This window comes from Saccharicrinis sp. GN24d3 (assembly GCF_052400645.1).
GTDB lineage: Bacteria > Bacteroidota > Bacteroidia > Bacteroidales > Marinilabiliaceae > Saccharicrinis.
Window position 1 is genome coordinate 1 of record NZ_JBQTGI010000005.1, and the last position, 57,671, is coordinate 57,671.

Genomic DNA, 57,671 nt, shown 5'->3' on the forward strand with positions numbered 1-57,671 from the left:
CCGTAATAAATTCGGGACGATCTGTCCCTGAGGTATCTCGGGAGGTTATCCCAACATCGATCCGAGAAACCCAATTTTGGGTTGTCACAATGGGTTGAGATACTTATTCCCTGCCGGAATCAGCGATTGTTAATAGTTAAGGTTGTCAGTTGGATTCGTTTATAATAACAAGACAATTGGGATGGGAAGTGAAAATATGCAAAAACAATCAAGATCGAAACTTAAACTTTCCCTTAAACCATTCTAATACATTATGAATACCGTTTTGTTGCGTACATGATATTTCATAAAAGGGTGTGTTGATACCCAGTTGTTGTAGATCTGTTTTAAAATTGCCCATATTAAAGTTTGTATATTGCATTAAATCTATTTTGTTTAGAATAATCATGTCTGCCTTTCGAAACAGCATGGGGTACTTTGCTGGTTTGTCATCGCCTTCGGTTGTGCTGATCAAAGCAACACGGTAGTTCTCACCCAAGTCAAATACCGTCGGGCATATTAAATTTCCCACATTTTCGACAAGAATCACATCAAGCTTATCTAAATCAAATTCAGCTAAAGCGTTGCTAATACTATTTGAGTCGAGATGGCATCCGCCTTCCGTATTTATCTGTACAACAGGCACATGGTATTTAATTAAACGCTTGGCGTCGCGATCTGTATAAGCATCACCTTCAATTATTCCGATACGATATTCCTGTGCCAGATTTTTACATAGTATTTCCAGAAGTGATGTCTTTCCGGTTCCCGGAGAACTGATGAAATTGAACATCACAACATGGTTTTGTTCTAAAAGTTGTCTGATATCGTTGGCTTTATCCTGGTTCTTATCCAGTACATTGCGCATTATCTTTATTTTCATCCGTTAAAATTTTCAAGTTGTTATTTTATTATACTTTAAAATTTGAGAACGGATGTAACCGCTCCGCTCTCACATGGACTTATTTAAATCATCTTTATTTGTGAACTTTTAATTAAAAAAGTACATGTTCGTTTCATAATTATTCTCCTTCAATACTTTTTATGGTTAACTCATTTCCATTGATAAGATTCAGGTTATTACTTTGGCATTTAGGGCAATAAAAAAAATCTTTTACATGAAAAATTTCTTTACAATTATTGCATTGTGCTTTGATGGGTACTATTTCAATATTTAGTATGGCATCTTGTGCTATGGTGTTTTCGGCGGCACTTTCAAAGGCAAAACGAAATATTTCAGGAACAATCTGCTGTATCTCTCCCAAAAGGAAATTTACTTTTGAAATTTTACTTAACTTTTCTTTTTGGGATACTTCGATAATTATTTCAAACAAATTATTCACAATAGCAATTTCGTGCATTTTTTACCCGTTTATAATTGATAAGAGACAGATATCTTTCAGATGGAAGATGCTGTGTTATCAAGTTAAGGCTAAAACCGTAAATTTCATAACTGATTTGCAATATTTGCGATAGGATACGGCATTTTACCAACAATCAATAACGCTGATTTCATCGCTAAATAGTATTATTTGCATGAAAACTAGTGTGCAATTTTCACTCTTGTTGTCCGTGCCTGTTTTATTTATTGTATTATTGGTAAGTCCTTGCCGTCTAACATATTCGGGGTAATTGTTCCCCGGCGAGCATTTTAATCAAACGTTTTCCTCCTATTATACTATTCATTACTACCTCACCGCTATAGTTGTCTGTTATCTTCCCAATCAGGCTATATGATTTACCAAGTATGTCATTATGTAATATTTCTCTCATGGCGGTTTCATCCGCTTTATCAACCACAAATAATACTTTTCCTTCGTTTGCTAGGTAAAGAGGGTCAAATCCTAAGACTTCACATAATGCTTTTACGCTATCTTTAATCGGGATTTCCTTCTCATTTATTTCTATGCCCAATTTTTTTCCGGATATTACTTCATCAAGGACTGTCGCTAATCCGCCGCGGGTCAGGTCGCGCATAAATTTTACCCGAATTCCTGCATCCAATATCTTTTTAATCAAATGATTTAAACAAGCACAATCCGATTGGATATCGGTTTTTATAGGCAGGTCTTCTCTTGCTGTCAGCACAGCCATAGCGTGATCTCCAAGCGTGCCGTTAATAAATAATATGTCACCTGGTTCTAAGTGGTTACCCTTTGCAATGTTTTTATGTTCGTCTTTTACAATTCCAATTCCAGAAGTATTAATAAAAACCTTATCGGCTTTTCCTTTATTGATGACTTTCGTATCACCGGTAACAATTTGTACACCCGCGCTTTTCGCTTCAAGTGCCATTGCTTTTACAATTTCTTCCAGTTTGGCTAAAGAAAAACCTTCTTCAATGATAAATCCGGCACTTATAAATTGAGGTTGAGCCCCTGAGACAGCCAGATCGTTTATTGTTCCGCAAATCGCTAATTTGCCAACATTGCCACCAGGAAAAAATAGTGGGTCAACTACATATGAATCTGTGGTAAATGCAATATTGTTTGCTGGTATCGTTAAAATTGCAGAATCTGTGTTTTTTTTTAGTTCTTCATGATTAAAATATCTAAAGAATAAATTGTTGAGTAATTGATGCATCAACTTGCCGCCGCTTCCATGGCCAAGTAAAATATTATTTTCCATATTGATGATATTTAAAGTAGGACTGACAGGCACCTTCGTTGGAAACCATGCAGGCACCAACCGGATTTTCTGGACGGCAATTTTGAGCAAAAAGGATGCAATCGGAAGGTGATTTTTTACCTTTCAGAATTTCCCCGCAAATACAGCCTTTGTCCGGTTCTTTTGTTTTAAAAGATACGGAAAATTGATGTTCGGCATCGTATTTATAGTATTGGGGACGCAGTTTTAAAACACTTCTTTTGATAGATCCCAATCCGCGCCATTTTCCATCTACTGCTACAAACACCTGGTCCATAATTTTCTTGGCTTTTTTATTTCCATTGGGTTTTACAGCACGTTTGTATTGAATCTCTACCTTTGGATCATTATTTTTAAGTTGTACCAGAAGCATATGTATGGAATGTAAAATATCCAAAGGCTCAAATCCTGAAATAACGCAACCTAATCCAAAATCTCTGCATACTTCTTCATACATCGCAGAACCTGCAATGGTGCTTACATGCCCCGGACAGATGTAACCATTAATTTTTACCCCGTCCTCAACAATGGCTTTCATGGCAGGCGGCATTATTTTGTGGGCACTAAGAATTGAAAAATTGTTCAGATTCATTTGTTCTGCCTCTAAAACTGCAACAGCAGTACCCGGAGAAGTCGTCTCGAACCCAATGGCCGCAAAAACCACATTTTGTTTTGGGTTTTCAGTAGCGATTTTCAATGCATCGAGAGAAGATAATACAACACGGATATCAGCTCCGGCTGCTTTGGCTTTATCAAGGGAAGTGTATGACCCGGGTACGCGAATCAAATCGCCGAATGTGCAAATAATTGTTTTATCCAATTGCCCCAGAGCTGTTAAGTGGTCGATATAAGACGTGTCCGTAACACAAACCGGACAGCCGGGCCCCGAAATTAGTTTTATAGTTGAAGGCAATAACGATGGTATTCCGAATCTCTGTATGGCCATTGTATGTCCACCACAGACTTCCATAAAAATATAAGGTTTATCAGCTATTTTTTTTATTGAAGCACAAAGCTTATTGATGAGTTCCGGATTTCTATATTCATCGATATATTTCATGTTTTAAATGTTGGTATATTAGAAATGCGGTACATTGTAAATGTCTCCCTTAAACTCAACACTCACTTCTCATTACTCGCCGCTTTTTTCCATCTCTTCAAAAATTTGGAGCGTCAGTTTGGCCTCTTCTTCATCAATTTTTTGAATGGCAAATCCTGCATGTAATAATACGTAGTCTCCAACCTTTATGTCTTCAATCATTTGTAGCCCTGCGGAATAGTTTACGTTGCCAATTCTCACTTCAGCTTTATCACCTTTAATGGAAATTATTTTTGCCGGAATACTTAAACACATAACAATTTTGTTTTAATGATAATGTCACTACTACTGCTTTTATTGTTGGCAGAATTTACGAAGTTTATTTGTTTAAATAGTTTGCAGCTATTGCTATTTGTCCGAGGGCAATGCCTCCATCATTTGGAGGTACTTTTCGATTTGTATAAACTTTAAACCCGATATTTTGAAGTTGATGTTCTAGATGCTCCAGTAAATAACGATTTTGAAAAGTTCCACCAGATAAAATTACATGATTTATCCCATACTTTTGCTGCAATAAGGTCACAATTTTTAGGATTACTTCGATAATGGTCTGATGAAAGCGAGCGGAAATTATTGAAACAGGTACATTACTCTTTAAATCTTTTAGAATCTGGGCAATCGTTTTTTTGAATGAGATTATTTTACCGGATATTTCATAACCATATTTATCCTGGCATGTCTTATCGATTCTTGCTTCCAGTTTCATAGGTGCTTCCGCTTCAAAATCTGCATAATTGCATATGTTAATCATAGAGGCAATGGCATCAAATAAACGTCCTGCACTGCAACTTAACGGTACATTGATGTTTTTTTTCAGCGAAGAGAGTACCATTTTAATATGATCCATGGAAATACCTTGTAGGAAATCACAACCGGAATACTGAAATTTTTCCCCAAAAGTATGATAGAGGTATGCAACAGCCATACGCCAGGGTTGTTTCACTGCCAAATCGCCACCGGGCATAGGGATGTATTCAAAATGGTATTCCCTTGAAAAATCCGACAAATCACAACACATAAATTCACTGCCCCAAATATTTCCATCGGTTCCATATCCGCTTCCATCAAAACAAATCCCGATTACCTTATCCGTTAGCCCATGTTCAGCCAATACCGATGCGATATGTGCATGATGATGATAAACTTTTACACATTTGGTATTGTATTTCGTTTTAAAGTCATTAGCAAATTTTGTGGTGAGATAATCCGGGTGAGCATCGGTAACTATGCAGGCAGGATGACTTATATGGTATAAATTCATAAACCTGTCAACCGTTTCACGATAGGAATGGTATATTTCGTAATTTTTTATATCACCAATGTGTTGACTTAAAATAGCTTTGTTTTCTTTTCCAATAGCAAAGCAGTTTTTTTGCTCAGCACCGGTGGCAATTATGTTTTCGGTGCAAAACGGCACATCAATAGATCGTGGCACATACCCTCTGGAACGACGAATTAGTTGAGGTTTGCCATTTGTAATTTGTAGCACAGAATCATCAGCGCGGTTCCATATTTGACGGTTATACATTACAATCCCATCCGTATTGTTTTCCAGTTTGTTGACTACTTCATGATTGTCTGTTAAATTCGGTTCGCCACTAATATTACAACTCGTATACACCAATGCTTTTGTTTGTATTTTATCAAAAAGCAGGTAATGAAAAGGCATATATGGTAACATGCAGCCCAATGTGTGTAACCCGTCGTTTATGCCGGGAGTAAGTTGCCTTTTTTGTTCTAGTAATACCACAGGGCGTTGCCATGATGTTATTGCTTTCTTTTCTTCGTTATTAAGAAACGCAAAATCTTCAACCTCTTTCTCATCACTAAACATGACGGCAAATGGCTTTTTGTCTCTTCTTTTTATTTTTCTTACTTTATCTACAGCTAGTTGGTTCATGGCATCGCAGACAAGGAAAAAGCTGCCAACGCCTTTTATTGCTAATACACCACCATTTTTTATGATAAAGTAAATAGCTCGTATAATTTCATCTATCCTTAATATTCTATCCTTCTTCAACAGCAATGTATATCCAGGACCGCAATTATTGCAGGAAATTGGTTGTGCATGAAATCTCCGATCATCAACATCATAATATTCCTTCGCACAATCATGGCACATTTCAAAAACATCCATAGTAGTTTCCTTTCTATCATAAGGGAAACCTTTGATGATTGTAAATCGAGGACCGCAATGCGTGCAGTTGGTGAAAGAATAATGTAACCTGCGGGATTGAGTACTCATGTCGTGCAAACATTCACTGCATATGGCAATATCCGGACTGATTTCCGTAAAATCATGCGTGCTTTCAACGCTTTCGATTATTCTAAAATCATTCGAAAAAGATTGTTCTGTGGTGTAAAAATCAATAGATGTAATATCTGCTGCTGCAGGGCTATGAGTTGCGAGTGACTGTATAAAATGTAATTTATCATCTTCATTTCCTTGAAAACCAATCTCTACACCATTTCTGGTATTTCTTACAAAACCGGTGATGTGATTATTTTTAGCTAGTTTATATACAAAAGGCCGAAAACCAACTCCTTGTACAAGTCCATGAATACGTACAAAATTTTTATTTTCTATGTCGGCTCGTCTGAATAACATGTATTACCATTTTTATTTCACTATGAGCTTTATTGAATACTTGGTATTATGCCGATATCATTAATGATTGAGATTATCGATTATAACGTAGATAAGTCTCAACACATAATATAACCGGCATTATTTATTTTTAACTATAGTCAGTCTTAGTAAAAATATCATTTTATAATAAATAATGTCTCAAAAAAATATGATTATCTATGTATATTTTGTAACTTATTGGATAGTAATATACTAGCTTTATGTCAAGGATTTTAAAGTTACCGAGAGAGATTTGGGATGATATCCTCAAGCAATTGACGAAGGATTACCATATTTATGCCCCTATACCATGTGAAAACGAACAGGATTATGAATTACTTCATGATGATAACATTAGCGATGTGATTTATAATAAACCCAAACCTGCAACTCCTTTAAAAACTTTTTTATTACCTGTAAAACAAAACTTAGTAAAAGAAGATAATTTAAAACCGGGTATTATATTAGGAATTCCTGCCTGTGATCTGTCAGCAGTAAATCTGTTAAGCGAAATATACTTAGGTAAGGATTTTAAAGATACTGCCTACCAAAACAGATTAGAAAACTACTTATTTATAGGAACAGATTGTTACTCAATACAAGAACATTGTCATTGTACATCATATGGATGCAAACCTTATCCAACAGAAAATACAGACCTAGTATTATCCTGTATTAACTCAACTGTTTTTATAGAAGCCCTGAGTGTTAAAGGAGATGTTTTTATTGGACAAATCGAATCAAAGGTTGCTTTTAAAGAAGCCACAGAAAAAGAGGTAAATCAAATCAACGAGAAACGGGAAAGTAGTTTCCGACAACTCAAAGAAAAAAATAAAAAACTCCCGGATTACAAAAAAACAGGGGAACTAGTAAAGCAGGCAAATGAAGAAATATGGAAAAAATATTCCGATACATGTGTGTCATGTGGTGCATGTGCCACTATTTGTCCGACCTGTACCTGCTTTTTATTAATTGACAGACCTGGTTTCGAAAAGATTAGACAATTAGATGCCTGCCAATTACCGGCATTTGCTCGTGTGGCAGCAGGTGAGGATCCTTTGCAGGACTTAAATGTGCGGTTTAAAAACAGGTATATGTGTAAGTACGTTTGGAAACCGGAAAAATTTAATTCAGTTGCATGCACTGGTTGTGGAAGATGTATAGAAGCCTGTATTGGCAAGATTAATAAGAACGAGATATTTGTTGAATTAAATGAAGTGAAATAAAGTGGATGCTGATCAAAACATATATCAATGTATAAAAGCGGAACTAACTGAGGTTATCGAAGAGTCACCTACTATTAAATCGTTTGTTTTGAAGCCTGAAAAGGAATTTGAATTTAAAACAGGACAATTTGTAGAATTGACATTAGATGGAATTGGTGAAGCACCTTTTACACCATCATCATCTCCTCTTGAAAAAGATGAAATTCAAATTACCGTAATGAGAGCAGGTTATGTCACGGAAAAAATTCATCAGCTTAAACCTGGTGTTTTAATGGGTATTAGAGGGCCTTATGGAAGAGGTTATCCATTAGATAAGTTTTTTGGTAAGGAAGTATTGGTGCTTGGAGGTGGTTGTGGGTTTGCCCCATTGCGTTCTTTACTGTACAACCTAAAAGCAGAAGAAGACAAAATTAAAAAATTGGTCTTTTGCTATGGTTCCAAAACACCGGCAGAATGCATATATAAACCTTATATAAACGAATTGCGACAAATAAAGAAATTTGAGGTGCACAGAAGTGTGGATAGTTCTGACGAAACCTGGACAGAAGAAGTGGGCGTGGTAACCAATCTTTTAGATAAAATAACTATAAATGTTGAAGATTCTGTCGCTGTAGTTTGTGGTCCGCCGGTAATGATGAAGTTTGGAACTTTCAAATTACTTGAAATGGGATATCCTGAAGATAGGATTTATTTGTCCATGGAGAAAAATATGTCATGCGGATTAGGTAAATGCGGGCATTGTATGATGGGGAAATATTTCGTGTGCAAAGATGGACCGGTATTTACCTACGAAGAGGTAAAAGAACAGCCTGATATTTGGCAATAATTATTAAGATATGGGCAAAAGAGTAATTATTGATTTATCGAAATTTAGGGATTGCAGAACAACCGGGGAATGCGACAAGCCGCAGCCGGCTGGTGTATGGTTAGGGTTCCCCGATAATACTGGTTTAAAAACAATCCGGGAGTTGGCAATTTTTCAGTTCACATGTCGAAAATGTGAAGATGCACCATGCATGACTGTTTGCCCTACTGATGCATTGGAGAGAAATAAGGATGGAATAATTACACGAGCATTAAACCTTTGCATATCCTGTAAATCATGTGTTACAGCTTGTCCATTTGGTACTTTGATGACCGATTTTTTTACATTCACTACACATGTGGATGATTATCTCGACCTGGCTGATGAGGATGACCTAAAAAAATTTATGGACCAATGCCCCGAAGGAGCAGTTGGTTTTACAGACAATGAAGCATCTGAAGATGAAAATATATACCCATTGAACGAAAAAATATTGATCAAAGAAGTTCCTTGGGACAAACTTAAATAGTGAAGTTTTAAATGCTTTAATACAAAACGATCCGATGGTAGCCGATTTATTTTATTATTTTATCTATCCAGGATTTTTATTTACTGCTGTAATAGGTGGTTTAATAGCTGGTGTGGACAGAAAAATTACTGCCCGTGTGCAGTTTCGTAAAGGTCCTCCAATCATTCAGCCGTTCTATGATTTTTTAAAGCTTTTGCTCGTAAAAGAAACCATTCTGCCTGCTAAGGGATCCAAAATCACATTTCTGCTTGCTCCTGTATTTGCGGTTTTCGGTGCTTCAACATCAGCAATCTTAATCATGTTACCGCTTTTCGGCATCAATACAGGTTTCCAGGGAGATGTTATTGTAGTATTTTATTTACTGGGTATCCCATCACTTGCCTATATTATCGGAGCGCTGGCTTCGGGCAATCCTCTTGCTGCTGTCGGTGGTTCGAGGGAGATGAAATTAATAATTAGTTATGAGCTTACTTTCATACTGATAATTGCAGCTATTATCCTTAAGGCTGGGGCAAGTGTAAGTCTATACAAGATAATTGAGATTCAACAATCAGGAACTGCTTTTATAGGTAGTGTTTCAGGTGTTTTGCTGTTTATAGCAGCAATTTTTTGTGTTCAGGCTAAACTCGGACTTGTACCCTTTGATATGGGAGAAGCAGAAACAGAAATTGCCGAAGGGGCATTTATTGAATACTCAGGTTCTGCTTACGCGCTCATTAAACTCACAAAGTACATGTTGTTTTTTACTTTGCCGGCATTTATTATTCTATTGTTCTTGAGTGGAATACAATTTTCAGGGATCCATATATTATGGTCGGTTCTTAAGCTGGTTGCCGTGGTATTGCTTATCACGTTGATACGTAATACTAATCCGAGACTAAAAATAGGACAAGCGATGAGGTTTTTCCTTATCTGGATGAATCTTTTGGTGGTGGTTGCTATAACGTTAAGTTATTTAGGATATTAAAAAATAGAGACGTGGGATTAAAAGATTTTTGTTTTAGAAAATCATTGTGGCTGTTTCATTACGGTGGAGCTTCTTGTAACAATTGTGACATCGAAATATTGGATTGTCTTACTTCAAGATTTGATGTGGAACGCTTTGGTATGAAGCTGGTAGGTAGCCCACGTCACGCTGATGTGCTGTTGGTTAATGGCTCTATTAACAAACGTGATAAAGACCGTTTGATCGAGGTATATAACCAAATGGCAAAACCCGTATTGGTTGTGGCAATAGGGGCATGTGGTTGCACAGGAGGAATTTTTGCGGAAGGCATCACTTTTGCCGGACCTGTTGATAAAATTATTCCGGTAGATGTTTACGTACCGGGCTGTCCTCCAAAACCTGAGGCAATCATAGGTGGAATAGTAAAATTATTGAATAAAAAATAATTTCTGGGATGGAAAAAGAACTGTTTATAGAAAAAATCACAACTCGTTTTGGAGATAAAATTCTAAGAACTGAAATCATAAAACAGAACAGAATTCTGGTTGATATCGACAAGCATGCTATCCTGGAAATAGTTGATTATTTGCATAATGGCATACAATTCAGGTTTATCATTGCTTCGGCATTTCATACAAAAGCAGGATTTGAAATATTGTATCATTTTAGTGATGATAAAGCGGGGAATATCGCAAATTTTCATGTGGTATTACCTCAGGAGAACCCGGAAATTGAATCGCTGACGCAGTGTTTTATTGCAGCCGATTGGATTGAACGGGAAATGCATGAATTATTTGGGATTACATTTTTAAACCATACCAATCCGGGTAAACTTCTTTCGGAAGGAAATTGGGCTGAAGGAGTTTATCCGTATAGAAAAGATTTTACAAAATAAAGGAGAATGAGCGAGAAAAAAGTCATACCGATAGGGCCGTATCATCCGCTTCAGGAAGAACCGGAACTTTTTAAGCTGTATTGCGAAGGTGAAATAGTGAAAGATGTAAAGTGGGAAACAGGTTATAATCATCGGGGCATAGAGAAGCTCAGTGAAAGTAAATCCTTTGATCAATCGTTTTTTCTGGTCGAGCGGATTTGTGGCATTTGTTCTACATCGCATCCTTTTGCTTTTGCAAATGCGATGGAAGAAATTGCTTGCGTGGAGGTTCCTGATCGTGCTAAATATATTCGAAGTATTATTGGTGAATTAGAGCGGATTCATAGTCATTTATTATGGGTTGGTTTAGCAGGACATTTTTTGGGTTATGATACTGTTTTTATGTGGGCATGGAAATATAGGGAACCGGTACTCGATCTCTTCGAAATGATCTCCGGAAACAGAAATAGCTATGCCATGTTTAAAATCGGTGGCGTGCGAAGGGATATTGAAAATGCCAAAATACCTAAGATCCGAGAAGTGCTCGCTTTCCTTAAAAAGAAGGTCGATTTATTGACGGGTGCTGTCATGGACGATCCCGTCATTCATGCACGCACAAAAGGTGTTGGAGTGATCACAAAAGAAGATATTATGGAGTATTGTGCTGTCGGCCCTACAGCCAGGGCTTCAGGCGTAGATATCGATGTACGGAGAGATGACCCTCATGCCGCTTATCCTCTTGTAGACTGGAAAGTAATTACTGCTCAGGGAGGTGATGTTTTTGCGAAAGCAGAAGTAAGACTTCTTGAAATGTATGAATCCATTAAAATTATAGAACAATGCCTGAACGGACTCGGAAAGGTAAAAGAAGGTGATATTGAAGTTGTGGTCAAAAATATTCCGGCAGGAATAGGCACCGGACGTTATGAAGCACCACGGGGTGAAGTATTCCATTTCGTAAAAACAATAGGTACAAATTCACCGGCAAGGCATAAAATCCGTGCCCCGAGTTATGTGAATATTGCAACCTTCAAAAAGTCATGTGTTGGACAAACCATTTCTGATGCGGCAATATCGCTGGCCGCTGTTGACCCTTGTTACTGTTGTACCGAACGCATGGCTGCGGTATACGATTACGCTACAGGCGAAAAGGTGTTGAATGGTGTAGAGATAATTGAAAAGTCGAAAAGAAAGTCAGATGAAATAAGACGTAATAGTTGATTGAGTTTAAGTCATGAGCGAAGCAGGTAACATCATAATATTACCCATAGTTGTCGGGATACTACTTCTGATATTCCCGGATAAAGTGAAAATTATTAAGGGGCTGATTGCCGTCGTTATTTCACTAATATCTGGCTTTTTTGCTATTAAACTGTATCAAACCGAAGCTGCAATTGTGGATTTGAGTCTGTTCTCCGGACTGATTACAGAAGATTCGCTATCCCTTAGAGGTATAAATACTTACTGCCAGTTAAATATCGACCCGTTAAGCCAGCTTATTACTTTAGGGATCAGTTTTTTTGCTGTACTAATTTCCATCTATTCGCTTACCAATATTACCAGGGAGAAAAAGGTCTATCATTTTTATCCTTTTTTCTTAATAACACTGGGATGTGCCAATGGCGCGGCATTAGCAGATAATCTGATTCTTTTCCTTGTATTCTGGGGGGCACTTGGACTAACATTATACAAGTTAATTAAAGGGTATGATGAGGAAAGTTCTGCTGCTGCTAAAGAAACATTAATTCTAATCGGCGCTTCCGATAGTGTTATGATGATAGGTATAGCTTTAATTGGGGTAATTGCAGGTACTTATAATATGTCTGAATTGAATATCAGCACGTCAACAGGGATTGGGATTATGGCTTTTTTAACCTTACTTGTTGGTAGTTTTACAAAAGCCGGTGCCTTTCCTTTTCATACATGGGTACCCGATTATACCCAAAAAGCTCCGGCTGCATCATCCGCCTTTTTACCGGCATCATTGGATAAATTACTGGGTATATATTTACTTGCCCGGTTATGTACCGATATTTTTGTGTTGAACCAATGGTTAAAACTGGTTATATTAATTCTTGGGGTTACTACTATCATTACAGCTGTACTCATGGCTCTCGTACAACACGATTATAAAAGATTACTAGGTTTTCATGCTGTCTCTCAAGTAGGTTATATGGTAATAGGTTTTGGCTTAGGAACACCCATTGGTGTTGCGGCCGGATTATTTCATATGGTAAACCATGCGCTATATAAAAGTGGATTGTTTTTATCCGCTGGTAGTGTATACCACCAAACTGGCCAATCAGATCTGAATGGGTTAGGAGGATTATCTAAATCTATGCCCATAACTTTTATAGCAGCTCTTGTTTTTGCGTTGTCCATTTCGGGTATTCCTCCATTAAATGGTTTTGCATCAAAATGGATGATCTACCAGGGAATTATTGATTTTGGAACATTACCTGGAATCGCAAATCAATTATGGATGGTCTGGCTTGCTCTGGCAGTAATAGGTTCCGCACTAACGCTGGCCAGTTTTGTGAAATTTATGACTGGAATTTTTATGGGGCGTCGAAATCCGGACTTGGAATCAGTAAAAGAGGTGAACGTTTTAATGTTGAGCCCCAAAATAATATTAGCCCTGATTTGCATTTTGTTGGGTGTATTTGCTACTGATTATTTCGTTCCAAAAATATTCTATCCTATTACAGGTCAGTTCAAATTTGTTGGTATTTGGCAATCTTCATTTGTCTCATTGTTAGTAGTTCTATCGGTTATCCTGGGATTACTAATTTATTTAATAGGGAATATAAAAAACTTCCGGACAGCCGACAGTTATGTTGGAGGAGAGAAGTGGGAAGAGAAAGCGGCATTTCCGGTCACCGGATTTTATGATACGATCCGAAATGCAAAAGTATTCAAATCCATGTACGATAAGGCGGAGAAACACTGGTTTGATATTTACGATCTAACCAAAAGCGTAGTGCTAAGTTCCAATAAGGTACTAAGTAAGGCGCATACTGGTATTTTAACTGATTATACTATCTGGCTTTTTGCCGGATTGGTTATTATGCTCGTGTTATTTTTAATAGTCTGACTTAAACTGAAATATTTAAAAGAAATGGAAATTCTTCTGTCTGCCATAATATTTCTCATGATTATCGGAGCGTTGTATGCAATACATGCCAAAGATTTATTATCAGCCCTTATTGCATGCGGTATAGTAGGATATAGCCTTGTAATATGTTTCCTGCTTTTAAAGGCTCCTGATTTAGCTATTGTTCAGATTGTAGTAGAAACAATTACATTGATATTCATGGTTGCCGTTATCCTTAACAGCACGCGTGAAGAAGTGAAAAAACAATATACAAAGCGTGCTTTAGTCAATATCGGAATTGCGTTAGTGGCAATAATCATATTAGTTATTTCATTTCATACTGCTACAGAAGCACTTGATCCTTTAGGCAGCCATGCAACCCGAATGTCAACAGCGTATATTAAGGGAGCAGAAAGAACGGGAAGCGCCAATCTGGTTACCGGTGTTTTATTTGATTTTAGAGGTTACGATACTTTAGGAGAAGCTACCATTTTGTTTACCGCAGTTATTGGCGTATTAACTGTGCTACGGTTAAAGGGAAGAAAATACTAACATTGAAATGATCTGGGATTATGGAAGGAATGTCGAAAATTGTTAAAACTGTTACCGGGCTACTCTCCGGGGCTGTTTTTATATATGGGCTGTATATCATTACGCATGGTCATCTTACTCCTGGTGGAGGTTTTGCAGGTGGTGCTTTGGTGGCTGGATCCTTTATCCTCTTGATACTGGCATATGGGAGTGACATACTAAGGTTAAAGAAGGAAGAAACTGAAAGTTCGATTACAGAAAGCAGTGCAATTTTAATTGTATTAATTCTGGCGGCTATAGGAATGTTTGCCGGAGGTACGGCTTTTATGAATAATTATTTACAGTTGGGAAAAGTCGGAGAACTTATTAGCGCTGGTGTAATCCCACTTTACAACCTGTTTGTTGGTATGGAAGTAGCTTCGGCATTGCTAACTATATTTTTAGCATTGGTCATTTATAAAAAAGAGGTATTGAAATGATGGCTTATATCTTGTGTTTCATATTATTTCTGGTAGGGCTCTATGGTGTGATAACCAGGAGGAATTTAATTAAGATAGTTATTGGATTGTCTGTCATGGAGTTTAGTATATTTCTTTTTCTGGTGATGATAGGATATATGAATAATGCCCAGGCACCTATTCTTACAGCAGGAATGGAAAATGCTAAATTTGTTGATCCACTGCCGCAGGCTATGGTATTAACAGCTATTGTTATCGGATTGGCCACAACAGCCATGTTATTGGCTATAGCCATCCGTATCTTTAAGAAATACGGAACCTTTGATATAACAAAAATCAACAATTTAAAAGGGTAATTATGGATAACCTGATAATATTATTTGTTATAGTTCCCCTGGGAAGTGCATTTCTGATCCCGATTATCGGGAAATTTATACCACACTTCCAGAAAGCATTTTCATTGCTCGCTTTATTGTTTCTTTGTGCCCTTATCCTTAATTATTTATTTTCCGGCAATACGCAATATGTTGTTTACAAACCAGGAGGTTGGGGGTTGGTGGAAAATGTTCCGATAGGAATCTATCTGGTTCTGGATGGTTTAAGTGCTTTTTTGTTGTTGATTATCAATGCTATCGGTTTATTGGTGGTTTTTTATGCCTTCTCGTATATGAGAAAATACACAGCCGAAAATAATTTTTATGCCTTGTTGTGTTTAATGGTGGCCGGGATGAATGGTGTAGTTCTTACCGGAGATATATTTAACCTTTATGTTTTTCTTGAAATAGCGGTAATAGCTTCTTATGCATTGGTGGCGTTCGGAATTGAGAAAAACGAATTGGAAGCCTCGTTTAAATATCAGGTCTTAGGAGGGATTGCTTCGTTGTTAATCCTTCTGGGTATATCTCTGCTTTATTGGCAGACTAAAACCTTAAACATGGCAGATATTTCCAATGTACTCACAGTTCAGGCCAATAACGAAACAATTTTATTTATTCAAATCATTTTAATCACCGGATTCGGACTTAAGGGGGCTATGATTCCATTTCATGCCTGGCTTCCGGATGCACATTCGTCTGCACCATCACCTATATCGGCAATGCTTTCGGGAGTGCTTATTAAAGCAATTGGTATCTATGCCATCATCAGGTTATTTTATAACATGTTTGCCATTACCTACCCAATAGCATTGATCATAACCGTTATCGGAACCCTATCGATGGTAATAGGCGTTTTACTGGCCATTGGACAATGGGATCTTAAGCGGCTTCTTGCTTATCATAGTATTAGCCAGATGGGATATGTCGTAATAGGAATGGGAATGGGAATGCTGATTTTAGCAAACAACGGAGATAGAATCGTGGCCTCTCTTGCAATTGCGGGTGGATTATTCCACCTCATAAATCATGCAGTTTTTAAAGGACTTTTGTTTTTGAATGCCGGGGCTATTGAATACGTCATTGGTACAAGGAATTTAAAACAAATGGGAGGCTTGGCTAAAGGTATGCCGGTTACTTCCGCAACATCGTTGAGTGCCTCAATGGCTATTTCCGGAATACCTCCGTTTAATGGATTTTTCAGCAAACTGCTCATTGTTATTGCTGCCATAAAAGGACATTATTATCTTCTTGCTGCATTGGCGGTATTTGTAAGCATAATAACATTGGCCTCGTTTCTGAAATTTCAACGGTATGCATTTTTCAATAAAACGAAATATAGTGGTAAGGCGATTGTTAAAGAAGTTCCTTTTGCGATGGCTTTTTCAATGATCGTGATGGGTGTTTTATGTATGGCACTTAGTTTCTTAATATTTCCCGGAGTACGGGAACTCATTCTTTCACCAGCAGTGGAAGTACTTATGGAAACCACAAAATATTCTGGTAAAGTATTAGGGATATGATCAAGGAGTTTAAAATTTAAACGAATGAAATACATTGTATTGTTTATATTTTCTTTAGGTTTCTGGTTGTTACTGACTTTTAGTCTTAGTTTACAGAACATTATGGTAGGTGTGGTGGCTGCTTTGCTTACTGTTTTATTTTTTGGGAATTTTTTCCCTGAAAAAACGGCAAGACTCCTGCAGCCGCAGCGGTACTTGTGGTTTATCGTATACCTGTTTATATTTATTTGGGAGTGCCTTAAGGCCAATTTTGATGTTGCATATCGTGTGTTGCATCCTGCCATGCCCATAAAACCTGGAATTGTTAAAATAGAAATGTCGCTTAAAACCGATCTGGCGCGTACAATTCTGGCAAATTCCATAACCATGACCCCGGGCACAATTACGGTTGATATGATAGGCGATTTATTATACGTACACTGGATTTATATTAGTTCTACGGACCCTGAAGTATATAGTAAAAAAATTGCAGGAAGATTTGAAAAATATATAAAAAAGATCTTCGAATGAATGACTTGTTAAATATATTCCTGTATGTACAAATTGCACTTTGTGTATTTTGTCTTTACAGAATAATCCGTGGACCTTCCATACCGGACAGAATGGTTGGGATCGATATCTTCGGCATTCTGGTTGTTGGAATATGTGCCATCCTGAGTGTCATTACCGGGAAGACATTTATTATTGATATCGGAATTGCATGGATAATTCTAAGTTTTATCGGAACCCTTACCTTGGCTAAATATTTGGGGGGTAGTAATTTGAACGAATAATAATGCATTATGAAAACAGTAAGCATCATATTAATAGCCATAGGAATTCTTTTTAATCTGTTCGGGTGTATCGGTCTTATTCGTTTACCCGATGTATACAACAGATTGCAATCGGCAACAAAATGTGTTACGCTCGGAACATGCAGCATTTTGCTGGGCGTATTGTTTTATTACGGTTTTATAGATATCGGTGTTAAGGCGCTTATAACCATTCCGATATTGTTTTTTACGGCAACGGTTGCAGCACATGCATTGGTTAAAGGAGCCTATGAATTTGGGGTTAAATTAGGAGATAAAAGTGTTAAGGACGATTATAAGGAGGTTGAAAAATGAAGTATCCAAAACTACGCGAAATAAAAGAAGCGGTGATATCCCTGTTTTCACCGGCATATACCACAAAATTTCCGGCAGAACCGCATGAACCCTATGAAAACTTTAGGGGTAAGCCAGTGGTAGATGATAAAAACTGTGTAGGATGCGAAACTTGTGCTAATGTTTGCCCGTCCCTAGCCATTACATTTGAAGATGATAAGGAAAACAAAATACGGCGGATAAAAAGAGATTACGGTAAATGCATCTTTTGTGGTCAATGTGAGGAACATTGTATCACTGGAAAAGGAGTGATGTTATCTGATAAAATATATGATATGGCTTCCTTCGACAGAAAAGAAAATATCGAATATCAGGAAAAAGAACTGCTGATTTGTAAAAATTGCGGAGCTGTAATTACAACCAAGGAACATATTTTATTTATGCACAAAAAGCTGGGGCCCAAAGCCTATTCATCACTTATGAACCTGAATATGATAAACGAAAAACTAAAGTTAGCACATGTAGAAGATATCGAACTGGAAATTCAGGATCAGATGAAACGAAAAGACATGTTTAATATTTTGTGCCCGAATTGTTTAAGAGAAGCATTGATTAATAACCTAAGAAAATGATAGAGTTCTTAAACGAGTTAGTGGGCCTTGATAAAAAGATTCTTTTTGCCGGAATAGGAAATGTGCTCAAAAAAGACGATGGAGTAGGTGTGTTCATCAGCAAGCGAATTTCCTCCTCTCGAAATATAAATGCATTAACAGTTGAAGTAAGTATCGAAAACTATATCGGTAAAATTAATTCACTGTCACCCGATATTCTTGTCTTAATTGATTGTGTACATTTTAATCGCCAGCCAGGTTATTTCGAACTGCTTGACTTGGATAAAATACAGGATTTTACCACCAACACACATAATATCTCGTTAAAGAAAATCAAAGAACTTTTTCATGTGCCCATAATACTTGTACTTGGCATACAACCCAAAACCGTAGATTTTGGAGAAGAGGTGTCTGCAGATGTTCTGCAGGCCGCAAATCAGATTTTAGATATGATTAATATCGATTAATTATAAAAGCTATCTTTTGGAAGAAATAGTAGTAACTCATTGGCATGTTGGTCGCGGACACAAATAAGGCAATGTTGTGCTAAACTGTAACCTACCATTTAATAAATAAACCCGGATTATGTATTGTAGGTTCGTCATGAGCATTGCAAGTACAATAAAACAAGGCATTACTGAAACGAGGCATAACTTGTCCCGATTACTTTCGGGAGCATCGTTCTGGTGAGTTGAAGTGATGCAACAAAGTGCCTTGTTTTAAAGTAATTTCAATGTGTAATAGAATTTCTAATGCATATTGCGGGATAAATGAGTATTGGGTATTATGTGGATAACCTTCCTCAATAATACAAAACAAGTTGTCCCGATCTATACGTCAGGGTAACATTGAATAGCCTGAATCTGTACTATTAAGAATTGATTGGAGGTAACCGCTTTTGCTTTTGTTAATACGTATATTGACACAACTCCTATTATCTTCTAATATTATATTTTGTATGGATTGTTTAAAAAAGTGAATGGAGCAGAAAATCATGGGTGCCTTAAATGCTATCTCATGTGTGGTGTGGTAGCACAAAAAAAAGCTGCCAGAAGGCAGCTTTAAATCTTTATAATAGAAGAATTATTCAGATAAGTCTTCAAATTCTACGTTTGTGTATTCGTTATTTTGCACTGCATCAACTAGTTGCTCAACTGGTTCTTCTATAGGTGTTTGGTTTTGCTTAATGAATTCGACAGCTTCTTGCAGTCCATCAGCGAATTTTTCGAAATCTTCTTTGTAAAGAAATACCTTGTGTTTCTCAAAGTGAAATCTCCCATCCTGCTCAAACTTTTTTTTACTTTCTGTAATCGTTAGGTAATAATCGTTTTTCCGAGTAGCCTTAACATCAAAAAAGTAGGTTCTTTTTCCCGCTCTTACCGCTTTTGAAAAGATTTCTTCTCTATCGTTCTTTTCAAAACCTTCTTTTTTCTCATATCCTTCCATCGTCAATCAATTAGTTGTTTTGAATTATATTACACTGGTTTGTTGTTTGCCATCCAAAAATGGGAATTATTTTTTAATTAATCTAACCTTTGTATGCAAAATTTACTATAATCAATAATAATTGGTAATAATTTTGTCCTTTTTTGCGATAAATTGTATTCAACAATGAGGTATTCAATTACTAAATAGAAGAAGTTCCGCGTTTGTATATTTATCGATAAGATCATTATAGTACATCAGAGTTGATTGTTTCACCAATTCGATCGGAAAGTCGGGCAAAGTATACATTTTTTATGCTTTAAAAGTTAATATTTTTGTGGTATGATATGAAAAAAGACCTATTTTTGCGGCATAATCAATTATTAAAAGTTCTTTGAGGAATGTTAAATAGAAGACTACTAAGGGTGAAAGTGATGCAAGTTTTGTACGCGCACTACCAACATAACGAAACCACCATCCAAAATTCTGAGAAAGAATTATTTCACAGTATTTCCAAATCTCTTGATCTATATTATTTATATATTCTTTTAATGTTAGAAGTTAGGGATTATGCGATTGGTCGTATTGAGTTTGGGAAAAACAAAAAAATGGCTTCTGCCGAGGAACTTAACCCCAATACAAGATTTGTAACCAATAAAGTACTTTCTAAATTTGCAGAAAGTGAACAGGTTAGTAAATACATGGATCAAAAGGGTAACAATTGGGCAAACTACAAGGAGGTGATTAAAAGTTTGTATGCTGAAGTAATCAAATCACAGCAATACAAAGATTATTTGGAAAACCCTGAGAATTCGTTTGAGGTAGATAAAAAGTTTATTGTCAAGTTACTGGAGAAAGTAATTGCCTATTTTGAACCTATTTATGCAACGTTTGAGGAACAAAGCATTTATTGGAACGATGAAGTGGAGTTTGTTTTAAGTATGGTTGTTAAAACCGTAAAGAGCATGGAAGATGAGGTTCCTGTAAAACTAATGGGTCAGTTTAAGGACGAGGATGATGAGGATTTTGTGAAAAGATTGTTCCGAAAAGCAGTGGTTAATCATCAAGATTACCTCGACTTAATTAAAAAGCACTCCAAAAACTGGGATGTGGAACGTGTAGCTTTTATGGATATTATATTAATGCAAATTGCCTTGGCTGAGTTGGTAGAATTTCCTAATATTCCTGTAAAAGTATCAATGAATGAGTATATTGAAATCGCTAAACATTATTCAACCGACAAAAGTGGGGTGTTTATCAACGGAATTTTAGATAAGGCTATCGTGGAATTAACAGAAGCCAAAAAAATTAAAAAAGTGGGTAGAGGCTTGGTTGATGGTGCAAAATAAAAGGGTTTATATTATATTAGTATTTATAGGCTGTTTGCTTGTCGGTTGCGCTACCGGCGGTTCAAAACAAAATCAAGAGCTTGTTAATCATCATACCCAAATTACTTTTGAGAAAATGAATCATGTTTTCGGGAAAGTAGTCGGAGGGGAAACAGTAGGGTGCTATTTTAATTTCACTAATACAGGAGAGTTTCCTTTGGTAATTCAGCGGGTAAAGCCAGGTTGCGGGTGTACAACAGTAAAATACACCAAGGAACCTGTGTTGCCAGGAAAAAATGGCGAGATTGAAGTGAGATTTAATTCAAGCGGTTTTTCCGGGCAACAATATAAAGTGATACAGGTGCATGCCAATATTGAAAATAAAATGAAAGAATTGGTTATTTCGGCCAATGTTATAAATTAGATAAATTAGGTTAAAATGAATTTACAAAGTATTTTTTTACAAGCTGCTCCTTCCGGAGGGCAAAATATGTTAACATCTATCTTACCATTTATTTTAATTATTGTGGTTTTTTATTTCTTTATGATCCGCCCACAAATGAAGCGTCAAAAAGAATTAAAAAAATACCGCGAAGAACTTAAAAAAGGAGATAAGGTAATTACCACTGGTGGAATCTATGGTAAAGTAGTCGAAATTAAAGAGACGTACGTTGTTGTAGAAATAGCTAGCGGGGTTGTCATTAAAATTGATAAGTCTGCTATCATCATGGATATGTCAGATGCACAAACAAAACGATAAAAGATAATTTTTTTATATGAGGCCAATGACTACATTTGTGGTTATTGGCCTTTTTTTTATGATGAAACATTTGAAAATTAATATCGAAGAGTGGAAAGATAAAACCAAGAGTTCGGTTAAGTCTCTAAGGCAAAATCGCGATTTGTTGGCCTTCCTTCTATTTCTAATATTGTCCACTGGTTTGTGGTTTTTAAATGCTTTACGTAAGGAATATACAACTACCATTTCGTACCCTGTAAAATATGAGGATTTCCCTAAAGATTTTATTCTTCTGGGTAAACCGCAAAATAAACTGCAGTTAAAAATTAAGTCTTTAGGTTACGGTATTCTACCCTATCATATTGGTAAAATTCTTGATCCGGAACCGCTTAATGTTTCATCGTTCCGAAGGATTAGAAGCGGGAGCAAATACGGGGCTTACATACCTACACGGGAAATGTTGAATGATATTTCCAATAAATTGTCAAATGGAGTAGAGCTGATTGAGATTTACCCGGATACCCTATACGTGTTTTTTGAGAAAAAAGAAAGCAAAAAGGTAGCTGTTGTATTTGATTCGAAACTAAGCTTTGAGCAACAGTTTTACCAATCAGGAAGAATAACTGTAATACCTGATAGTGTAGAGGTTGCGGGGCCGGCTTCGCTTGTGGATTCAGTTGATTTTATTAAAACGGAATCTAAGAGTTATGAAGGGCTGAAAGATTCTTTGGTACGTAATGTGGCACTGGAACAATTAAACAATATTGAGGTAAGACCAAACCGGGTGGTCGTCAATATTCCGGTAGAAGCCTTCACGCAAAAAAACCTTAGAATTCCGGTTGATCAACTTAATATTCCGGATAGTTTAACGCTGAGAAGTTTTCCTGGGGATATCAACTTATCTTTTATGGTTGCGGCCAGTCGCTTTAATGACATTAAAGCACAGGATTTTTCGGCGATTATTGATTTTAAGCAAAATACATCAACCCGATTGCCGGATAGGTTAAAGGTGAAACTATTGGATCAACCCGAGGGTATCAAAAATGTTACATACTCACCTTTATTTGTGGAATGTTTGTTTGAAAAGGCAAAATCAGATGATTAAAGTAGGCGTAACAGGCGGCATAGGTAGCGGTAAGACCACCGTGTGCAACATTTTTAAAACCCTTAATGTGCCTGTGTATAGTGCCGACCAGGAAGCTCGATATCTGACCGATTCGCACCCGGATATTATAGCAGGGGTAAAAGCGTTGTTCGGTGCGGATATATATGTCAATGGTCAATTAGATCGTAAAAAAGTAGGTTCCTTGGTATTTGCCAACAAGGAACTTTTAACAGGCTTAAATAATATTGTTCACCCTGTTGTAGCCCGGCATTTTAAGGATTGGTTGGCACATAACCAACATCATCCTTATATTTTAAAGGAAGCAGCCATATTATTCGAAAGCGGAGCAAACAAGCATGTGGATAAGGTGATCATGGTTACTGCTCCCAGAGACATTAGGGTACGGAGGGTAATGAGACGTGACAATTTTACCGAAAAAGAAGTGATAGGAAGAATGAATAATCAAATGTCGGAGAAAGAAAAGGTTAGTTGGTCTGATTATGTTATTCGCTGTAACGACAAGGAATTAGTGATTCCACAGGTACTGGAAATTCATAAATCGCTCTTGAGGCAATAATGTCAGCTTTGGTCCTATGGCATGAAAAATGATAGGGTGAATAACTGGTTTGCGAAATTTAAAGATCCGTGTTAAAGATCTTATATAAAAAAATATAAATATGAACATATTTAAAATATCCGGTTCTTCATTGCTGGGTGCAGGATTGGGCTGGTGGATTGCAGGACCCGTTGGAGCCATTCTGGGTTTTGTGCTGGCTTCTTTTGCCGAAGGGATGTCTAAAGAGTTGGAGCCAGGTGCCAGAACCGAGGGAAGCGCCAGGGATGGGTTTGTAGCTTCGCTGTTGGTTTTAATGGCGGCGGTGATGAAAGCGGATGGGAGAGTAGTTAAATCTGAATTGGATTTTGTAAAAACCTACCTCCGTCAGGCGTTTGACGAGCAAAAGGCAGCAGAAGCGCTATTGATGCTGAGGGATATCTTGGAGCGTGATATTCCGCTGGCCGAGGTCTGCAGGCAAATAAGTATGCACGTGGATTATAGCTCCAGGGTACAGCTTGTGCATATGTTGTTTGGAGTAGCCAATGCCGATAAGGAAATACCTCCAAGTGAGCAAAATGTAATTCGGCAAATCGCCTCCGGTCTGGGTGTTTCGGTCCGCGATTTTGAATCGGTAATGAACATGTATGTCAAAAATACGGAATCGGCATATAAAATATTGGAGGTGGAATCTTCCGCCAGCAATGATGAAATTAAAAAAGCTTATAGAAAAATGGCTGTAAAATTTCATCCGGACAAAGTGGCCCATCTGGGTGACGAGTTTCAAGCTTCTGCTAAAGAGAAGTTTCAGAAAGTTAACGAAGCTTTTGAGGCTATCAAGAAGCAAAGAGGTTTCAATTAGAATGTTAAATAATTTGTAGTTAATCCTATTCTGTTATTTTTGCACTGAATTTTTAAGCCCAATAGTGCAACAGGGAATTTAATCGAAAAAAAAATTGTAATGAGTGAAATGTTAAAGGGGATATTGGCTGTATCAGGACAAAGTGGATTGTTTAAAATGATTTCGCAAGCCAAAAACAGCATTATTGTTGAATCGTTGATTGACGGGAAAAGAATGCCGGCTTATGCAACTTCCAGGATTAGTGCGTTGGAGGATATTTCCATTTTTACCGAGGAAGCAGATGTGAAATTGGTCGATGTTTTTAAGCGTATTTTCGAGAAAGAAGATGGGGGACAGTCAATTAGCCATAAGGCGTCGGCTAAGGAACTGAAAAGCTATTTTGCCACGGTTTTACCAGATTACGATAGGGACAGGGTATATGTTTCAGACATCAAAAAAGTTATCATGTGGTACAACCTGTTGGTAGATAAGGATTTTTTTAAGTTTGGTGAAGATGTGGAGGCTGAAGAGAAAGAGTCATCCAACGAAGAAACAAAAGAAGCAGAAGCTTAAGATAAATTTGTTTTAGCGGAACATCAATAAATAATAAAGGGTAAAATCGACAGGTTTTACCCTTTATTATTTAAGAAGAAACTGTCTAATCCTGATTGTTCACAAATAACCCTGATTATGTATTGGAGGTTCGTCATGATCATGGCAAGTACAATAAAACAAGGCATTACTGAAACGAGGCATCACTTGTCCCGATTACTTTCGGGAGCATCGTTCTGGTGAGTTGAAGTGATGCAACGAAGTGTCTTGTTTTAAAGTAATTTCAATGCATAATAGAATTTCTAGTGCATATTGCAGGATAAATGCTGCTTGGGGCAGCGATGAAAAGTCACAACCAATTTTAATAACCCAAATTTGGGTTTCGTGGATCGGGCTCGGGACGGGTGGCTTCAAATTCATATGGGAAGACGCTCTAATCCGGGTATCGCCTGTGGGAAGCCTCGCACTTGCGCTCGTAGCTTCGGAGTAGGTGCATGGCAGCCTACGCATTAACCCGCAAGAACATTCAAATCCTTGAAAATAGATGAATTATGCGGCCTAATGTTTGTTGAGGAGCTTCGAAAATAGTGCCGTATAACAGATGGAGTAATTTCTGGATTGCCTTCCCGCCAATTTTAACAATAGGTGCTGTGAGGTCACTTTGGCACACTATTACTCACTGTTGACTGCTTAACCACTCCTTTTCCCTTCCACTTACCACTTAGATAATAAATCAGTGAGCCAAGCATACCTGCCGTCCAGCCAGCCGGAATGGCCCACCAGATTCCATTTACCCCAAAATGATCAGAAAATATAACGGCTAGAGGAATTCGGATAACCCAGAGCGACATCAATGTGATAAACATGGGAATTAAAGTTGCACCTGCGCCTCGTAACACCCCGTGTAGCACAAACATAGTTGAGAAAATAAGATAAAAGGAACTGACGATTACAAGATAGCTTGAACCGTGGCCAATAACATCTTCACTGGCTGAGAAAAGGGTCATTAAATGTTCGCTGAAAAAATAGGCGATAACCATTACCACAAAGCTAATGCTCCAGGCCATTATCAGGGTGGCCCTTAAACCTTTTTTGATGCGGTCTATTTTATTGGCACCTAGGTTTTGCCCCACAAAGGCCGATAGGGCCGAGGCGAGATTTAATGCCGGAAGTGCAGCCAGAGCATCAATTTGCCCAGCAGCCGTATAGGCGGCCAAAACGGATGAGTCAAAGTTGTTTACGATACGGATAAGTGCCATCATTCCTAAGGCAACAAAAGTTTGTTGAAATCCGGTAGGCAAACCAATCTGCAAGCTCTGCTTAAAAAGTGCCCAGTCAAACACCCATTGTTTGAGCCTAAATGAAATAATGTGCTGTTTTTTCTCGAGGTACATGACAGCCCTGGCAAACGCAGCAAATTGCGAAATAACCGTTGCTGCGGCAACAGCTTTAATACCCCAATTAAACACAACTACAAATAATACGTCGAGAATGATATTTAAAACGGTTGCAAAAATTAAGAACCGTAATGGCGTCTTAGAATCGCCCAAGCCTCGCAATATAGATGAAGTTCCATTAAAACCAAAGAAGGCAATCATACCGGTCATATACACCGTGAAATACTCCACGGAAAGAGGAAGCACCTCTTCACCAACATGGAGAAGAACAAATATCTCCCTACTAAAATAAATGCCGATAAACATGATGACAAGGCTGGCAAAAAACAGAAAAGTAAAAATGGTAGTAATAGCGCGTTTTACTTTCTCGGTTTCTTTCGCTCCAAAGTATTGTGAAATTACTATAGTAGCACCACTCCCTATCCCAATCATAAATGAAATCAGTGTATAAAAAATAGGAAATGAAGCTCCTACAGCAGCTAATGCAGTGTCATCGATAAAACGCCCCACGATAATACGGTCAACCACGCTGTAAAGCTGTTGAAACAAGTTTCCGAGTACCATGGGTAAAGCAAAATTAAAAATCAGTTTTGCTTCGTTTCCTACTGTTAGGTCTTTCATTCAGTATTTCGCTATTATGGATGATAAGGCAACTAAAACAAAAGCAATATGTCCTTTAAAAGTTCACCCTAAAAATTTGCCTAAATCACTAAAATATTAGTTAGGAAAAAAGTTAGATATTTTGAATATCTGCTGTTTACCTTGTTAATGAGAATTTTTGAAGGCAAGGCACAAAGCAACACATTTAATTGGGATTTATCAATACATGGAGGCATGCCAAAGGTTAAATGATGTTGTTTATGGCTGAAACGTGATGTAGTAATTGGCCAAAAAATTCCAACAAGTAGTTAAAACTATTGCCCCAATCTTAGCCGCATAAAAATTCATCTTCTTCTCTAATAATGATAGGATTAGATTGTTGATGGCAAGACCTATGAGTGAAATAATAAAAAAACTGCTGTATTCAGTTAATATTTCTTCGTTTTTGCTCTGAAAGGTATACCATCGGTTTAAATAGTAGTTTGAACTTGCAGCAGCAATAAAACCAACCGAGTTAGCGATGTAACGGTGGACTTTTAATTTCTCTTTTATGAAAAAGGTCAATCCAAAATCGACCAATAGGCCAGAGAAACCCACCAGTATAAATTTTATGAGCTGTAATAACATGGGCATATACTACTTAGAAAACGCAGGATAATATAAACAAAAAAACGCTTCAGCAAGTTGCCGAAGCGTTTTTATATAATGGATGCCATTTAGCCCATAAACACAAATTTCAGAACAAATAAAATCGCCAGAATATATGTGATAATTGATATTTCCTTATATCTACCTGTAAAAAGTTTAAGGATTACATACGAAAGCATACCAAACACTATCCCTTCTGCAATCGAGAACGTTAAGGGCATCATAATAAGCGCAAAAAATGCGGGTATCGATTCCGTGTAATCGTCAAACGTAAGGTTCTGAATGGGAGTCATCATCATTACACCTACCAACACTAGTGCCGGAGCAGTTGCTGCTGCCGGAATCATTAAAAACAATGGTGATAAGAACAAGGCAAAAATAAATAAAACCGCAGTTGTTAATGCGGTAAGTCCTGTTCGCCCTCCTTCAGCGACCCCGGCTGCCGACTCTACGTAAGTAGTAACAGTAGAAGTACCTAGGACGGCTCCAATGGTTGTTCCCAATGAGTCAGCCATAAGCGCTTTTTTTACGTTAGGGATACGTCCATCCTCTGTTAGCATGTCAGCTTTGGTTGAAACCCCAATCAAAGTACCTACCGTATCAAACATGTCAACAAATAAAAACGTAAACAATACTGTTATCATGGTGAAAATACCTTCCCCTGTTTTGACCCAGCTCCAGTCAAACTTCCAGGCAATAGAAGAAACCGAAGGTACCGAGAAATCAAAATGAGGTAACTGAGTAACACCAACCGGAATACCTATTAGGGTAGTGACAACCATACCGATCAGTAATGCACCTTTGACCTTTAAGGCTAAAAGAGCTCCTGTTATTGCAATTCCTGATAATGCCAACAATACACCGGCCGATTTCATATCTCCGAGATGGACAAATGTTGCGTCATGAGCAATAATGATACCTGAGTTCTTCATGCCGATAAAGGCAATGAACAAGCCAATGCCCACTGAAATAGCATTTTTTATACTCTTTGGAATAGCATTGATAATGACCTCCCGTATATTAAACACGGTCATTAAAATAAACAAGAGGCCTTCCAGAAAAACTGCGGTTAATGCAAACTGCCACGACATTCCCATGCCCAGACATACGCCAAAAGCAAAGAAAGCATTTAGTCCCATTCCGGGAGCCAGCGCAAATGGCAACTTGGCCCAAAGCGCCATGACCAGCGTACCGAATGCAGCAGAAATAGCTGTAGCTGTAAAAATAGCACCCTTATCCATTCCAGTGGCAGAAAGGATATCGGGGTTTACAGCCAAAATATAGGCCATGGTCATAAACGTAGTAATACCGGCAATTACCTCAGTTCGTACGTTTGTTTTATTTTTTTTTAATTGGAAATATTTTTCTAGCATAGCTCAGTAATTAGAAAGTCCATTTAACAGCTAATGTAGGATTAACTACAAATTTTTCATCGGCAAAGTTGTTGCTTAGTTCAATTTCGGTACCCAAAGAGAATTTTTCGCAAGTATTCCACCATAGTTGTGGCTCAGCTAAGAACCTGTAATCTGTACCCCAATACATTTCTTCTTTCCAGAAATCAGCAAACCCTGTAAAAGATAATTTTCTGTTAAAGAAATGTAATCCCCAAACACCAGTAATTTGAAAGGCCGCATCTTCTTTGTCCTGTATGTATTTGTAATTGGCTTGTAAGGTGAATACCTTAGAGAAGTCGGCGTTGTTCCAGGTGTACTGACCACCAACTAAATAGGCGTTTTCGATTTGGAATAGGGTGGATGTACCACTGTTAAATTCTACTCTGGGTTCGAATTTTTGGCTCTCATTCCATTTGAAGCTTCTTGCAATTTCCCAATAGGCTAAAGAAACACCATTGTCTACGCCTCTTTTATCAGTGCCATAGTCAAGATCAATAAAAAAGAAAGTGCTACCGTATTTGTCCGGTTTAAACATTTCTACCGTAGTTGTAAATAATTGACGTTCTTCTCCAAAATCGTAGTGCAATTGAACATTCTGAGCTTTTATGGTACTTGCAAAAGCCAATACCATGGCAACAATTAAAAGTTTTTTCATTTTTAACAGTTTTTCGTAGCTACATTAAAACAAGTGTAATGGTGCATTAAGGGAAATAGACCATATCGTTAGTTTTATGCAGAAGTGTGTAATAAATTGAGTTTTAATGGCGCAAAAATAATTTAAAATCCACACCTTCAAAAAAATATGCAATAAATTACTTAATTAACACAACGTGGTTATTTGTTGTTTTTAATGTTTGTAAAACGTAATCGTTGAATATTCAATTAGATAAAGAGTCGGAAAATAAGGCGTATGCTTTATGTAGAATTAATTTGGATTATTTATTCCGTTTGGTTTAAAATTTGTTCACTAACGCCAGTCAAATACGAATGAGCCAGTTGTCGGCTCGAAACAATTTTTTCTATCTTTGCGCACAATGAGTAAAAAGTGGATATATTTAGTTTTTCTATTGGTCTTATCAGTCAAAATGTTAGGGCAGGGGGGGCGAAGGCCTGAAGGCCAGCGACAGGAAGGTCAAGGACATGAAGAAGAAAGTAAAGCCCCGCAAGTGGCCCCGGAGGACAGGTTAAGGTCATGGAGACTGTTAGATGATTTTACGCTGGTGGATTCGCTTGCCATCGATACGGCAACCACAGGGGTACAGCAATACGACCCTATCTATAAAAATAGCTTTTCCAATATTCATTTGGGTAATTTAGGAGGTGCTTATACTTCAAATTTATTGTCGTTTAAAAAGGATTACAACGAGTTTATTTTTCTAAATTCCTTGCAAGAATATTTTGTGCAACCAGAAGACATAAAGTATTACAACAGTAAGGTGCCATACACTAATCTAACCTACATATATGCAGGGCCTAAAAGGCGTTCGGAGGAAAATGTGTCTGCCTTTTTTACACAGAATATCAATAAAAAATGGAATTTGGGTTTTCATTACCACCTGATTTCTTCCGTGGGTTCATACAGCTCCCAGCAAACCGATAATCGCAATTTTAATTTCTTTATGAGTTATAAGAGCAACAAGTATTCCATACACGGCGTGTTGGCCTACAACAAAGCGGAACATTACGAAAATGGAGGATTGGAAGCCGATGACCATGATGTGATTTTGAATCCTGATATATACGGATACGATCAGGCAGAAAATATTCCTGTTAAATATACCGATCAGACTAACACGGTTGAGAATTATCAGTTTTTCGTTACACAATCTTTGGGCATCGGTAAGATTAAGATAAACAAACGGAATGTTGTTCAAAAGGATTCATTGCCGGAAAGGCCTGGTGTGGAATATGAGGAGGAATACGAGGAAGAGGAGCAATTACCGGTGAGTACGGTTTATCATACCATGCATTTGAAAAGTTATAAAAGGGCGTTTAAAATTGACGATTTGTCATCGTACATTGATTCTGGTGATTCCATACCTATTTATAACGCAAATTACGATTATCCGGAAACAACGGGTGATACCACAAGGTACACGAATTTTAAAAATACCTTCCAAATTAAGTTCAACGAGGAAGCAAACTCCCTGCTTAAGTTTGGGGTGAGAGCCTATGTGACCAACGAAATAAAAAACTATAAATATCAGACTGAGCCAACCATAAATACAGCGCTTGCTACCGCTATATACCATTATAAAAATAAAACTTTGGTTAGTACGCACTTGGGGGGACAGGTATTTAAGAATATTGGCCGGAATTTTTGGTGGAACGTTGGAGGTAAGGTTTATGTGCAGGGGTATAAGGCGGGCGATATTCAATTAGAAGGAAACATAAATACGTTGTATCAGGTTTTTAATGATACTGCCGGTTTTTATGCCAGGGGTAAGGTCGATTTAAGACAGCCTGAATTTCTTTTAGAAAACTATTATTCCAATCACTTTAGTTGGAACAATAATTTTAAGCAAGAGAAAACAATAAATTTGGAATTTGGCTTAAACATTCCAACCCGTGATTTGAAATTAGCATTTGAATCGAAATCCCTGACCGATTATATATATTGGAATTATGAGGCAGTGCCCGATCAGTCCACCCAGCTAATTAATGCATTTCAAGTTTCTTTGTATAAGAACTTTAAGTTTGGAGCGCTTCACAGCGACAATAAACTGGCTTATCAGTACACTTCGCATAAAGATTTATATCCATTACCGGATTTTGCAGGCCTATCCTCTAATTACTTTAATTTTTATCTGGCTAAACGGGTTTTAAATGTACAGATAGGTTTGGATGTAAAGTATCATACCGAGTATTATACCCCGTCTTATATGCCAGCCACGGGACAATTTTATTTACAAGATAAAATGAAGATTGGTAACTACCCGTTTATGGATGCGTTTATGAACTTGCAGTTGAAGAGAGCCCGCATATTCTTAAAATTTGATCATTTTAATCAAAGCTTACTGGACAGGAATTATTTTTTAACCGTTGGTTATCCGTATACGCCAATTCGATTTAAATGGGGTATCTCATGGAATTTTTATGATTAAGTTTTTTATCCGTTATTTTTGTTGGTTAATTGTAGTTTGAAAAAAGTGTTTTTTCAATTATATTTGTTCCCTGGAAATTAAACAATTGTGTATGAGACAAATTGTAAAGACGGGGATCCTGTTTCTGTTTATTGTGGCAGCTTGTACTACTGAAACAAAGAAAACAAAGCAGGTTGAGGTTGAAAGGGAAGTTGAATTTGATTTGGAAGGTATACAAGAACGGGGCAAACTCAAAGTTGCTACCGATTACAACTCCACCAATTATTTTATTTACAAGGGTAAACCTATGGGCTACCAGCTTGAGTTGCTCGAAGAGTTTTGCAACAATTTGGGCATTAAGCTGGAAGTTAAAGTAAGTAACGATGTACATGACAATATAGGTCATCTTAAGTCGGGTAAAATTGATTTAATTGCTCAAAACCTTACGGTAACCCGCGAAAGAAGTAAGGTGATTCAATTTACCGAGCCGCATACCTATTCTCGCCAGGTGTTAGTGCAGCGCAAGCACGAAAAAACAAATAGTGTTCAACGGAAGAGCAGGTTTAATGAATTGATTCGAAATCAATTGGATTTGGCTGGTAAAACTATTTATGTTCAAAAAGGTTCGTCTTATGTGACGCGATTACGCCATTTGTCCGATGAAATTGGGGATAGTATCAATATTGTGGAGATTCCGGACTATGAAGCGGAACAGTTAATAGGACTGGTGGCCGAAGGGGAAATCTCTTATACCATTTGTGATGAGAACCTGGCTAAGGTAAACCTGAACTATTACAAGAATATTGACGTGGAAACAGCCATTAGTTTCCCACAAAAAATGGCCTGGGGGGTTCGAAAAAGTTCGCCCGATTTGCTTCATGTCATTAATAACTGGTTGGTGAGATTCCGCAAAACCACGAAGTACCGGCTAATCTACAAAAAGTATTTCGAAAACAGAAGGTCAACACATATTGTCGATTCAGGTTATAATTCCATTAAAGGTGGCTTGGTATCAAAATTTGATGATATAATTAAAAAAGAAAGTGCGACTATTGATTGGGATTGGCGGTTAATAGCAGCCTTAATATATCAAGAATCAAGGTTCTCGCCCGAGATTAAAAGTTGGGCAGGCGCTCAGGGATTGATGCAGCTAATGCCCGAAACCGCCAAACGATTTGGGGTAAGCAATATTACCTCCCCACAGGAAAATATTCGCGGGGGGATACAGTTCTTAAAATGGTTGGATTCCAGGTTGTCGTTGCGAATTGACGATCCGAAAGAGCGGTTAAAGTTTATCTTGGCCTCGTACAATGTGGGGTTGGGCCACGTGCTGGATGCCATGAGGTTGGCTGAAAAGAACGGAAAAAACCCAAAGGTTTGGGAGGATAATGTGGACTTTTACCTGCTGAATAAATCTAAGCCTGTCTATTTCAACGATCCGGTGGTTCAGTTCGGTTACTGTAGAGGCGAAGAACCTTATTTGTATGTTACCGAGATTCTTGACCGTTATGAGCATTACAAGAATTTGATGGAATAGTGTCTATTGTAGTGATAAGTTCTTTTAATTCACTAATTATCATAGCTGTAGCTCCCCATATTTGATGATTGTTGATGTTGAAAAAAGGTGCTTCAACTTGTACGCCATTTACTTTTTTAACGAATAAATCAATGGTTTCCGGCGCAATCAATTGCGCTACCTCAGCTTCTATAATGTTGGCCACTTCAAATGAATCAAGTATAAAATTAGGCTCTTCGGGCAAATAGGCGATGTATGGTGTTACATTGTAATTGCTGTTTGGTATATATGTAGAAGTTAAGTTCCCCAATATTTGCATTTTATCTGGTCGTACTCCAATCTCTTCCCACGTTTCACGCAATGCGGTCTCCAGTAAATTTTTGTCTTGTGGTTCAAATTTGCCGCCAGGCAAACTTATCTGACCGCTGTGCGGACCATCATACCTTGATCGCTGAATAAATGGTATATATAACGTATTATCCTTTAAATAAAACAATATTAAAACACTGCTTTCCCTGGTTTTATTGGTGTTGGGTATAACCTTACCTGTAAATCGAACACTGGGCGACATTTTGTTTTGTGCACATGCTCCTGGTAAGTCCTCTTTTAATCTTTCTGTTAATTTATGGATGAAGTTGTCTGGCATATTTAGTATAAATCTTATTCGTGCATTTAATATACTAAATTAAACAATAATATGATACAGGTGTCAGCGGATTTGTACCAAATTTATACCAAATTTTGCTTTTAGATTAGTGCCAAATAATTTTAGATATTTTGTCTTTTGGCAAGACATTAAATATTGTCATAGCTTAAGTTCTGTTGATATTTTATAAGCCGTTTAAAAGAATGTAACTTTAATACTAATGCGATGGGATTGTTGGTGTTCTGGTAAATAGAAAGTGAAAAGTATGGGTGGGCTTTACGTTAAAAAAAATGCCGGACGTTTCCAGCATTTTTTCTCATTGTCTTGTCTTTAATTTAAACCTTTTGTATAAATACACTTAATTGTATATTAAAAACCATGCCATATATCGTAAGTGTTCGAAAAAAGATTTAAGTTTGCGTTTAAGGAGATGGTAATCAGGGTGTAGTGTATAGGTGGTTTGAGAGGCGCGATTTTTAGCACTTATTTAAAAAGTTCGATAATTGTCCGTTACCGTTCACAAGGTGTACGAAGAGGTACAATTGTATAAATATGCGGTTTTGGATTGGTTAATCAAAGCGTATCGCTTCCACTGGCGTAATTTTGGTTGCCAGGTACGAGGGCGCTATCATCATAAGGTATGAAACAACAATAGTTCCGATATTAAGATAAAGGAGGTGCCATAAATTCAGGTGAATTGGAACCGTATCTAAATAATAATTTTCGGGATCCAGTGAGATAATTCCAAAATATTTCTGCACCAGACAAATTGTGATACCAACGATATTTCCGATGAGTACACCTTTTGTAATGATAAAAGTGGCCAGATAAATAAAGACCTTACGGATATTGTGATTTTGCTTACCTAAGGCTTTTAGTATCCCGATCATGGCGGTGCGCTCCAAAATAATAATTAATAAACCGGAAATCATATTGAATCCGGCTACCAAGACTATTAATATCAGAATGATAGCTACATTGGTATCTAACAAATTAAGCCAACCAAAAATTTGAGGTTGTTGCTGAATTATGGTGGTTGTACGTAATAACCCGCCATCCGGAGAAATTTTGGAAGCCGCCAGTAGATCTATCCGGAATGAGAGTTCCGGAATATCCTCAAATTCGTCTAACGTTATCTCGTAACCGGTAACTTGGTTATCCTCCCATTTGTTCAACTTTATGATGTGGCGGATATCCACAAACAGAAATACTTTGTCAAACTCCGGCAGGCTGGAATCGTAAATGGCAGAAATGCGGAAATTACGGGGCCTAATCCTGTCCTGAAAAAAATACGTGGGTACTTTGTCGCCAACTTTTAATTTTAAGAGACGCGCCAGCGTTCGGGACATAATGATATCGTTGGATGTTTTTTCTTGTGTAACATCCGGTTTTTCTCCTTCAATTATTATTTGGTTAAAATATTCCCAGTCAAAATCCTTTCCGATACCTTTAATAATAACACCCTGAATATTTTCTTTTGTTTTTAACAATCCTGGTTTGGTGGCGAACTCTTGCACCTTTTTAACGCCTGGAATAGCTAAAACCTGATTGACAAACGTGGAGTCCCGTTCGATGGGTTTGGTTTCGTAGGAGGAGTTATAATCGTAGTTAACTACTTGTACGTGTGCACCAAAACCTATTATTTTATTTCTAATCTCTCTCTTAAAGCCCGAGCCTATGGACATAGAAAGAATCATTACCGTTATGCCCAAAACGATACCAATGGTAGCGACGGTAATAATGGGGCCGGATAATTTTTTTCCGGTAATTTCCCCTTTTCTAATTTTATGGGCTATGTATAAATTGAGGTTCAAAGCAACAGGGCACTATAAGTGTATACTAAAACGCCTCAAAGATAATGATTACACGTTAAGAACAAACATATCCGGTAATCGGTTTATTGCTTATTGCCAATTGCTGACGATTGACTGCTGACTGTTCTGCCGGGGTATACTTCCAAAGCCTTTTCAATCACCACAAGCGCATTTTTTAGATCTTCTACATTTAAAACGTAAGCGATCCTAACCTCGTCATTTCCCAGGTAGCGACTGCTGTAAAAACCCGAGCCGGGGGCCATCATGACAGTTTGACCTTCATATTCAAAATCACTTAATATCCATTGGCAAAAATGTTCAGAATCCTTTACGGGCAATTTAGCCATGGTGTAAAAGGCACCTTTAGGAACCGCGGATTTAACACCAGGTATACGATTAAGGCCTTCTACCAAAACGTTTCTTCGGTGGAGGTATTCTTTATACACGTTTTCTGTGTATTCGGGTGCGACATCCAATGAGGCGCAAGCCGCAATCTGGCCCAATAAAGGAGGGCTTAATCGTGCCTGGGCAAATTTCAAGGCCGATTCCATTACCTCTTTATTTCTGCTTACCAAAGTCCCTATCCGAATCCCACATTCACTATAACGCTTGCTGACGGAGTCTATAAGTACCACGTTTTCCTCAAGGCCTTTTAGGTTTAAAGCTGAGAAATGACCTCCCTCGTCATAACAAAACTCGCGGTAAACTTCATCTGACAATAAAAACAGATTGTTTTGCAACACAATGTCCTTAAGTTGGTTCAGTTCCTCTTCGGAATACAAATAACCAGTTGGATTATTAGGATTACAGATGAAAATACCTTTGGTTTGGGGGGTAATTAATTTTTCAAATTTTTCTATCGGTGGTAGGGCGAATTCTTTTTCAAATGTGGAAGTAATAGGTTTAATGTTAATGCCCATCGCATTGGCAAAACTACTATAGTTGGCGTAAAAAGGTTCAGGAATAATGATTTCGTCGCCAGGATTAAAACAACAGAAAAAAGCAAAGATAAATGCTTCGGATCCCCCTGTAGTAACCATAACTTCCTCTTTGGTTACATTAATGTTGTGATGGCGATAGTATTGAGTCAGTTTTTCGCGAAACTCAGGAATACCTGCCGAGTCGCTATATTCTAACACTGTCCTATCAATATTTTTAATGGCATCTATGGCAATTTTGGGGGTGTGGATATCTGGCTGTCCAATGTTCAGGTGATATATTTTTATGCCCCTTTCAATGGCGGCATTAGCAAAGGGAACTAGTTTTCTTATCGGGGAAGCAGGCATATCATACCCACGTTTTGAAATAGATGGCATATTATTATTTATTTTTGGTTGTTCGCGAATTGACAAAAATACCTAAAACCTGTCGTTTATCATCTTTTTCACAAAACTTTTTCAAAAAAAGTTTTGTTTAGTGTTTGTACCTTAGTCCCAATTTTATGCCAAAAAACAGAACATTGGGATTAAGTTATAAATAAGGCATTGTTTTAATCGATGTGCTTAGATACGGTATCCTTTGAAATAAATGTCTGTAACTATTCGGGGAGTTAATCGTTATATTGACTGAACCTAGAACTAAATTTAATTCAAATGTCAATTGTGGAATCGACCATAGATACCATCGCCTTGTTAAAAAGAACCTATAAAATTAAGATGCCCAAATCAATGTATATGCTATTGTTATTGGGCATTTTTTATTCTACCACATACTCCCAGGTTTTGTCGGGTGTGATACGATCATCCAATGGGGAACCTATTCCGTTCGCTTCTATCTATATTCGAGAATTAACAACGGGTACCACTTCTAATCTCGATGGAGAATACAGTATTGAACTTGCTCCCGGAATATCGCATGTGTCGTTTCAGGCACTGAGTTTTACAAAGGTTCAGCGGGAAGTGAATATGCTAGGCGAAGATATGGTAATGGATATAGAATTGAGGCCGCAAAACTACGAAATAAAGGAGGTACGTGTGTTTTCGGGGGATGAAGATCCAGCCTACGGGATTATTCGAAATTCAATTAGTTTGGCACCTTATTTCCTTCGGCAAATTAAACATTACAAAGCCAATGTGTATTTAAAGGGAGGCTTTGATATGAACAAAGTTCCCCGACTCTTCCGCAAGCAATTGAAAGAAGAGGGTATAGAAGAGGGAAATAGTTATGTGGCCGAGTCAGTGAATGAGATTACGTTTAACTCGCCCAATCGTTATATCCATAAACAGATTTCCAAACGTTCAACCATACCCAACGATGGCGATGATGAAGTGTTGGGTTTTTTGAACTATAGTTTTTACGATTCAGAAAGCGAATTGGCTATTTCGCCAATATCACGAAAAGCATTATCCTTTTATAAATATAGGTATGAGGGATTCTTCCAGCAGGGTGAGCATTATGTAAATAAGATTAAGGTAACACCCAAACGTAAAAACCAGAAACTTTTTGAAGGTTATATTTATGTGGTCGACAAACTTTGGAACCTTCATTCTGTGGATCTTGTCAATGAGCAATTCTTTGGTAAGGTTCGTATAAAACAGGTTCAGGAGCAAGTAAAGGGTAAGGCCTGGTTGCCTGTAAGTCATCATTTCGATGTGGATTTAAATATGATGGGATTTAAAGTGGTGGCCAATTATGGCGGATCCGTTAAATATGAAAAAGTGGAACTGAACACTGATTTACCAGTGCCTTCATCGCTTAAAAAAGCATATGCCGAAGTGGAAGCGGAGCAGGAATTTTTGAAGGAAAAGGAACAAACAATACCTCCTTTAACCAAAAATCAGGAAAAAGTAGAAGCTTTGCTTAAAAAGGATGATTTAAGTAACCGCGAGATGATGAAACTCTCTCGTTTGATGGAGAAAGAGAATAGAGGCATGGAGCAAGTTGGAAAGGGGTTAAGGCTTGAATCCAGGGATAGCTTGTATCGAATTGTAAAGGATACGGTAAGTGTTGATTCTATCGATTGGAATAAAATCAGACCCATCCCTTTGAGCAAGAAAGAAATAGAGAGCTTTGGTATCAAGGATTCCTTGACATTGGCGCTGGCAGGCCTAGAGGTGGACACTACTCTACAAGAAAAGAAAAAGCGATCAAAACTGGCCAAAACATTAGGTAACATTTTGTATGGGATGAATTCCATGATTTGCGATTCTACGGTTGAATTCGGGTATAATGGTCTTATAGGTCTTGGATCTTTTGGATTTAACAGTGTAGATGGAGTTTCCTATGCCCAACAATTTGATTTCCGGAGAAAGTTTGCGGATGATAGGCGTCGCATAGATATAATTCCAACGCTAAAGTATGCCTTTGGTCGTCAAAAATTGATGTGGAATTTGGAGACCAAACTGCATTATGATCATATTAAACGTATTATGTTTACGCTTAATGCCGGTCAAATAAGTAAAGATTTTAACGAAGAAACGGGTATCGCTCCTTTTGTTAATATGGCTTCTTCCTTGCTGTTGAAAGATAATTATATGAAACTTTATCAAGACAATTATATTTATGTACGAAGCAGGACGGTGCTTTTTAATGGACTTGATTTAAGCGTGAAAGTCAAATATCAGAATATTGACAGACTCGAAAATAACACGGATTATTCTTTTGCATATAACAACAAGGATTACCGGGAAAACAATAGGGTACTTAACCATGAAGATGTAAATGTTTTTATGGGAAGGAAAAGTTTTTTTGTGGAAGGTAAGTTGACCTATACTCCAAAATATTTCTATAAAATAGAAGGCGGTAAAAAAACAATGTTGCATTCAGATTATCCTACTTTTAATTTGTTGTATCGTTCGGGGTTGTCTGGTGTGCTGAACGCTACGGCTCGATATGATTTGCTGGAGTTGAGCGTTGATCAGGAGTTGCAATGGAGTTTAATGTACCATTTGAACTATGATATAAGTGCAGGATATTTCTTGAACAATTCGGCAATGCATTTCTCGCACTTCAAACATTTTAATACCAGTGAGGTGCCAATTTCTTTTAAAGACTGGAAAAGAAATTTTAATTTGCTCAACGATTACGAATATAGCACCAACAAGTGGTATGTTGAGGCGCACTTAAGTTATTCCACGCCTTACCTGCTCATAAAAAATATTCCTTTCTTGCAGGATAAACTCTGGAACGAGAATATTTATTTCAGCCATCTGACGCAGTCAGGCTTTAAAAACTACAATGAAGTAGGCTATGGAATCAGCCAGATTTATTTGGTAGCCAACGTTGGCGTATTCGCAGGCTTCAATGAAATGGAATTTGAAAGATGGGGGGTGAGGCTTAGCATTAATCTCGGTCAGTAGTTCGTTTTAAATATGTTTTATTAAGATGCACAGGCAACTACTAGCGAAGAAACCACCCGCCAACCGTCATAAACAGGCTTCTTATGCCATTCTTCAGGAAATGGGCTTGGATTGGTACGAGAATAAAGCGTTATTAATGCTTAAGGTACCTTCTGCGCTTGTGCCGAACCGATATAACTATGTCATCAACACAGGGTGTCCCTTATATCCCGGAAGAGCAAAATTGGTGCGCTCCGAAGAATATATATGGGATAAGCGATTGTTTTAACCTGTGGTAATCGTTATCTCAATTAATGCGCTAGTAAACATGTCGTTTTCTATTATGGAGGTGCTTTGGGAACGGTAAACCAAAAAGTAGAACCCTTTCCTATTTCACTGCTGACACCAATGGTTCCGTCATTTTTCTCGGCAAACTCTTTGCAGATGATCAAACCCAAGCCGGTTCCCTTTTCGCCTGATGTACCATCGGTTTTTACTTTTTGGTCTATCGAAAACAATCTGGTCAGGTTATCCTTGCTTATTCCCAAACCAGTATCTATCACCGATATTTTCCAATGCGTACCATTGTGGTCCGTTATTGTTAGATTTACCGTTCCTCCGGGTTTAGTATATTTTAAGGCATTGGCGGTAAGGTTTCTGATAATGGTATTTATGGTATCCCTATCGCCGTAGGCCATATGACTATTAATGTTCTCGGCTTTTAAAGTGATGTTTTTCTTTTGACTGGTGACCAGGTTTAAGTTGATGTTTTCGGTAATGAGGTTAGAAAGGTTAAAAGTTGATTTCTTGAATTCGATAACGCCTCGCTGCGACCTTGACCAGGTAAGCAGGTTTTCCAATAAAGAATAAACATTTTTTAGCGAAGCGTTGATTCTGGCAACACACATCTTGCGATCTTCTTCATCCGACTCATCGTAATGATTGGCCAGTACTTCGCTGATTGACATTAGACTTGCAAAGGGGTTTTTTAGGTCATGTGATATAATCGAAAAGAACCGGTCTTTGGCTGCGTTCGTTCTCTTTAGACTGTTCTCGGATTCTTTTAATTTAAGGTTAACGGTTTTAATTCTTTTATTTTGGATCTTCAGCGCTTTGTTCAATTTTATCTTGATGAGGAATCGGTGGACAAAAACAATCATCAACAACACAAATAATATTTCAATGGTTATAAACCAATACGTAAGCCAGAATGGTGGCTGAACGGTAATTCTCAATTCAGTTGCTTCATCTGGCCATAATCCTTCCGGATTAGACGCCTTAACTTTAAATAAATAATTACCTGGTTCAATGTTGGCATACGAAACATAGTTTCTGTTTCCTGCTTCGCGCCAATATTTATCTATTGGGTACATTTGGTACTTGTATTTAGTCTTCTCCGGGAGAAGGTGGTTGAGACCCGAAAATTCCAAAGAAAAAAACCTGTGGGAATAATCCAGAACAACTTCACTTGTATAAGTGATATGCCGATCCATTTGGAGTTGTTCGTTAATCAACGAAATTTTATGATCACCGATGTTGCCTGCTTTGTTAATTTTGACAGGTTGCCCCAATACTTCCAGCGATGTTATTATGGTCGGGTTACAATATTTATTTTTACTCATTTGGTCTGGATCTATCATGTTTAGCCCGTAAACTCCACCAAAATAAAGCCGCCCACTATTCCCTCTATGGAACGCACCGCCATTAAATTCATTGCTTTGTAATCCATCGTTTACATCGTAATTTGTAAAGGATTCATTTTTGGGATTAAAACAGCTGATTCCACGATTTGTGCTAAGCCAAAGAAGGCCGTTGTCATCTGGTAAAATTCCATATATCACTTCATTGGGCAATCCATCATCCAAACTAAAGATGCGTATGGAATCGTTGGATGGGTTTAGTACGCTGAGTCCTTGGTTTGTTCCTATCCAAATCAAACCTGTATCATCTTCAAACAGGGAAAAAACAATATCATTGCTTAGCGATTTCCCATGATTGTTATGGGTGGTATATGCTTTAAAGGTTTCATTCTGCGTATCCATCCGGTTTAGACCTCCACCGTACGTGCCGATCCATAAAAATCCGCTTTTATCTTCCAATATCGCAGAGTATACAAAGTTGTTCGAAATGGATGCAGGATCTGATTCATCGTTCAGGTAGCGGGTAAATCTTTGAGTTAACCGATTAAATTTATTCAAACCGTTTTTTGTGCCTATCCATAATTGACCCTTATTATCTTCATAAACTACACGTACAGAATTGTCGGAAATAGAATAGGGATTGTTTTCCGTGTTCTTATAGACTTTAAAGTCACGTGATGATGCGTTATATCGATTCAAACCTCCTCCATCCGTTCCTATCCAAATAGAGCCTTGGCTATCCTGAAAAATCTCTCTTACTGAGGTGTTAGACAAACTTCCTTTGGATTGAGGATGATCATCGAAAAACTCGAATTTGTCTTCCGAAGGATAATAATGGCTAATGCCCTTGTCGTTGGTTCCTATCCATAGCGATCCATCTTTATCTTCTTGTATCGACCAAATAAAATCGCTGGAAAGGCTGTTGGGATCAAGGGGATTGTGTTTTAAAATATCAAATTTGTTCGCAAATGCATTAAACATGTTTAAACCGGCACCAAACGTCCCTAGCCATATATTCCCGGATACAGTATCATTGTAAATGCAGTTGATGGCATTTTGGCTTATGCCTGTTACCTCTATAGGATTGTATTTGTGTTGTCTTATTTGTAAATCGGGATAGATGAGATATAGCCCATCACCATGCGTACCAAACCACAAGATACCGTTACTATCAAAGGTTAAGGGCTTTTGTGTATTAATAGACAGGCTGTTGGTGTTGTTGGTGGTTCCTATTAAAAGTTGTGATTGGTCGGATTGTACATGGTATAAATATAGCCCCTGGTTAGTGCTAATCCAAAACCGGTTATGTTTATCCGCAACAATGGATTCAATATTTTCGTTGGTAAAAGCTTGCGATAATATATGGGACGTTTTTAAGGATTGTGTTTCCAAGTCATATCGATATAACTTCTGCGCTCCTGCCAGCCATAATGTGTTTTCTTGTTGCAACATTGCATTAACGGGCAATGGAGTATTAACGGAAGTTGGCAATTCCTGCGTATAGGTGTTTTGTTTTGAGGAAAAACGATATAAACCTTTGTTTGTGCATATCCAGGCTTCGTCATTATCCGATAATTTTATCTGGTTGATCCGCCCTTCTACTATTGAAGAGGACTGGACTTGGTGAGAGTTTATATTGATTTGATGTATTCCATTTGTTGTTCCTGTCAGCAATAAACTATCGGAAACCTGTAATAGGCAAGTGATGGTATCTTGGGTTAACTTGTTCGGTTGTGTAGACGAGGAGCTGAAGTTGGTAAAGTGTTCTTTTTGGGGATTAAATTTAGATAACCCAGCTTTTGAACCAAACCAAAGATTTCCGCTTGAATCCTCGTAGATATGTTCAATCCATTTGTAACAGATGCTATTGGATTCTTTTACATTTGTGCGAAATACTTTAAATCGATATCCATCGTACCTGTTAAGTCCATCTTCTGTTCCAAACCACATGTATCCTTTCGAATCCCTGTGCACACAATATACCGAACTTAACGAAAGTCCGTCAGCTATGGTCAGCTTTTGAAAGCGTACTGCCTTGTTCTTTGAAAACGAAATTACAGGGAGTGCAACAAGCAGAACTAAAACTATTGTTTGTTTCATTTTGCTGGGGAATTAATAGGACAGAAACAATGCGTATATGAAGATAAGGAAAAATGAATAGATTGCATGGGCTTACTATTTTTTTTTATTTTTGCAGCTTAATTAATTAAAGCAAATAAATTAGATAAAGTATTTAACAGATTTTGACTGTGTAGATTAGTCTCTAATCTCATATCTTTTATCTAAAAATCTAATAAAACAAACATGGAATTAGCAAGTACGTACAATCCTGCCGACACGGAGGACAAGTGGTATAAGTATTGGATGGATCAAAAATATTTTCATTCCGAGCCGGATGAAAGAGAGCCATATACTGTCGTCATACCACCGCCTAACGTTACAGGAATGTTGCATATGGGACATATGCTCAACAATACCATTCAGGATATTTTGGTGCGTCGTGCCCGTATGATGGGCAAAAATGCTTGCTGGGTTCCCGGTACCGACCATGCTTCAATTGCTACGGAGGCAAAAGTGGTGAACAAACTTAAAAGCGAAGGTGTCGATAAGTCGGACCTTACACGTGATGAGTTTTTAAAACATGCGTGGGACTGGACCGACAAACATGGAGGCATCATCCTTGAACAGCTGAAAAAACTGGGCGCATCGTGCGATTGGGACAGGACTTGCTTTACATTGGATGAAACCCGCACCGAAGCAGTTATCGACACGTTTGTGAAGCTTTACGAGAAAGGATTGGTTTACCGTGGGGTTCGCATGGTAAACTGGGATCCTGATGCTTTGACTGCCGTTTCTGACGAAGAAGTGGTTTACAAAGAGGTTCACTCGAAATTATACTATCTGCTTTATAAAATTGATGGCGAGGACGGGCATGTAACTATTGCCACTACGCGACCGGAAACCATATTGGGTGATACTGCGGTTTGTATCAATCCCAATGACGAACGTTTTAAGCATTTGAAAGGTAAAAGAGTTTTGGTGCCATTGATCAACCGTTCTATTCCAATTATTGAGGACGACTATGTAGATATGGAATTCGGTACCGGTTGTTTAAAAATTACGCCGGCTCACGATTTAAATGACTACGAAATCGGGATGCGTCATAACCTGGAAAGCGTTGATATTTTAAACGATGATGGTACCTTGAGCGAGGCTGCTCAAATGTTTGTGGGTAAGGATCGCTTTGTGGTACGTGATGAAATCATACCTGAACTGCAAACAGCAGGCAATTTATTAAAAGTAGAAGATTACGATAACAAAGTGGGTTGTTCCGAAAGAACCGGAGCTGTGATTGAGCCTAAACTTTCTACGCAGTGGTTCTTGAAAATGAACCATATGGCCAAAGTTGCACTGGATGCTGTGATGACCGATGAGGTTCAGTTTCACCCAGCCAAGTTCAAGAATGTTTACCGTCATTGGATGGAAAACGTGAAAGATTGGTGTATTTCCCGTCAATTGTATTGGGGACATAGAATTCCGGTTTACTATTTGGATAACGGTGATTTTGTTGTTGCCAAAAGCGCTGAAGACGCGGTTCGGTTGGCACAAGAAAAATCTGGAAATAAATTATTAACAATTTCCGATTTGAAGCAAGAAGAAGACGTGTTGGATACCTGGGCTTCGTCATGGTTATGGCCAATTTCTGTATTTGACGGATTTAACCCGGAAAAGAAGGAGATTGATTATTATTACCCAACCAGCGATTTGGTTACAGGTCATGATATTATCTTTTTCTGGGTGGCACGTATGATTATGGCCGGTTACGAGTTTAAAGGAACCTTCCCGTTTAAAAACGTGTATTTCACAGGGATGGTTCGCGACAAGCAAGGTCGTAAGATGAGTAAACAGCTGGGCAACTCGCCCGATCCGTTGGATTTGATTGCCAAGTTTGGTGCCGACGGTGTTCGTGTAGGTATGTTGCTTTGCTCTCCTGCCGGTGGCGACTTGCTATTTGACGAGAGCCTAACGGAGCAAGGACGTAATTTCTCCAATAAAATATGGAATGCTTTCCGTTTGGTCAAAGGATGGGAGGTTAATGAATTACTGCCTCAACCGGAAAGTGCTGCCAAAGGAATTGAATGGTTTGCCCACAAATTAAACCAAACGATAACTTTGGTTGATGACCACTTTAGTAAGTTCCGTATTTCGGATGCATTGATGGCAGTTTATACTTTGTTCCGGGACGATTTCTCATCGTGGTATCTGGAGATTGTTAAGCCAGGCTATCAGCAACCGATTGATGGTGCAACCTACAAGGCGACGATCGAGTATTTTGATAAGATATTAAGGTTGCTTCACCCTTTTATGCCGTTTATATCAGAAGAAATATGGCAATTGTTGGAAGAAAGAAAAGAAGGTGAAAGTGTTATGGTATCGAATATGCCGGTGGCCGGAGAAATAGATAAAAAACTACTGGCAAGTTTTGAGTTAACGCAAGAAGCCGTTGGTGGTGTAAGAAATATCCGTAAGCAAAAAAATATTCCGAACAAAGATTCCATCGCTTTGAGTATTTTGGATAATACAGGGAACTACGATAGAACTTTTGATGCTGTTTTATCTAAGCTGGCAAACGCTGAGGAATTGACTTTTGTAAGTGAAAAAGTAAACGGAGCTTTATCCTTTATGGTTAAAGCCAACGAGTATTTTATTCCGATGGGCGACTTGATCGATGTGGAAGCAGAGATAGCACGTTTAGAGGCTGACTTAAAATACAATAAAGGCTTTTTAGTTTCTGTTACTAAAAAATTAGGCAATGATCGTTTTGTAAATAATGCACCCGAAAAAGTAGTGGCCATCGAAAAACAAAAACAAGCAGATGCAGAAGCCAAGATAAAAGCTTTGGAGGAAAGCATTGCCAGCTTGAAAAAGTCTTGAGCAGACAATAGGCATTGAGATAATACCTGTCAGTCGACAGGCTGGGATAATAGAAAAAACGCCGCATTTTGCGGCGTTTTTTGTTGGTCGCTAATCTTTTCCAAGGTTTAAAACTTTGGAAAAGGTGAAATATACAGTATGAAGTTACCTTCACCAGCTTCTTTTTCTTCAGGGAACGTTTGTAGATACCTCCAAAGCCTCCTTTTCGCTTAGGGAAGGCGTGGAGGTTTAACCAAAGCCTCCCTTTTTAATAATGGGAGCCGTGGGGGTTTAACCAAAGCCCAAATTATTGTCGGGGAACGCATGGTTAAACAACCATGGCATGACTTTTCAAGTTTTGGAGCTTTGGTTATTTAACCGTTGCTTCCTTTTTCAATTGTTGAAGTAAAGTAGTTTAACCATGAGTACTTATTCTAGAATTAATTAATCAGGGGGATTGATAAAAGCACTGCACTCCAATTCTTTGCGTAAAATTATTTCTTCACTACCTTAAACACCTCGCCGTTCACTTTTAATATATAATAACCGGTCGATAACTCAGCAGTTGATATGGAATTTTCACCAGCGTAGATTGCTTTTTGCAAAGCAACAGAACCGGTTAGATTATAAAATGTTGCAAATCCATTTTCTTCCGTTTCAATATTGATTGCAGCACTAAATGCTGTTGGGTACACCGAAGCGGCTCCTGAATTATTTATAGCAATACTTGTTGGAATATAATTAAATGTTTCTTTCAACATATTTTCATACATCGAACCTGTCCAATTTTTAGTGATACGTACCTGCATTTTGGCAGATGCACCTTCATAGGTAATGTCCAATTGGTTGCCTGAAGTTTGTATCCAGTTGTTTCCCTGTTGATTTTCAATTTTGGTTTCTGTGATATGACTAAAGGAATTCAAAGTAGTAGTTGTTCTGTCAACCGAGGCTAGTGTTCCGAGAACATATAACCGTGATAAGGTAACAACGGAGGTAGGTGTTATTTCGGTTTCGAAATAAGAAGTTTCATTCCATTGCGACCCATCCCATTCCTCTTCCTTATAGCTGTTAAACCCCTCGTTTACAATACTCGTTTCCCTTTCGGTATTTACCCAACTGTTGTTTTCCCAAATCAAGTAGGTATCAATAATGGTAGGAGGTAAACCGTTACCATGTCCGTCCGGATATGAACCCTCTTGTTTTTCTGCATTGGTGTAGTTGTTGTCGTCATTTACGTCTCCGCTTCCATTGTACGTTTGATAAGTATAACTGGTAGGGTAACTGCCGTCGACGCCCAAAATATTGTCCCAATAGAACCAAACAACATCAATGTACCTACCTACAAATACAAAATCATTACCATCATGCTCATATTCATATGCCAGGTTTGGTCGATTTTGTGCATCATAAAAATACTCATTTTTTGTTTCTTCAATCCACGCACCAGCAGTACGGTTATAATATATCTCAATGGTCAACAGGTCACCGTTGTATGTCCTGTCCCATTTTTCACCGCCATTCTCTATCCAACCTACAGAGGTCTGATAATAGTAATAAAGCTCACTGGCAATGTTACCCATTGTGTCATATTCTCTGACAGTTCTGTTGCCTCCCGTCACTATCCAGTCGTTTCCAACCCAGGTTGAATAGGTAGTTTCGTAATTAAAGTCTCTATCGTTAAACTGGAAATCTGTTTTTGTGCTGTTTATATAACTACCAGATCCACTGTCGTATAGTTCAAGAATAGTTTCTATAATATTGTCATCGGTGTCATAAGCATGCGTGGTTTGGGTTTCCGGTGTTGTGATTTTGGTAACATTTCCTCGGGAATCGTATTGGTAGCTGACAGTTCGGGGTGAACCCCAGCTACCATCTTCCCAGGTTTCATTTACAATAGAGCTCGGTTGAAATTCTAAATGTCCCGCTTTGAGGGTTGGGTTTTCTGTGTTTTTTATCTGTGTAAGGTTTGATTTAAACGGATGCTTTTTTGCGGATAAGGAAAGAGTGAGTGCAAAAATTAAAAGGAGAGTAAAAGTTGTTTTCATAATAACTGTTTTAGGTGATTTTACTTTTTGGTTACCAATGCAAAACAACTATTAAAAGGGTATGGTTTAGTGTGTGTGTAAAATTCTAACAATCAACATTATTCGTATTTTGTTAGAACTGCCTGATTAAGGTACAAGCATATATGTCATCTTCATTGGCACAACACCACTCATTTTTCAAGCTAAAACTCCTGATAAACGGGTATTACTTCCAGCCCTTGTTCCGCCAGCTCTTTTTTTACTTTGCTAAAATTCCTGGTAAAGCCCAGCAGATATCCTCCGCCTCCGGAGCCACAGAGTTTTAACAAGTAGTGGTTTTTATTGATTCCTTCTTCCCAGTGTTTTAAGAATTCGTCGGGAATCATTTCTTTCAGGTATTGAAACTGGAATTTTGAGAGCTGTTTCAAATGTGTGTAGAAACTGTTTAAATCACCTGATAATAAAGAATGTATACATTTGTTGGTGGTTGGTATTAAATCTTTTTTAATCCTATCTATATATTTGGTATTTAAGCATTTGGTCATGAATAAATCTACCAGAGGACCTGTTTTGCCGGTTTGTTTGGTATTGACAATAAAAACGGCATCATCCGATTTTATATTTTCGCGGGATATACCTATCGAAGAAATATTCTTTTGGTCTTTAATAAAAAGAGGGTATTTGAGATAGCAAATTAACGGGTCGATACCGGAACTTTTACCGTGGAAATAAGATTCCAGTCTGGCAAATATTTTTTTAAGTTCCTGTGTTTCATTATTTGAGAGGCCCGCTTTGGCTTCAATCGGGTTTTTACCATACTTTTTATAGAATGCAGCTACCAAAGCACCGCTACTGCCCAAACCATAACCTTCTGGGATTGAGGATTCAAAATATAATCCTTTTTCAATATCAGCATGTATTTTATCCACATCTACCAGATCTGAGGCATATTGTTGCAGGTATGCTGAGTATTTTATTAGCTGTTGGTTCGATTTTTTTGCGAAATCCAAATCGGTATAGCTAGTTGAATTAATGAAATTAAGCGTTCCGTTAAAATGTGCATATGGTATGGTTAATCCGTTGGAGTCGAACAGAATGGAGTATTCTCCAAAAAGAAGAACCTTAGAATAAAAAATGCTGTTTTTGTTGTTTATAGACATTGATTAAGTTATTTCTGCTGGTCCATCGCCCAACTCATCGTGTATTAAATTTTGTTGAACACAATATTGCATCAAATTACGGAGAATAAACTCCTGAACCTGTTTTTTGTTCGCAGCCGGATACAAAACATGAATGTTTGGGCCGGCATCGATGGTGAAACAGACCGGGATGTTATTTTGTTCACGAAATAATCGGATATGTTGAACAATAGAAAGGGAGTTAGGTAAAAGCAAGGTGTATCCCGGAGCTGAACTCATCATCAAAGCATGAAGGCTCAAGGCCTCTGACTCGGCTAAGGCGGCAAACGCATCCCAATCGCCGGATTTAAGAATTTGGAGCAGATTATTGGTGTTGTTGCAGGCCTGCTGTATTCTTCCATTTTTATAAGGGTGGACATCCATTAGTTCGTGACCAACAGAGCTGCTAACCGTTTTTTTATCCTTACTTACGATTAGGATGGTATCCTGAATGTTTTTAAAGGAAGGATGTATATCTCCATGCAGGTGAACTGCGTACATATTGCTGCTGTTGCTTATCTTCGATTCGCCCCAGGAATTCCAGCCGCCAAATACCGATCGGCATGCACTGCCCGAACCCAGACGTGCAACATTGGATATGTGTTCTGTTGAAATCGTTTCGCCGGTTATTTGAAAGTGAATCTTGCTTAAACATAATGCCAGGGCTGCATAGCTACTGGCGGAAGAAGCTATTCCCGATGAGTGGGGGAAAGTGTTTCTGCTTTCTATGGTAAGGTGGCATGTCAACAACCAGGGAAACGTCTCACTTATACGATCGAAGAATACTACTAATTTTTTTTCAAAAGTCATGTTTTTACTTCCTTCAAACATAAAATTAAAGGAGATATTGTTTTGATCGGGAATAAAGCGGTAGTGGATCGAGGTATCTGTGATGGAGTGCTTTAAGCTAAAACTAACGGACGGATTTATTGGGATTTGAATATCCCTTTTCCCCCAATATTTAACTATGGCAATGTTAGAAGGGCTTGTGAAATGAACGCTTCCCTCTACATTTGAGTGATGTGGCTCAGGTATTGTCATAATGGATTTATATACGAGAGCTTAATAGCATTTAGTCTGGCATTCCATACATGGATCATTTAAAACCAAGTCTCTGTATCGAAACATGACTTTTAACTTTTTACCGTGAAAGTAATCTAAAACATATTCTTCAGATTGATTACTTGCCACCATAACAAAATCGCCTCCCCAAGCTCCCAATGATTTGATAGAACCATCAAAATCGCTAAAATGTTCTTGCTTAACCGGGGTTTTGTCTATTATTCTTCCAATTATCTCTTCGTGTTCATCCATGAGTTCCTGAAAATCAGATAAATTGGTACAAACAGCCATGTAAGTGGATATCGCGCTTATTTGACTTATGTCGTCCGGGGATATGTTTTTTTTGTAAAAACCTTTGATGGAGGCTTTCGAGCTTTGTTTCTTTCCAGTATAAATAAAGTATATGTTATTTTTAAAAACAGGGTTAAAGTTGATTTCAACACTTTTGGGTTTTTCATTCACCAATAAAAAGAAAATTGGCATTTGGTGAGCTGCATTGGCCAAGTCATAACCCGATCCTTTAAAAGTTGTTTTGAGCAATTTGTAGGCATCAATCCTAAAAAAATCAGACAGGTTATGCAACAAGGTAGAGCTGCTTCCCAATCCCCATTCCGGCAAAAACTCCAAGTGGGTTAAAGCCTTTTTTCCTAATAAATCTTTTAAGTTAAGAGGACTCAGTTTGATGGCGTTTCTAAGGATTTTTTGCAGTTGTTTGGCAAATATATCATCGGTAGAACTTGTTATGGTTAGTTTGTCGTTAAACTTAACGGAGTTCCATTTCCCTTTGGCATGAGTAGCTTCCCAGGTAAACGCATTTTCATTCGAGTTATAGATATTTAAACTTTGTCCTATTTTTAAAGGTACCGATAATACTTTTGCACCCTTCAGAACCAGATATTCTCCTGATAACATCAGCTTGCCGTTACCTCTGGATGAAAAAATAGGTCTTGGTTTATTTGCTGTACCCATACTTATCAGCTATTTCCTGAAAAGAAAGAGTTTCTGTGTTCTCTTTTCATTAATAATTATTTTTTTTGGTTTTCCTGCCTCTCGGATTCGAGAAACTGTTTTACCGCCGAATGACTGACCGTGCGACTAATGAAATAGTTCTCGGCTTTTTCTTTCTCATCATCGGAAGCATTAAAAGTAAACAAAATATTTGACAAATGCATTTTCATATGACCTTTTTGAATTCCTGAAGTCACCAATGCCGCTAGGGCAGAAAAATTATTTGCCATACCTGCGGCAGCGATTATTTGCATCAATTCCGGTGCCGAGGGGTTAGCTAATAAGGCTAACGACAGTTTAGCCAGTGGGTGAACTTTGGTAAGACCTCCTACGGTTCCCAATGCCATGGGAAGGGTTAGTGTGTAGGTGAATACTTCGTCTTCAATTTTAATTTGGGTGAGCGATGAATACTTGCCCGATTTTGCTGCGTAAGCATGAGCACCTGCCTCAATGGCTCTGTAATCGTTACCGGTGGCCAGTACAACAGCATCCACGCCGTTCATGATGCCCTTGTTATGTGTTACGGCACGCGAGATGTTGTGTTGGGCCAATAAAACCGCTTGTTGAAAACGGTGCGCGAATTCTTGAGGCGAATAGTCGCCACTATATGCTTTCAGAGAATCGATAGGGCAGGAAAGGGTACACTCCACAATACAATCGGGTGTGTAATTTGATAGGATGGCCATGGTAATTTCTACCTGTTTATTTTTATCTTTTGCCTTCAGAATAGTGCACAGCTGAGCGCCCATTCTCTCAAGGCATGAATTAATGAAATTTGCGCCCATGGAATCCGCTGTTTCAAAACTGATTTGCAAACTGAAAAACCGATCATCGACATCTGTTTCCTGATTTACAACCATGCCGACAATGCCACCACCTCTGCGGCTCATATTTTGCGTAAGGTCATAAACGCTCTCCTTTAGCGCAATTTCAAGGGCGGGCAGGCATTCTTGTAACGCATTTAATTTCCAGTCTGTAGTGAAAAAGAGTTGTCCTACTTTGGTAGTTGAAATCACATGGGTTCTGAACCCACCATGCTTACTCCAGAATTTGGCTGCTTTTGAGGCCGCCGCTACAACTGAACTTTCTTCAATGGCCATGGGTATGGCATATTCTTTTTCGTTTATGATAAAATTTGGAGCAATGCCATAAGGCAAGTAAAAATTACTGATGGTATTCTCGGAGAACTGGTTGTAAACTTCCTGTAATTCTTTGTGCAGGTGAGAATTCAAAACTTCCTTTATAGATGACGGAAGGTTGAATTTTTTTAATAGAACATCTATTTTTTCTTCTTGTGAGAGTTTTGAAAAACCTTGGATCATACTTGTGGGCATTTAGCTGCAGGCAATTAGCTTTTTGCTCAATGTTGCCTTGGTAATTATAATGTTAAATTAAAAGTGTTTTGTATAACCTACATATTTAGTCTATTGCGAAAGGCTATCGACTAAAAGCTACTGTCTATTTTACCTTTAAAAACGCTTCGGCCAGTTGCCAGGCATCAACCATGTTTCGAATAAAAACCTGAAGTTCTTCATAATCTTTAAGCGCATAATTCAAAAAAGCCGATCCCATACCAATAACTGCCGGGAGTTTGCAAATTTTTGTCAGGTAATATCCGTCCAAAAGCGACTTGATGCCTCCTGAGATAATGATTTGTTTACATTTGATATTTCCTTCTTCAACAATTTGGTTTACCATCATGGTCATTTCTTCAGCGGTATGGCCAACGGTAGTAAAACTTTCAAAAATAGAAGAAATATCAATTCTTCGCATTTGCTCCAGCTTGGTAAAGTTTGTTCCACCCAAGGCTCCAAATTCAAGCGCAGCTATATTCATTTTCAACAATGCCCTAATGCTTTCCATCCCCATTCCTTGCCCAACTTCTTTCACAATTATGGGTGATTTAGTTTGTTCCAGCAGCTCCTGGATGCATTCTATGGGCGGCCTTTTCAACTTATCCCCTTCAGGTTGAAATGCTTCTTGCAAGGGATTGATATGGATAATGGTGCCGTCTGTTTTAAGTTGTTGGTTCAGGTAGTCGATTTTCTCACTTTCCTTGTTTTCCAGTAACTTCTCCAGCTGGGCGATGCCAAGGTTTGCGTAAAACGGATAATCATCTCCAATAAGGCTTCGTAATTTAAAATCGTCCCAATAATCGTCCGACTCAAACAGAACCCGGCACGAGCCCAGTCCCATCCCCAGTCCAAATTCACCAGCTGCTTTTGCCAGCTTTACATTAATGGCTCCGGCGCGTTGTGTTCCCCCGGTCATGGAGGAAATCCAGAACGGGTGGTTCATTTTTTTTCCCAAAAAAGAAAAGGGTTTAACTTTGCCATTGGGATGTGCCGATAACATAGGTTCATACATAAACCGCGGGTCAGCCTGAGCTCGGCTTATCGAAGCTTCAAAAGCCAAATGAAGATGTTCTTTTTTTCTGTCTTCCATAGGGTAAAAAAAGGAAAGTTTAATGAGAAAGCATCTAATATACGTCAAAAAAATAGATGCTACACACCCAGGCTTCTGGAAATAACCAATTTGAGTATTTCCGTGGTTCCTTCACCGATACGCAATATGCGGTGGTCGCGATAAAAACGCTCGATATCCTGGTTTTTAAATAAGCCAGCGCCAGCAAAAATCTGCACCCCTTCGTCAGATACTTCTGCGGCTACCTCGCTGCAATATAATTTAGCCATGGCGGCTTCCTTACCAAAAGGTTGTTGATGGTCTTTTAGCCAGCAAGCTTTATACAAGAGGTTTCTGGCCAGTTCGATTTTTAGGTCCATATCGGCCAATTTAAACTGTACCGCCTGAAAGCCGGAAATATTTTTGCCGAATTGTTCTCTCTTTTTGGCATAGGCCAAAGCCATTTCAAAAGCTCCCTGAGCCAGCCCTAATCCCATGGCTGCGATTGAAAGCCTCCCGCTATCTAATGTTTTAAGCATTTGCGACAATCCTTTGTCATTGGTGCCCAGCAGGTCACCATCTTTTACCTGGCAGTCGTCAAATTTTATTTCGGCAGTATCGGATGCTCTCCACATCATCTTGCCCAGTGTACGTTTGGCGGAGAATCCCGGCGTATCTCTTTTAATAATAAAAGTGGAATAAGTAGGTTTGCCATTATTTTCGCCGGTTTTAGCCAGGACGGTAATGCCTCCCATAAGTTCGTTGCTCCCATTGGTGATATATCTTTTTGAACCATTGATCCGCCAGCCTCCATTTATCTTTGTGGCGAAGGTCTCCACACCGCGGGCATCAGACCCGGCGGTCGTTTCAGTGAGTCCGAAAGCCCAAAGTTTATTCCCGTTCAATAAGTCCGGGAGCAATGATTTCTTTTGTTCTTCGGTACCGAAATTATAAATGGGAGAAGCCCCTAATGAGTTATGTGCCGCTAAAGTGGCGGCTTGTGAACCATCTACCCTGGCTATTTCTTCTACTGCTATAATATACGACAGGGTATCCATGCCTTGTCCACCATATGCTTTGGGAATATCGATTCCGAATAAGCCTTGTTGCCCCATTTTCTTTGTTATATCAACCGAAAAAGTTTCGTTGGCATCCAATTCTTGCGCAAGAGGCTTAATTTCAGCTTCCGCAAAACCTCTTACTTTTTTTCTTAATTCTTCTTTTTCTCCGTTGTAATATGGATTCATACAATATTCATTTGTTTTTGGCCATCAGTCACTTATTGTTAGTCCATAGTTCAACTATTACCAATGACTAATGTCTAATGACCTGGTTTTATTCTGTTTCTAATAATAGTTGATTTAAATTTACCTGTTGTCCCTTATCTACTGAAATCTTTGTGATGGTGGTATCCTTCCATGCGATCATGTTGTTCTCTGTTTTCATGGCCTCCAATACCATTAAGGTATTCCCTTTTTTTATTTGCTCCCCTTCTTTTATCATAATATCGATGATTCTTCCCGGCATAGGCGCCTTCAGTATTTTTACGGATTCAAGATGATCTTGCTCGTTATTTCGTTTTATTCGTTCAGGCTTATCGCTGATAATTCTTTTATGTCCGTTGTGCTGGATGTAGAAATAACCATTGTCGCCAAGCAAATAATGAACTAAATAGGGCTTTCCGTTAATAATAAATGAAAGTTCGTTTTGTTCAATTTGTATGGAAGAAATTTCAACAGGTGTTTTCTGATCAATTTGAATTTGGATTGATTCGGAATCGATATCGATAACATCAATTTCCACTTTGTACCCATCAAAGAATATACGGTGCTGTTGCGATAATCGCCAATAACCAAGTTTTTTCCAGATGTTTTCTGATGAGATTTTAGCATTGTTTTTTAAAATGATAAAGGAGGCGGCAATGACTTCCAGTTCAGCGCCTAAAACAGGCTTTTGAGTCAACAGGTAATCCTGTTTTGTCTCGAAAAACGAAGTGGAATAATTTCCTTTCTGAAAATCTTTGTCTTTTAATGTTTGAATAATAAATTCTCTGTTTGACTCCACCCCAAATAAAGCATAGTTGTTCAAAAAGCTTATTAGTTGGTTGATGGCTTGCATACGGTCCTTACCATGCGAAATCACTTTTTTTAACAGCGGATCAAAGTTTGGGTTTAGGTTCTCTTCGGGTTGCGCTCCACCATCGATTCTGATATTTGGATGCGAAGGAATGTGCGTGCCGATTATTTTTCCGGTGGAAGGTGTAAAGTTATCTCCCGGGTCTTCCGCGTAAATTCGTGCCTCAATGGCATGTCCGCAAGGCTTAATTTCACTTTGCTGGTAAGTGATCGGCATGCCGGATGCAATCATAATTTGTTCTTTGACAATGTCTATTCCGGTTATTTCCTCGGTTACCGGATGTTCAACCTGGATACGGGTATTCATCTCCAGGAAATAGTGCTTTTGATCCGGAGTTAATAAGAACTCTACGGTACCTGCATTTGTATATCCGATATGTTTGGCAAGTTTTAGGGCATCCTCAATTATTTTCATTTTAATTTTCATATTCAAATTGGGCGCCGGCGTTTCCTCAATCACTTTTTGGTGGCGTCGTTGAATAGAGCATTCCCGTTCGAATAAATGAATTGTGTTTCCATAGTTGTCGGCCAGTATCTGTACTTCAATGTGCCTGGGGTGCTCTATATATTCTTCAACGTAAACCGATGGATTACCAAAATACCTTTGCGCTTCGGATCCGGCCCGTACAATTTCGCTTTCCAGATCGTTGTGTTTGTAGACTACACGCATGCCTTTGCCACCACCTCCTGCGGCGGCTTTAATAATCACAGGCAGTTTCAATGATTTGGCTTCGCTTAACATTTGTGGTACACTGCCGGTGATTTTTTTTAGTAAGGGGATTTTGCAAGTAGCTGCAATTTTATTGGCCTCGTCTTTATTGCCCATCATTTTAATATGATGCGCTTTGGGGCCGATAAAGACAATGTCGTTTTTTGCGCAGAGTGCGGCGAAGTTATCATTTTCCGATAGGAATCCGTAACCGGGATGAATGGCATCCACCCGGCACCGCTGGGCCAAATGGATAATTTGATTGGCGTTC

General features: G+C 38.2%; 52 protein-coding genes (1 of these 52 running past the window's edge). 29 read left to right on the top strand and 23 right to left on the bottom strand.

Going from position 1 to position 57,671, the window contains the following annotated elements:
- Positions 1-208 precede the first annotated feature (208 nt).
- The 6 genes from hypB to hypF all read right to left on the bottom strand — a co-directional run bounded on the left by hypB (position 209) and on the right by hypF (position 6,332).
- Complete coding sequence (hypB, locus tag ACT29I_RS07340) at positions 209-862, bottom strand: hydrogenase nickel incorporation protein HypB (RefSeq protein WP_430934497.1); 654 nt, start codon at positions 860-862, stop codon at positions 209-211.
- A 139-nt stretch (positions 863-1,001) separates the two neighbouring features.
- Positions 1,002-1,340, bottom strand: coding sequence for a hydrogenase maturation nickel metallochaperone HypA (gene hypA, locus ACT29I_RS07345; RefSeq protein WP_430934496.1), 339 nt, complete (start codon positions 1,338-1,340; stop codon positions 1,002-1,004).
- Positions 1,341-1,593: 253 nt separating this feature from the next.
- Positions 1,594-2,607 carry a hydrogenase expression/formation protein HypE gene (hypE, locus tag ACT29I_RS07350; RefSeq protein WP_430934495.1) on the bottom strand — a complete coding sequence of 338 codons (1,014 nt, stop codon included), beginning with the start codon at positions 2,605-2,607 and terminating at the stop codon, positions 1,594-1,596.
- Positions 2,597-3,685: a hydrogenase formation protein HypD gene (gene hypD, locus ACT29I_RS07355; protein WP_444793100.1), complete on the bottom strand. Its 1,089-nt coding sequence runs from the start codon at positions 3,683-3,685 to the stop codon at positions 2,597-2,599. Before hypD ends, hypE begins: the two co-directional genes overlap by 11 nt.
- A 72-nt stretch (positions 3,686-3,757) precedes the next feature.
- Positions 3,758-3,979, bottom strand: coding sequence for a HypC/HybG/HupF family hydrogenase formation chaperone (locus ACT29I_RS07360; protein WP_430934493.1), 222 nt, complete (start codon positions 3,977-3,979; stop codon positions 3,758-3,760).
- A 64-nt stretch (positions 3,980-4,043) separates the two neighbouring features.
- A complete protein-coding gene (gene hypF / locus ACT29I_RS07365) occupies positions 4,044-6,332 on the bottom strand; it encodes a carbamoyltransferase HypF (RefSeq protein WP_444793101.1) in 2,289 nt (762 codons plus the stop codon).
- Positions 6,333-6,715: 383 nt separating this feature from the next.
- On the opposite strand from hypF, the gene ACT29I_RS07370 reads away from it, so the two are divergent.
- Genes ACT29I_RS07370 through ACT29I_RS07450 form a run of 17 tightly spaced genes read left to right on the top strand, consistent with a single transcriptional unit; the run spans position 6,716 to position 18,876 of the window.
- Positions 6,716-7,579, top strand: a complete 864-nt coding sequence (locus ACT29I_RS07370; protein WP_430934491.1) for a 4Fe-4S dicluster domain-containing protein — start codon at positions 6,716-6,718, stop codon at positions 7,577-7,579.
- Between the two features lies 1 nt (position 7,580).
- Entirely contained in the window at positions 7,581-8,405 is an 825-nt protein-coding gene (locus tag ACT29I_RS07375) for an FAD/NAD(P)-binding protein (protein WP_430934490.1), read from the top strand.
- 10 nt (positions 8,406-8,415) lie between these two features.
- Positions 8,416-8,913 carry a 4Fe-4S dicluster domain-containing protein gene (locus ACT29I_RS07380; RefSeq protein WP_444793102.1) on the top strand — a complete coding sequence of 166 codons (498 nt, stop codon included), beginning with the start codon at positions 8,416-8,418 and terminating at the stop codon, positions 8,911-8,913.
- A 34-nt stretch (positions 8,914-8,947) separates the two neighbouring features.
- Positions 8,948-9,880, top strand: a complete 933-nt coding sequence (locus tag ACT29I_RS07385) for a respiratory chain complex I subunit 1 family protein (protein WP_444793103.1) — start codon at positions 8,948-8,950, stop codon at positions 9,878-9,880.
- 11 nt (positions 9,881-9,891) lie between these two features.
- Complete coding sequence (locus tag ACT29I_RS07390; RefSeq protein ID WP_430934487.1) at positions 9,892-10,305, top strand: NADH-quinone oxidoreductase subunit B family protein; 414 nt, start codon at positions 9,892-9,894, stop codon at positions 10,303-10,305.
- Between the two features lie 8 nt (positions 10,306-10,313).
- Positions 10,314-10,754 carry an NADH-quinone oxidoreductase subunit C gene (locus ACT29I_RS07395; protein WP_430934486.1) on the top strand — a complete coding sequence of 147 codons (441 nt, stop codon included), beginning with the start codon at positions 10,314-10,316 and terminating at the stop codon, positions 10,752-10,754.
- Positions 10,755-10,760: 6 nt separating this feature from the next.
- Positions 10,761-11,954 carry a hydrogenase large subunit gene (locus tag ACT29I_RS07400; protein ID WP_444793104.1) on the top strand — a complete coding sequence of 398 codons (1,194 nt, stop codon included), beginning with the start codon at positions 10,761-10,763 and terminating at the stop codon, positions 11,952-11,954.
- A gap of 13 nt (positions 11,955-11,967) precedes the next feature.
- Positions 11,968-13,827 carry an NADH-quinone oxidoreductase subunit 5 family protein gene (locus tag ACT29I_RS07405; protein WP_444793105.1) on the top strand — a complete coding sequence of 620 codons (1,860 nt, stop codon included), beginning with the start codon at positions 11,968-11,970 and terminating at the stop codon, positions 13,825-13,827.
- A 24-nt stretch (positions 13,828-13,851) separates the two neighbouring features.
- The gene (mbhE, locus tag ACT29I_RS07410; protein ID WP_430934483.1) at positions 13,852-14,379 is read left to right on the top strand and encodes a hydrogen gas-evolving membrane-bound hydrogenase subunit E; all 528 of its coding nucleotides are present in this window, start codon (positions 13,852-13,854) and stop codon (positions 14,377-14,379) included.
- A gap of 20 nt (positions 14,380-14,399) precedes the next feature.
- The gene (locus tag ACT29I_RS07415) at positions 14,400-14,837 is read left to right on the top strand and encodes an MnhB domain-containing protein (protein ID WP_430934482.1); all 438 of its coding nucleotides are present in this window, start codon (positions 14,400-14,402) and stop codon (positions 14,835-14,837) included.
- Positions 14,834-15,172, top strand: a complete 339-nt coding sequence (locus tag ACT29I_RS07420; RefSeq protein ID WP_430934481.1) for a sodium:proton antiporter — start codon at positions 14,834-14,836, stop codon at positions 15,170-15,172. Before ACT29I_RS07415 ends, ACT29I_RS07420 begins: the two co-directional genes overlap by 4 nt.
- A gap of 2 nt (positions 15,173-15,174) precedes the next feature.
- Positions 15,175-16,713 (top strand): complex I subunit 5 family protein, encoded by a 1,539-nt coding sequence (locus tag ACT29I_RS07425; protein ID WP_444793106.1) that lies wholly within the window; start codon positions 15,175-15,177, stop codon positions 16,711-16,713.
- Between the two features lie 24 nt (positions 16,714-16,737).
- Positions 16,738-17,223, top strand: a complete 486-nt coding sequence (locus ACT29I_RS07430) for a Na+/H+ antiporter subunit E (RefSeq protein WP_430934479.1) — start codon at positions 16,738-16,740, stop codon at positions 17,221-17,223.
- Positions 17,220-17,486: a monovalent cation/H+ antiporter complex subunit F gene (locus tag ACT29I_RS07435; protein WP_430934478.1), complete on the top strand. Its 267-nt coding sequence runs from the start codon at positions 17,220-17,222 to the stop codon at positions 17,484-17,486. Before ACT29I_RS07430 ends, ACT29I_RS07435 begins: the two co-directional genes overlap by 4 nt.
- Positions 17,487-17,495: 9 nt before the next feature.
- Positions 17,496-17,819, top strand: a complete 324-nt coding sequence (gene mnhG, locus ACT29I_RS07440; RefSeq protein ID WP_430934477.1) for a monovalent cation/H(+) antiporter subunit G — start codon at positions 17,496-17,498, stop codon at positions 17,817-17,819.
- Positions 17,816-18,430 (top strand): 4Fe-4S dicluster domain-containing protein, encoded by a 615-nt coding sequence (locus ACT29I_RS07445; RefSeq protein ID WP_430934476.1) that lies wholly within the window; start codon positions 17,816-17,818, stop codon positions 18,428-18,430. The genes mnhG and ACT29I_RS07445 overlap by 4 nt, the downstream gene beginning before the upstream one ends.
- Complete coding sequence (locus tag ACT29I_RS07450; RefSeq protein ID WP_430934475.1) at positions 18,427-18,876, top strand: hydrogenase maturation protease; 450 nt, start codon at positions 18,427-18,429, stop codon at positions 18,874-18,876. Before ACT29I_RS07445 ends, ACT29I_RS07450 begins: the two co-directional genes overlap by 4 nt.
- 616 nt (positions 18,877-19,492) lie before the next feature.
- Here ACT29I_RS07450 and ACT29I_RS07455 read toward each other — a convergent pair.
- Entirely contained in the window at positions 19,493-19,855 is a 363-nt protein-coding gene (locus ACT29I_RS07455) for a DUF3276 family protein (protein WP_430934474.1), read from the bottom strand.
- 380 nt (positions 19,856-20,235) lie between these two features.
- On the opposite strand from ACT29I_RS07455, the gene nusB reads away from it, so the two are divergent.
- The 7 genes from nusB to ACT29I_RS07490 all read left to right on the top strand — a co-directional run bounded on the left by nusB (position 20,236) and on the right by ACT29I_RS07490 (position 24,973).
- Complete coding sequence (gene nusB, locus ACT29I_RS07460) at positions 20,236-21,183, top strand: transcription antitermination factor NusB (protein ID WP_430934473.1); 948 nt, start codon at positions 20,236-20,238, stop codon at positions 21,181-21,183.
- A complete protein-coding gene (locus ACT29I_RS07465) occupies positions 21,170-21,586 on the top strand; it encodes a DUF1573 domain-containing protein (protein ID WP_430934472.1) in 417 nt (138 codons plus the stop codon). Before nusB ends, ACT29I_RS07465 begins: the two co-directional genes overlap by 14 nt.
- Positions 21,587-21,601: 15 nt before the next feature.
- Positions 21,602-21,922, top strand: a complete 321-nt coding sequence (yajC, locus tag ACT29I_RS07470; RefSeq protein WP_430934471.1) for a preprotein translocase subunit YajC — start codon at positions 21,602-21,604, stop codon at positions 21,920-21,922.
- Between the two features lie 25 nt (positions 21,923-21,947).
- Positions 21,948-23,006, top strand: a complete 1,059-nt coding sequence (locus ACT29I_RS07475; protein ID WP_430934470.1) for a CdaR family protein — start codon at positions 21,948-21,950, stop codon at positions 23,004-23,006.
- A complete protein-coding gene (gene coaE / locus ACT29I_RS07480; protein WP_444793107.1) occupies positions 22,999-23,583 on the top strand; it encodes a dephospho-CoA kinase in 585 nt (194 codons plus the stop codon). The genes ACT29I_RS07475 and coaE overlap by 8 nt, the downstream gene beginning before the upstream one ends.
- A gap of 100 nt (positions 23,584-23,683) precedes the next feature.
- Positions 23,684-24,421, top strand: a complete 738-nt coding sequence (locus ACT29I_RS07485; RefSeq protein ID WP_430934468.1) for a TerB family tellurite resistance protein — start codon at positions 23,684-23,686, stop codon at positions 24,419-24,421.
- A 99-nt stretch (positions 24,422-24,520) separates the two neighbouring features.
- Entirely contained in the window at positions 24,521-24,973 is a 453-nt protein-coding gene (locus tag ACT29I_RS07490; protein WP_430934467.1) for a DUF5606 family protein, read from the top strand.
- Positions 24,974-25,608: 635 nt separating this feature from the next.
- On the opposite strand, the gene ACT29I_RS07495 is transcribed toward ACT29I_RS07490, so the two are convergent.
- From ACT29I_RS07495 to ACT29I_RS07510, 4 genes are all read right to left on the bottom strand, one after another.
- On the bottom strand, positions 25,609-26,970 hold the full coding sequence (locus ACT29I_RS07495; RefSeq protein WP_430936346.1) for an MATE family efflux transporter: 1,362 nt from the start codon (positions 26,968-26,970) through the stop codon (positions 25,609-25,611).
- Between the two features lie 237 nt (positions 26,971-27,207).
- On the bottom strand, positions 27,208-27,546 hold the full coding sequence (locus ACT29I_RS07500) for a GtrA family protein (RefSeq protein WP_430936348.1): 339 nt from the start codon (positions 27,544-27,546) through the stop codon (positions 27,208-27,210).
- A gap of 119 nt (positions 27,547-27,665) precedes the next feature.
- On the bottom strand, positions 27,666-28,970 hold the full coding sequence (locus ACT29I_RS07505; protein ID WP_444793108.1) for an NCS2 family permease: 1,305 nt from the start codon (positions 28,968-28,970) through the stop codon (positions 27,666-27,668).
- 10 nt (positions 28,971-28,980) lie between these two features.
- Entirely contained in the window at positions 28,981-29,646 is a 666-nt protein-coding gene (locus ACT29I_RS07510) for a DUF5020 family protein (protein ID WP_430936352.1), read from the bottom strand.
- A 430-nt stretch (positions 29,647-30,076) separates the two neighbouring features.
- Here ACT29I_RS07510 and ACT29I_RS07515 point away from each other — a divergent pair, with 430 nt between their 5' ends.
- Positions 30,077-32,095: a putative porin gene (locus ACT29I_RS07515; RefSeq protein ID WP_430936354.1), complete on the top strand. Its 2,019-nt coding sequence runs from the start codon at positions 30,077-30,079 to the stop codon at positions 32,093-32,095.
- A gap of 91 nt (positions 32,096-32,186) precedes the next feature.
- Positions 32,187-33,611: a transporter substrate-binding domain-containing protein gene (locus tag ACT29I_RS07520; protein ID WP_430936356.1), complete on the top strand. Its 1,425-nt coding sequence runs from the start codon at positions 32,187-32,189 to the stop codon at positions 33,609-33,611.
- Here ACT29I_RS07520 and ACT29I_RS07525 read toward each other — a convergent pair.
- The 3 genes from ACT29I_RS07525 to ACT29I_RS07535 form a co-directional block, all read right to left on the bottom strand.
- Positions 33,562-34,236, bottom strand: coding sequence for an NUDIX hydrolase (locus ACT29I_RS07525; protein WP_444793109.1), 675 nt, complete (start codon positions 34,234-34,236; stop codon positions 33,562-33,564). The two genes, ACT29I_RS07520 and ACT29I_RS07525, sit on opposite strands and share 50 nt — an antisense overlap.
- 569 nt (positions 34,237-34,805) lie before the next feature.
- Complete coding sequence (locus tag ACT29I_RS07530; RefSeq protein WP_430936360.1) at positions 34,806-36,050, bottom strand: ABC transporter permease; 1,245 nt, start codon at positions 36,048-36,050, stop codon at positions 34,806-34,808.
- An 83-nt stretch (positions 36,051-36,133) separates the two neighbouring features.
- A complete protein-coding gene (locus ACT29I_RS07535) occupies positions 36,134-37,366 on the bottom strand; it encodes a pyridoxal phosphate-dependent aminotransferase (RefSeq protein ID WP_430936362.1) in 1,233 nt (410 codons plus the stop codon).
- A 276-nt stretch (positions 37,367-37,642) separates the two neighbouring features.
- Between ACT29I_RS07535 and ACT29I_RS07540 the strand changes: the two genes are divergently transcribed.
- Together ACT29I_RS07540 and ACT29I_RS07545 are read left to right on the top strand one after the other, a co-directional pair.
- The gene (locus ACT29I_RS07540) at positions 37,643-40,348 is read left to right on the top strand and encodes a DUF5686 family protein (protein WP_444793110.1); all 2,706 of its coding nucleotides are present in this window, start codon (positions 37,643-37,645) and stop codon (positions 40,346-40,348) included.
- Positions 40,349-40,373: 25 nt separating this feature from the next.
- Positions 40,374-40,616 (top strand): RES domain-containing protein, encoded by a 243-nt coding sequence (locus ACT29I_RS07545; RefSeq protein ID WP_444793111.1) that lies wholly within the window; start codon positions 40,374-40,376, stop codon positions 40,614-40,616.
- Positions 40,617-40,668: 52 nt separating this feature from the next.
- Here ACT29I_RS07545 and ACT29I_RS07550 read toward each other — a convergent pair whose 3' ends face one another.
- A complete protein-coding gene (locus ACT29I_RS07550) occupies positions 40,669-44,067 on the bottom strand; it encodes a ligand-binding sensor domain-containing protein (RefSeq protein WP_444793112.1) in 3,399 nt (1,132 codons plus the stop codon).
- A 204-nt stretch (positions 44,068-44,271) separates the two neighbouring features.
- Here ACT29I_RS07550 and ACT29I_RS07555 point away from each other — a divergent pair, with 204 nt between their 5' ends.
- Complete coding sequence (locus ACT29I_RS07555; RefSeq protein ID WP_444793113.1) at positions 44,272-46,902, top strand: valine--tRNA ligase; 2,631 nt, start codon at positions 44,272-44,274, stop codon at positions 46,900-46,902.
- A 473-nt stretch (positions 46,903-47,375) separates the two neighbouring features.
- Here the strand turns inward: ACT29I_RS07555 and ACT29I_RS07560 are convergent, their stop codons facing one another.
- The 8 genes from ACT29I_RS07560 to ACT29I_RS07595 all read right to left on the bottom strand — a co-directional run.
- Entirely contained in the window at positions 47,376-48,926 is a 1,551-nt protein-coding gene (locus ACT29I_RS07560; protein ID WP_444793114.1) for a T9SS type A sorting domain-containing protein, read from the bottom strand.
- 182 nt (positions 48,927-49,108) lie between these two features.
- Positions 49,109-50,065: a mevalonate kinase family protein gene (locus tag ACT29I_RS07565; protein ID WP_444793115.1), complete on the bottom strand. Its 957-nt coding sequence runs from the start codon at positions 50,063-50,065 to the stop codon at positions 49,109-49,111.
- A 3-nt stretch (positions 50,066-50,068) separates the two neighbouring features.
- Positions 50,069-51,124 carry a diphosphomevalonate decarboxylase gene (gene mvaD / locus ACT29I_RS07570; RefSeq protein ID WP_430936376.1) on the bottom strand — a complete coding sequence of 352 codons (1,056 nt, stop codon included), beginning with the start codon at positions 51,122-51,124 and terminating at the stop codon, positions 50,069-50,071.
- A gap of 21 nt (positions 51,125-51,145) precedes the next feature.
- Entirely contained in the window at positions 51,146-52,114 is a 969-nt protein-coding gene (locus tag ACT29I_RS07575) for a GYDIA family GHMP kinase (protein ID WP_430936378.1), read from the bottom strand.
- Positions 52,115-52,170: 56 nt separating this feature from the next.
- On the bottom strand, positions 52,171-53,475 hold the full coding sequence (locus ACT29I_RS07580; RefSeq protein ID WP_444793116.1) for a hydroxymethylglutaryl-CoA reductase, degradative: 1,305 nt from the start codon (positions 53,473-53,475) through the stop codon (positions 52,171-52,173).
- A 136-nt stretch (positions 53,476-53,611) separates the two neighbouring features.
- Positions 53,612-54,598, bottom strand: a complete 987-nt coding sequence (locus ACT29I_RS07585; protein WP_444793117.1) for an isopentenyl-diphosphate delta-isomerase — start codon at positions 54,596-54,598, stop codon at positions 53,612-53,614.
- 59 nt (positions 54,599-54,657) lie between these two features.
- Positions 54,658-55,803 carry an acyl-CoA dehydrogenase family protein gene (locus tag ACT29I_RS07590; protein ID WP_444793118.1) on the bottom strand — a complete coding sequence of 382 codons (1,146 nt, stop codon included), beginning with the start codon at positions 55,801-55,803 and terminating at the stop codon, positions 54,658-54,660.
- Positions 55,804-55,891: 88 nt separating this feature from the next.
- Positions 55,892-57,671, bottom strand: the 3' portion of a protein-coding gene (locus ACT29I_RS07595) for an acetyl/propionyl/methylcrotonyl-CoA carboxylase subunit alpha (RefSeq protein ID WP_430936386.1). The gene runs 200 nt beyond the window's last position; only the last 1,780 of its 1,980 coding nucleotides appear in the window; the start codon falls outside the window, past its right edge; it ends in the stop codon at positions 55,892-55,894.

What these genes read in the sequence shown, in the direction of transcription:
- hypB (WP_430934497.1), bottom strand. Translation starts at nt 862, where the DNA reads ATGAAAATAAAGATAATGCGCAATGTACTGGATAAGAACCAGGATAAA.
- hypA (WP_430934496.1), bottom strand. Translation starts at nt 1,340, where the DNA reads ATGCACGAAATTGCTATTGTGAATAATTTGTTTGAAATAATTATCGAA.
- hypE (WP_430934495.1), bottom strand. Translation starts at nt 2,607, where the DNA reads ATGGAAAATAATATTTTACTTGGCCATGGAAGCGGCGGCAAGTTGATG.
- hypD (WP_444793100.1), bottom strand. Translation starts at nt 3,685, where the DNA reads ATGAAATATATCGATGAATATAGAAATCCGGAACTCATCAATAAGCTT.
- ACT29I_RS07360 (WP_430934493.1), bottom strand. Translation starts at nt 3,979, where the DNA reads ATGTGTTTAAGTATTCCGGCAAAAATAATTTCCATTAAAGGTGATAAA.
- hypF (WP_444793101.1), bottom strand. Translation starts at nt 6,332, where the DNA reads ATGTTATTCAGACGAGCCGACATAGAAAATAAAAATTTTGTACGTATT.
- ACT29I_RS07380 (WP_444793102.1), top strand. Translation starts at nt 8,416, where the DNA reads ATGGGCAAAAGAGTAATTATTGATTTATCGAAATTTAGGGATTGCAGA.
- ACT29I_RS07385 (WP_444793103.1), top strand. Translation starts at nt 8,948, where the DNA reads ATGGTAGCCGATTTATTTTATTATTTTATCTATCCAGGATTTTTATTT.
- ACT29I_RS07395 (WP_430934486.1), top strand. Translation starts at nt 10,314, where the DNA reads ATGGAAAAAGAACTGTTTATAGAAAAAATCACAACTCGTTTTGGAGAT.
- ACT29I_RS07400 (WP_444793104.1), top strand. Translation starts at nt 10,761, where the DNA reads ATGAGCGAGAAAAAAGTCATACCGATAGGGCCGTATCATCCGCTTCAG.
- ACT29I_RS07405 (WP_444793105.1), top strand. Translation starts at nt 11,968, where the DNA reads ATGAGCGAAGCAGGTAACATCATAATATTACCCATAGTTGTCGGGATA.
- mbhE (WP_430934483.1), top strand. Translation starts at nt 13,852, where the DNA reads ATGGAAATTCTTCTGTCTGCCATAATATTTCTCATGATTATCGGAGCG.
- ACT29I_RS07415 (WP_430934482.1), top strand. Translation starts at nt 14,400, where the DNA reads ATGGAAGGAATGTCGAAAATTGTTAAAACTGTTACCGGGCTACTCTCC.
- ACT29I_RS07420 (WP_430934481.1), top strand. Translation starts at nt 14,834, where the DNA reads ATGATGGCTTATATCTTGTGTTTCATATTATTTCTGGTAGGGCTCTAT.
- ACT29I_RS07425 (WP_444793106.1), top strand. Translation starts at nt 15,175, where the DNA reads ATGGATAACCTGATAATATTATTTGTTATAGTTCCCCTGGGAAGTGCA.
- ACT29I_RS07430 (WP_430934479.1), top strand. Translation starts at nt 16,738, where the DNA reads ATGAAATACATTGTATTGTTTATATTTTCTTTAGGTTTCTGGTTGTTA.
- ACT29I_RS07435 (WP_430934478.1), top strand. Translation starts at nt 17,220, where the DNA reads ATGAATGACTTGTTAAATATATTCCTGTATGTACAAATTGCACTTTGT.
- mnhG (WP_430934477.1), top strand. Translation starts at nt 17,496, where the DNA reads ATGAAAACAGTAAGCATCATATTAATAGCCATAGGAATTCTTTTTAAT.
- ACT29I_RS07445 (WP_430934476.1), top strand. Translation starts at nt 17,816, where the DNA reads ATGAAGTATCCAAAACTACGCGAAATAAAAGAAGCGGTGATATCCCTG.
- ACT29I_RS07450 (WP_430934475.1), top strand. Translation starts at nt 18,427, where the DNA reads ATGATAGAGTTCTTAAACGAGTTAGTGGGCCTTGATAAAAAGATTCTT.
- ACT29I_RS07455 (WP_430934474.1), bottom strand. Translation starts at nt 19,855, where the DNA reads ATGGAAGGATATGAGAAAAAAGAAGGTTTTGAAAAGAACGATAGAGAA.
- nusB (WP_430934473.1), top strand. Translation starts at nt 20,236, where the DNA reads ATGTTAAATAGAAGACTACTAAGGGTGAAAGTGATGCAAGTTTTGTAC.
- ACT29I_RS07465 (WP_430934472.1), top strand. Translation starts at nt 21,170, where the DNA reads ATGGTGCAAAATAAAAGGGTTTATATTATATTAGTATTTATAGGCTGT.
- yajC (WP_430934471.1), top strand. Translation starts at nt 21,602, where the DNA reads ATGAATTTACAAAGTATTTTTTTACAAGCTGCTCCTTCCGGAGGGCAA.
- ACT29I_RS07475 (WP_430934470.1), top strand. Translation starts at nt 21,948, where the DNA reads ATGACTACATTTGTGGTTATTGGCCTTTTTTTTATGATGAAACATTTG.
- coaE (WP_444793107.1), top strand. Translation starts at nt 22,999, where the DNA reads ATGATTAAAGTAGGCGTAACAGGCGGCATAGGTAGCGGTAAGACCACC.
- ACT29I_RS07485 (WP_430934468.1), top strand. Translation starts at nt 23,684, where the DNA reads ATGAACATATTTAAAATATCCGGTTCTTCATTGCTGGGTGCAGGATTG.
- ACT29I_RS07490 (WP_430934467.1), top strand. Translation starts at nt 24,521, where the DNA reads ATGAGTGAAATGTTAAAGGGGATATTGGCTGTATCAGGACAAAGTGGA.
- ACT29I_RS07495 (WP_430936346.1), bottom strand. Translation starts at nt 26,970, where the DNA reads ATGAAAGACCTAACAGTAGGAAACGAAGCAAAACTGATTTTTAATTTT.
- ACT29I_RS07505 (WP_444793108.1), bottom strand. Translation starts at nt 28,970, where the DNA reads ATGCTAGAAAAATATTTCCAATTAAAAAAAAATAAAACAAACGTACGA.
- ACT29I_RS07510 (WP_430936352.1), bottom strand. Translation starts at nt 29,646, where the DNA reads ATGAAAAAACTTTTAATTGTTGCCATGGTATTGGCTTTTGCAAGTACC.
- ACT29I_RS07515 (WP_430936354.1), top strand. Translation starts at nt 30,077, where the DNA reads ATGTTAGGGCAGGGGGGGCGAAGGCCTGAAGGCCAGCGACAGGAAGGT.
- ACT29I_RS07520 (WP_430936356.1), top strand. Translation starts at nt 32,187, where the DNA reads ATGAGACAAATTGTAAAGACGGGGATCCTGTTTCTGTTTATTGTGGCA.
- ACT29I_RS07525 (WP_444793109.1), bottom strand. Translation starts at nt 34,236, where the DNA reads ATGCCAGACAACTTCATCCATAAATTAACAGAAAGATTAAAAGAGGAC.
- ACT29I_RS07535 (WP_430936362.1), bottom strand. Translation starts at nt 37,366, where the DNA reads ATGCCATCTATTTCAAAACGTGGGTATGATATGCCTGCTTCCCCGATA.
- ACT29I_RS07540 (WP_444793110.1), top strand. Translation starts at nt 37,643, where the DNA reads ATGTCAATTGTGGAATCGACCATAGATACCATCGCCTTGTTAAAAAGA.
- ACT29I_RS07545 (WP_444793111.1), top strand. Translation starts at nt 40,374, where the DNA reads ATGCACAGGCAACTACTAGCGAAGAAACCACCCGCCAACCGTCATAAA.
- ACT29I_RS07550 (WP_444793112.1), bottom strand. Translation starts at nt 44,067, where the DNA reads ATGAAACAAACAATAGTTTTAGTTCTGCTTGTTGCACTCCCTGTAATT.
- ACT29I_RS07555 (WP_444793113.1), top strand. Translation starts at nt 44,272, where the DNA reads ATGGAATTAGCAAGTACGTACAATCCTGCCGACACGGAGGACAAGTGG.
- ACT29I_RS07560 (WP_444793114.1), bottom strand. Translation starts at nt 48,926, where the DNA reads ATGAAAACAACTTTTACTCTCCTTTTAATTTTTGCACTCACTCTTTCC.
- ACT29I_RS07565 (WP_444793115.1), bottom strand. Translation starts at nt 50,065, where the DNA reads ATGTCTATAAACAACAAAAACAGCATTTTTTATTCTAAGGTTCTTCTT.
- mvaD (WP_430936376.1), bottom strand. Translation starts at nt 51,124, where the DNA reads ATGACAATACCTGAGCCACATCACTCAAATGTAGAGGGAAGCGTTCAT.
- ACT29I_RS07575 (WP_430936378.1), bottom strand. Translation starts at nt 52,114, where the DNA reads ATGGGTACAGCAAATAAACCAAGACCTATTTTTTCATCCAGAGGTAAC.
- ACT29I_RS07580 (WP_444793116.1), bottom strand. Translation starts at nt 53,475, where the DNA reads ATGATCCAAGGTTTTTCAAAACTCTCACAAGAAGAAAAAATAGATGTT.
- ACT29I_RS07585 (WP_444793117.1), bottom strand. Translation starts at nt 54,598, where the DNA reads ATGGAAGACAGAAAAAAAGAACATCTTCATTTGGCTTTTGAAGCTTCG.
- ACT29I_RS07590 (WP_444793118.1), bottom strand. Translation starts at nt 55,803, where the DNA reads ATGAATCCATATTACAACGGAGAAAAAGAAGAATTAAGAAAAAAAGTA.